General features: G+C 50.4%; 48 protein-coding genes and 1 tRNA gene (2 of these 49 running past the window's edge). 33 read left to right on the plus strand and 16 right to left on the minus strand.

All coding sequences use genetic code 11. From position 1 onward, the window contains the following. The 3 genes in view from MHH48_RS01015 to MHH48_RS01025 are tightly spaced (at most 20 nt apart) and all read right to left on the minus strand, a layout consistent with a single transcriptional unit that may run on beyond the window. A protein-coding gene (locus tag MHH48_RS01015; protein ID WP_076326174.1) for a sensor histidine kinase crosses the window boundary here: on the minus strand, nt 1–627 show its 5' portion. It extends 606 nt beyond the left edge of the window; the window shows 627 of its 1,233 coding nt (coding positions 1–627); the start codon lies at nt 625–627; its stop codon lies beyond the left edge, outside the window. A gap of 20 nt (nt 628–647) precedes the next feature. Beyond that, nucleotides 648–1,394, minus strand: a complete 747-nt coding sequence (locus MHH48_RS01020; protein ID WP_076326175.1) for an ABC transporter permease — start codon at nt 1,392–1,394, stop codon at nt 648–650. A 2-nt stretch (nt 1,395–1,396) separates the two neighbouring features. Next, nucleotides 1,397–2,320: an ABC transporter ATP-binding protein gene (locus MHH48_RS01025; RefSeq protein WP_076326176.1), complete on the minus strand. Its 924-nt coding sequence runs from the start codon at nt 2,318–2,320 to the stop codon at nt 1,397–1,399. 311 nt (nt 2,321–2,631) lie between these two features. Between MHH48_RS01025 and MHH48_RS01030 the strand changes: the two genes are divergently transcribed. The 8 genes from MHH48_RS01030 to MHH48_RS01065 all read left to right on the plus strand — a co-directional run bounded on the left by MHH48_RS01030 (nt 2,632) and on the right by MHH48_RS01065 (nt 10,772). Continuing rightward, a complete protein-coding gene (locus MHH48_RS01030; protein WP_076326177.1) occupies nt 2,632–3,582 on the plus strand; it encodes an ROK family glucokinase in 951 nt (316 codons plus the stop codon). A 52-nt stretch (nt 3,583–3,634) separates the two neighbouring features. After that, nucleotides 3,635–4,543: an RNase adapter RapZ gene (rapZ, locus tag MHH48_RS01035; protein WP_076326178.1), complete on the plus strand. Its 909-nt coding sequence runs from the start codon at nt 3,635–3,637 to the stop codon at nt 4,541–4,543. A gap of 57 nt (nt 4,544–4,600) precedes the next feature. After that, nucleotides 4,601–5,542 carry a YvcK family protein gene (locus MHH48_RS01040; protein WP_174819264.1) on the plus strand — a complete coding sequence of 314 codons (942 nt, stop codon included), beginning with the start codon at nt 4,601–4,603 and terminating at the stop codon, nt 5,540–5,542. Nucleotides 5,543–5,547: 5 nt separating this feature from the next. Next, nucleotides 5,548–6,477 (plus strand): DNA-binding protein WhiA, encoded by a 930-nt coding sequence (gene whiA, locus MHH48_RS01045; protein ID WP_076326180.1) that lies wholly within the window; start codon nt 5,548–5,550, stop codon nt 6,475–6,477. Nucleotides 6,478–6,579: 102 nt separating this feature from the next. Then, nucleotides 6,580–6,849 carry an HPr family phosphocarrier protein gene (locus MHH48_RS01050; RefSeq protein WP_006207570.1) on the plus strand — a complete coding sequence of 90 codons (270 nt, stop codon included), beginning with the start codon at nt 6,580–6,582 and terminating at the stop codon, nt 6,847–6,849. Between the two features lie 320 nt (nt 6,850–7,169). Then, nucleotides 7,170–8,969 carry an ABC transporter ATP-binding protein gene (locus MHH48_RS01055; protein WP_083659843.1) on the plus strand — a complete coding sequence of 600 codons (1,800 nt, stop codon included), beginning with the start codon at nt 7,170–7,172 and terminating at the stop codon, nt 8,967–8,969. A 46-nt stretch (nt 8,970–9,015) separates the two neighbouring features. Further along, nucleotides 9,016–9,696, plus strand: coding sequence for a response regulator transcription factor (locus tag MHH48_RS01060; protein ID WP_076326181.1), 681 nt, complete (start codon nt 9,016–9,018; stop codon nt 9,694–9,696). Then, nucleotides 9,696–10,772: a HAMP domain-containing sensor histidine kinase gene (locus MHH48_RS01065; protein ID WP_076326182.1), complete on the plus strand. Its 1,077-nt coding sequence runs from the start codon at nt 9,696–9,698 to the stop codon at nt 10,770–10,772. Before MHH48_RS01060 ends, MHH48_RS01065 begins: the two co-directional genes overlap by 1 nt. A 961-nt stretch (nt 10,773–11,733) precedes the next feature. Here the strand turns inward: MHH48_RS01065 and MHH48_RS01070 are convergent. Both MHH48_RS01070 and MHH48_RS01075 read right to left on the minus strand, forming a co-directional pair. Next, nucleotides 11,734–12,462, minus strand: a complete 729-nt coding sequence (locus MHH48_RS01070; RefSeq protein WP_076326183.1) for an amino acid ABC transporter ATP-binding protein — start codon at nt 12,460–12,462, stop codon at nt 11,734–11,736. Further along, nucleotides 12,455–13,843: an amino acid ABC transporter substrate-binding protein/permease gene (locus MHH48_RS01075; protein WP_256720848.1), complete on the minus strand. Its 1,389-nt coding sequence runs from the start codon at nt 13,841–13,843 to the stop codon at nt 12,455–12,457. Before MHH48_RS01075 ends, MHH48_RS01070 begins: the two co-directional genes overlap by 8 nt. Nucleotides 13,844–14,165: 322 nt before the next feature. Here MHH48_RS01075 and MHH48_RS01080 point away from each other — a divergent pair, with 322 nt between their 5' ends. The 7 genes from MHH48_RS01080 to MHH48_RS01110 all read left to right on the plus strand — a co-directional run bounded on the left by MHH48_RS01080 (nt 14,166) and on the right by MHH48_RS01110 (nt 20,763). Further along, nucleotides 14,166–14,927: an SIMPL domain-containing protein gene (locus tag MHH48_RS01080; protein ID WP_076326185.1), complete on the plus strand. Its 762-nt coding sequence runs from the start codon at nt 14,166–14,168 to the stop codon at nt 14,925–14,927. Between the two features lie 403 nt (nt 14,928–15,330). Further along, nucleotides 15,331–16,302: an ABC transporter ATP-binding protein gene (locus MHH48_RS01085; protein ID WP_076326186.1), complete on the plus strand. Its 972-nt coding sequence runs from the start codon at nt 15,331–15,333 to the stop codon at nt 16,300–16,302. After that, nucleotides 16,299–17,147 (plus strand): ABC transporter permease, encoded by an 849-nt coding sequence (locus MHH48_RS01090; protein WP_076326187.1) that lies wholly within the window; start codon nt 16,299–16,301, stop codon nt 17,145–17,147. Before MHH48_RS01085 ends, MHH48_RS01090 begins: the two co-directional genes overlap by 4 nt. 45 nt (nt 17,148–17,192) lie before the next feature. Then, a complete protein-coding gene (locus MHH48_RS01095; RefSeq protein WP_179090738.1) occupies nt 17,193–17,954 on the plus strand; it encodes an ABC transporter permease in 762 nt (253 codons plus the stop codon). Nucleotides 17,955–18,014: 60 nt separating this feature from the next. After that, on the plus strand, nt 18,015–19,067 hold the full coding sequence (locus MHH48_RS01100) for a spermidine/putrescine ABC transporter substrate-binding protein (RefSeq protein ID WP_076326189.1): 1,053 nt from the start codon (nt 18,015–18,017) through the stop codon (nt 19,065–19,067). 229 nt (nt 19,068–19,296) lie between these two features. Next, complete coding sequence (locus MHH48_RS01105) at nt 19,297–19,437, plus strand: hypothetical protein (RefSeq protein ID WP_256720844.1); 141 nt, start codon at nt 19,297–19,299, stop codon at nt 19,435–19,437. A 252-nt stretch (nt 19,438–19,689) separates the two neighbouring features. Further along, complete coding sequence (locus tag MHH48_RS01110) at nt 19,690–20,763, plus strand: DUF4163 domain-containing protein (RefSeq protein WP_076326190.1); 1,074 nt, start codon at nt 19,690–19,692, stop codon at nt 20,761–20,763. Nucleotides 20,764–21,244: 481 nt separating this feature from the next. Here MHH48_RS01110 and clpP read toward each other — a convergent pair whose 3' ends face one another. Then, a complete protein-coding gene (gene clpP / locus MHH48_RS01115) occupies nt 21,245–21,841 on the minus strand; it encodes an ATP-dependent Clp endopeptidase proteolytic subunit ClpP (RefSeq protein ID WP_006207581.1) in 597 nt (198 codons plus the stop codon). A gap of 161 nt (nt 21,842–22,002) precedes the next feature. Beyond that, nucleotides 22,003–22,077, minus strand: a tRNA-Arg gene (locus MHH48_RS01120). Nucleotides 22,078–22,447: 370 nt separating this feature from the next. On the opposite strand from MHH48_RS01120, the gene MHH48_RS01125 reads away from it, so the two are divergent. The 12 genes from MHH48_RS01125 to MHH48_RS01180 all read left to right on the plus strand — a co-directional run bounded on the left by MHH48_RS01125 (nt 22,448) and on the right by MHH48_RS01180 (nt 38,985). Beyond that, entirely contained in the window at nt 22,448–23,491 is a 1,044-nt protein-coding gene (locus MHH48_RS01125) for a sugar-binding domain-containing protein (RefSeq protein ID WP_076326191.1), read from the plus strand. A 99-nt stretch (nt 23,492–23,590) separates the two neighbouring features. Then, entirely contained in the window at nt 23,591–24,595 is a 1,005-nt protein-coding gene (gene gap, locus MHH48_RS01130) for a type I glyceraldehyde-3-phosphate dehydrogenase (RefSeq protein WP_076326192.1), read from the plus strand. Between the two features lie 194 nt (nt 24,596–24,789). Continuing rightward, nucleotides 24,790–25,971, plus strand: a complete 1,182-nt coding sequence (locus MHH48_RS01135) for a phosphoglycerate kinase (RefSeq protein ID WP_076326193.1) — start codon at nt 24,790–24,792, stop codon at nt 25,969–25,971. A 78-nt stretch (nt 25,972–26,049) separates the two neighbouring features. Beyond that, nucleotides 26,050–26,802 (plus strand): triose-phosphate isomerase, encoded by a 753-nt coding sequence (tpiA, locus tag MHH48_RS01140; RefSeq protein ID WP_076326194.1) that lies wholly within the window; start codon nt 26,050–26,052, stop codon nt 26,800–26,802. Continuing rightward, nucleotides 26,803–28,347 carry a 2,3-bisphosphoglycerate-independent phosphoglycerate mutase gene (gene gpmI / locus MHH48_RS01145; RefSeq protein WP_076326195.1) on the plus strand — a complete coding sequence of 515 codons (1,545 nt, stop codon included), beginning with the start codon at nt 26,803–26,805 and terminating at the stop codon, nt 28,345–28,347. Nucleotides 28,348–28,395: 48 nt separating this feature from the next. Further along, entirely contained in the window at nt 28,396–29,685 is a 1,290-nt protein-coding gene (gene eno, locus MHH48_RS01150) for a phosphopyruvate hydratase (RefSeq protein ID WP_076326196.1), read from the plus strand. A 905-nt stretch (nt 29,686–30,590) separates the two neighbouring features. Further along, complete coding sequence (locus MHH48_RS01155; RefSeq protein WP_076322667.1) at nt 30,591–32,375, plus strand: sensor histidine kinase; 1,785 nt, start codon at nt 30,591–30,593, stop codon at nt 32,373–32,375. A 73-nt stretch (nt 32,376–32,448) separates the two neighbouring features. Beyond that, a complete protein-coding gene (locus MHH48_RS01160) occupies nt 32,449–33,255 on the plus strand; it encodes a response regulator (protein WP_076322666.1) in 807 nt (268 codons plus the stop codon). Between the two features lie 156 nt (nt 33,256–33,411). Continuing rightward, complete coding sequence (locus MHH48_RS01165; RefSeq protein ID WP_076322665.1) at nt 33,412–34,743, plus strand: extracellular solute-binding protein; 1,332 nt, start codon at nt 33,412–33,414, stop codon at nt 34,741–34,743. 211 nt (nt 34,744–34,954) lie between these two features. Then, a complete protein-coding gene (locus MHH48_RS01170; protein ID WP_076322664.1) occupies nt 34,955–35,836 on the plus strand; it encodes a sugar ABC transporter permease in 882 nt (293 codons plus the stop codon). A 12-nt stretch (nt 35,837–35,848) separates the two neighbouring features. Further along, a complete protein-coding gene (locus MHH48_RS01175; RefSeq protein ID WP_076322663.1) occupies nt 35,849–36,676 on the plus strand; it encodes a carbohydrate ABC transporter permease in 828 nt (275 codons plus the stop codon). Nucleotides 36,677–36,729: 53 nt separating this feature from the next. After that, complete coding sequence (locus tag MHH48_RS01180) at nt 36,730–38,985, plus strand: FAD-dependent oxidoreductase (protein ID WP_076322662.1); 2,256 nt, start codon at nt 36,730–36,732, stop codon at nt 38,983–38,985. Between the two features lie 72 nt (nt 38,986–39,057). Here the strand turns inward: MHH48_RS01180 and MHH48_RS01185 are convergent, their stop codons facing one another. From MHH48_RS01185 to MHH48_RS01195, 3 genes are all read right to left on the minus strand, one after another. Beyond that, entirely contained in the window at nt 39,058–39,963 is a 906-nt protein-coding gene (locus MHH48_RS01185) for an IS3 family transposase (protein ID WP_076322661.1), read from the minus strand. Further along, complete coding sequence (locus MHH48_RS01190; protein ID WP_076322660.1) at nt 39,930–40,253, minus strand: helix-turn-helix domain-containing protein; 324 nt, start codon at nt 40,251–40,253, stop codon at nt 39,930–39,932. Before MHH48_RS01190 ends, MHH48_RS01185 begins: the two co-directional genes overlap by 34 nt. Before the next feature lie 270 nt (nt 40,254–40,523). Then, nucleotides 40,524–41,408, minus strand: a complete 885-nt coding sequence (locus MHH48_RS01195) for a LysR family transcriptional regulator (protein WP_083659650.1) — start codon at nt 41,406–41,408, stop codon at nt 40,524–40,526. A 109-nt stretch (nt 41,409–41,517) separates the two neighbouring features. On the opposite strand from MHH48_RS01195, the gene aroC reads away from it, so the two are divergent. Beyond that, nucleotides 41,518–42,576 carry a chorismate synthase gene (aroC, locus tag MHH48_RS01200; RefSeq protein WP_076322659.1) on the plus strand — a complete coding sequence of 353 codons (1,059 nt, stop codon included), beginning with the start codon at nt 41,518–41,520 and terminating at the stop codon, nt 42,574–42,576. 389 nt (nt 42,577–42,965) lie between these two features. On the opposite strand, the gene MHH48_RS01205 is transcribed toward aroC, so the two are convergent. The 3 genes from MHH48_RS01205 to MHH48_RS01215 form a co-directional block, all read right to left on the minus strand. Next, nucleotides 42,966–44,090 (minus strand): NADH:flavin oxidoreductase, encoded by a 1,125-nt coding sequence (locus MHH48_RS01205; RefSeq protein ID WP_076322658.1) that lies wholly within the window; start codon nt 44,088–44,090, stop codon nt 42,966–42,968. Nucleotides 44,091–44,207: 117 nt separating this feature from the next. Then, entirely contained in the window at nt 44,208–44,519 is a 312-nt protein-coding gene (locus tag MHH48_RS01210) for a helix-turn-helix transcriptional regulator (RefSeq protein ID WP_076322657.1), read from the minus strand. A 120-nt stretch (nt 44,520–44,639) separates the two neighbouring features. Further along, nucleotides 44,640–46,160, minus strand: coding sequence for a flavocytochrome c (locus MHH48_RS01215; RefSeq protein ID WP_076322656.1), 1,521 nt, complete (start codon nt 46,158–46,160; stop codon nt 44,640–44,642). Between the two features lie 403 nt (nt 46,161–46,563). Between MHH48_RS01215 and MHH48_RS01220 the strand changes: the two genes are divergently transcribed. Together MHH48_RS01220 and MHH48_RS01225 are read left to right on the plus strand one after the other, a co-directional pair. Beyond that, nucleotides 46,564–47,130 carry a TetR-like C-terminal domain-containing protein gene (locus MHH48_RS01220; protein ID WP_076322655.1) on the plus strand — a complete coding sequence of 189 codons (567 nt, stop codon included), beginning with the start codon at nt 46,564–46,566 and terminating at the stop codon, nt 47,128–47,130. Between the two features lie 112 nt (nt 47,131–47,242). Then, nucleotides 47,243–49,012, plus strand: coding sequence for an oleate hydratase (locus MHH48_RS01225; RefSeq protein ID WP_076322654.1), 1,770 nt, complete (start codon nt 47,243–47,245; stop codon nt 49,010–49,012). Nucleotides 49,013–49,145: 133 nt separating this feature from the next. On the opposite strand, the gene MHH48_RS01230 is transcribed toward MHH48_RS01225, so the two are convergent. Then, complete coding sequence (locus tag MHH48_RS01230; protein ID WP_076322653.1) at nt 49,146–49,364, minus strand: DNA-binding protein; 219 nt, start codon at nt 49,362–49,364, stop codon at nt 49,146–49,148. A gap of 314 nt (nt 49,365–49,678) precedes the next feature. On the opposite strand from MHH48_RS01230, the gene MHH48_RS01235 reads away from it, so the two are divergent. Both MHH48_RS01235 and fhuB read left to right on the plus strand, forming a co-directional pair. Next, entirely contained in the window at nt 49,679–50,713 is a 1,035-nt protein-coding gene (locus MHH48_RS01235) for an iron-siderophore ABC transporter substrate-binding protein (protein ID WP_076322652.1), read from the plus strand. Between the two features lie 110 nt (nt 50,714–50,823). Continuing rightward, a complete protein-coding gene (fhuB, locus tag MHH48_RS01240) occupies nt 50,824–52,815 on the plus strand; it encodes a Fe(3+)-hydroxamate ABC transporter permease FhuB (protein ID WP_340390000.1) in 1,992 nt (663 codons plus the stop codon). A 135-nt stretch (nt 52,816–52,950) separates the two neighbouring features. On the opposite strand, the gene MHH48_RS01245 is transcribed toward fhuB, so the two are convergent. Next, the gene (locus MHH48_RS01245) at nt 52,951–53,883 is read right to left on the minus strand and encodes a helix-turn-helix domain-containing protein (RefSeq protein ID WP_076322650.1); all 933 of its coding nucleotides are present in this window, start codon (nt 53,881–53,883) and stop codon (nt 52,951–52,953) included. 147 nt (nt 53,884–54,030) lie between these two features. Here MHH48_RS01245 and MHH48_RS01250 point away from each other — a divergent pair, with 147 nt between their 5' ends. Further along, nucleotides 54,031–56,820 carry a glycoside hydrolase family 2 gene (locus MHH48_RS01250; RefSeq protein ID WP_076322649.1) on the plus strand — a complete coding sequence of 930 codons (2,790 nt, stop codon included), beginning with the start codon at nt 54,031–54,033 and terminating at the stop codon, nt 56,818–56,820. A gap of 675 nt (nt 56,821–57,495) precedes the next feature. On the opposite strand, the gene MHH48_RS01255 is transcribed toward MHH48_RS01250, so the two are convergent. Beyond that, nucleotides 57,496–57,671: the final stretch of a class I SAM-dependent methyltransferase gene (locus MHH48_RS01255; RefSeq protein WP_076322647.1), read on the minus strand. It continues 445 nt past the right edge of the window; only the last 176 of its 621 coding nucleotides appear in the window; the start codon falls outside the window, past its right edge; it ends in the stop codon at nt 57,496–57,498.

The following is a 57,671-nucleotide window of genomic DNA, read 5'->3' on the forward strand; positions in this document are numbered from 1 at the left end:
CTGGCTCTTCAACGTGATGAGGGAGAGGGTATGGCCTAAGGTGTCATGAAGATCCCTGGCGATACGCATCCGCTCTTCGCCTTTAATCAGATTGCGAATCTGCTCGTTAGCCTGCGCGAGCTCCTTCTCCAACTCCTGCCGCCGGTTCAATGAGCGGATACCGAAGGGTGAAAATAGCATGATGAGAAAGAAAGGAATCATAAAGACCAGATCCTTCCAGCCCAGCAAGCTCGCATTTTTGATTAAAGGAACGGTCTCGATGATGCCGAACAATACGAGGGAGATCGTGAAATTACGCCGGTCGGTATACCAGCCGATGAAATTGGCCGTAAAGAAGCCCATGTACATGTAGGTTGGGTGGTACCACATGCAGAGAATGAAAATGATGGACATCTGAACGCCCAGCCACGCAAAGAAACGAGGGGTGCCCGCGGCGAAGTAGAGCTGGCGGTACGTGACGAGAAACAAGGCAATAAGCGTAAAGCCGATCCCCATCTTCCATCCTTGTTCGCTCATCATGTTGATCACGGGCAGGGATATATAAATGAGCCATAAATAGGGGAAAAACCCCAATTGCGTTGGAAACACCTCAAACCCTGCAGATTTCGCGTCTTTCAATTTTTTCATGAAGCCATCATCCTATCCCCTTAATCGGCTTGTTGTTTTTTCCGAATATAGGTGGATAGTAACATAAATACTACCAAATATCCTGCCAAAACCATGAAATTATCCAAGCCCGGCGCTTCTCCGCGCACGATCGACCAGGCACCTCCGCCGAAATGGTAGGAGGGCATCCACTTGCCGATAGCTTGCATGATAGAAGGCATCGCCTCGATTGGGAACCACATCCCGCCCGTCACGGCCAGCCCTAAGTAGATGCCGTTGCTGACACCGCTTGCCGTATCGACCCGTTTCATGGAGCCGATCAGGGTACCGATGGCAAGAAACGGGACGGATGCGATCAGAATCCACAGTCCGCTGAGCAGCCATTGTCCGAGGGTGAGGGAGACGCCGTTAATCAGGTAGCCGGCTACGAATATCACGATGATACAGAGCAGATGCATGACTGTCTGCACAAACATTTTGCCAAAGAAATACACGCTGCCGGGAAGTGGCGTTACCCGCATATATACAGCCCAGCCCTGGACTCGCTCTTGCACGAGGCGAATGCCGAGCGACATGATGGCGGTGCCCATGACACTGAAGGATGCCATCGACATCAGATAATGCGCCTGCCATTGTCCAGTATCGTCGGCCCCCGTATTCACGACCCGAGTAAAGATGAAATAGAACAGAATCGGCATAGCGAGCGACCAGAAAATATAATACGGATTGCGCACCATCCGAAGCAGCTCCATCTTGCACTGTATGGCCAGCAGTTTCCAGGTTGTCATGATTATACGGCCTCCCCTTGATTCATCGTTAATTGCTCAAATGCTTCATCCAGGCTTCCTTGATCGATGCGGATATCACGTACAGCCAGCCCGGCCCGAAACAGAGCTGCTAGTGCAGTGTCCGTATTATCCGTTACGGCGTTCAGCCGACCGTTCAGTTCATATACATCCGTTACGCCGGGGACCTCATGAAGCAGCTCCTTGACCTGCTGGCGATCCGCATCGACGATAAAGGAGAGCGACCTTCGGGTCAGCTTAGCCTTAATAGCTTCTGGCGTGCCGTCTGCAGTAACCTGACCCTGGTGGAACAGCAGAATGCGGTCAGCCATATCGTCCGCCTCTTGCAGATAGTGGGTGGTGAACAGAATCGTCTTGCCCTGATCGGCAAGCTTGCGTACCGTCTGCCAGAATAACCGGCGTGCTGATGTATCCAGGCCGACCGTTGGTTCATCGAAGAATAACAGCTCGGGGTTCCCCGCAATCGCCAGTGCAAAGCTGAGCTTGCGTTTTTGGCCTCCGGACATTTTGACAGCCCATTTGTTAAGCTCCTCTTTTGTAAGCCCGCTAAGCAGAGCGATGTCTGAAAGCGACAGCGGATTCGGATAATAGCCGCGAATGAGATTGATGATTTCACGCGTGCGGAGCCCGTCCATGACGCTCACCTCTTGAAGCATGGCGCCGATCTTCTCGCGGACCTTCAAGTCCTTCGGGCTTTGACCGAACAGGAGGACCTCGCCTTCGCTGGCGTCTTTAAGACCAAGCATCATGGAGATGGCGGTTGATTTACCCGCTCCGTTTGGCCCGAGAATGGCCGTGATAGATCCTTTTTCTATAGTAAACGACACTTGGTTGACTGCTTTTTTGCTTCCGAACATTTTGGTTACCTGCCGTAGTTCCGCAATAGGTTCATGGATTGGTTTTGACATGGTATCGCTCCTTTCGTAATCGAAATGATCTGAATTCATCATACGAAAGCGAGGGAATGCCCGTTAGTAAAGGATGTCATCACTTTGGAGTGACATTTGTCATGTGCGATCTGCTGAAGATTAGAGGAGGTCTGATTATGAACAAATAAAGGCGGTTTCGAGCTTCTTTGTATGCGCTTACACATGCGCGACTAAAGGACTGCCTACGGTTTCCTGTCACGTTGTCTTCTCTTGACCGCAGGAGTGCCTTCAATTATAGTGGGTACAGTAGGAGCAATCTATAATATAGAAGGAAAAAGGTGGCTTGAAACATGTCTGAGAACATCTACGTCGGTGTCGATCTGGGCGGAACAGCAATTAAAGTTGGAATTTGCAATGAAGAAGGGCATCTTCTGCATAAGTATGAGGGGCCGACGGAAACAGCCAAAGGCGTTGACACGGTTATTGACAACATTGAGAAATATGTGCGTCACATTGTAGAAGAATCGCCATACAGCTGGGATCAACTTGCTGGTGTGGGAGCTGGATTCGCCGGATTTACGAATATTCGTGAAGGCATCATAATTTTGGCACCGAATGTAGGATTTAAAGATGTACCGATTCGCGCACTGCTTGAAGAGCGTCTCGGCAAGCCCGTCAAAATAGACAACGACGCCAATGTAGCTGCATTGGGTGAAGCTTGGAGCGGCTCAGGCCGCGGCGTTGAGAACTGCGTATGCTATACACTGGGTACCGGTGTCGGCGGAGGCATTATTATTAACGGCAAAATTTATCAGGGGTTTGGCGGCATGGCTGGCGAGCTTGGACATATCTCGGTTGTGCCGGACTTGGAAGCGATTCAATGCGGATGCGGTGAAATGGGCTGCCTCGAGACGGTTTCGTCGGCAACCGGCATTATCCGCATGGCGAAGGATGCCGTAGAGCGTGGCGACCGTACTTCCCTTGCCCATGTAGAGAGCATTGCGGCGAAGGAAGTGTTTGACGCTGCAAAAGCCGGCGATGAAGTTGCCGTTCGGATCGTGAATCGCGCAGCTTATTACCTGGGCAAATCCATGGCTGCCGTTGCGGCCGTGTTGAATCCGGAAGCCTTTATTATCGGCGGCGGCGTATCCAAAGCCGGCGACATTCTGTTTAATGAAGTTCGTGCTGTATTTGCGAAGCTGACACCAGAGCCGCTTCAGCGAGGTGTACGCATCGTTCCGGCTGAGCTCGGCAATGATGCCGGCGTTGTAGGCGCTGCTGGTCTGCATTTGCGTTCGTAGTCATTAATCACCATACATCGTCTGATCTAAACTTATAAGGGAGGGAAAGCTGATGCTGGAAGCAGCCAACCGCGGCAGCAACACATCATCCATGGCCACCCTGATCATCATCACCGGGATGTCGGGAGCAGGTAAGACCTTGGCCGTACAAAGTCTGGAGGATCTTGGATTCTTTTGCGTCGATAACCTGCCTCCGGTGCTCATTCCCAAATTCGCGGAGCTGATCGAACAATCCAAGGGGAAGATCGGCAAGGTTGCATTGGTCATCGACCTGCGTGGCCGCGAATTTTTCACGGCTCTATCAGAGTCTCTGAGTTACATCAAGGATCACTTTACCATCCATTGCGAGATTCTGTTCCTGGATGCAACGGATTCCGTGCTTGTTCAACGCTATAAGGAAAGCCGTCGTCGCCATCCCCTCGCTCCGGAAGGCATGCCGCTTGACGGTATAAGGTTGGAGCGCAAAATGCTGGATGAGCTGAAGAATTCGGCCACTCAGGTGATCGATACCAGCAATATGAAGCCTGTGCGATTGAAGGAGAAGATTATCTCCCGCTTCACACATCTGGAGAGCAGCACGTTATCGGTAAATATTACATCCTTTGGGTTTAAATACGGTATTCCGATTGACGCTGATCTGGTGTTTGATGTGCGCTTTCTGCCCAACCCGCACTATATTGAGCAGCTGCGTCCAAATACCGGCCAGAACAGTGATGTATATGAATATGTGATGAAATGGCCGGAGACACAGGCTTTCTTAACCAAACTGCTCGATATGCTGCATTTCTTGATCCCGCAGTATCGTAAGGAAGGAAAAAGCCAGGTTATTATCGGCATTGGCTGTACCGGCGGGAAGCATCGCTCCGTTGCGATAGCGGAATACCTTGGCAAAATGCTGGGCGTTAGCGAAACGGAGACGGTATCCGTGAGTCACCGTGATTCTGATCGGGATCGGCATTAATTAAGGGAAGTGATAAATGTGGCTGTGCAAGCTAAAAAGCGTCCCCGTATCGTGGTGATGGGTGGAGGAACCGGGCTGTCAGTCATGCTGCGGGGACTCAAGGAAAAGCCGCTTGATATTACGGCCATCGTTACCGTCGCTGATGATGGGGGAAGCTCCGGCATACTGCGTAGCGAATTGCAGATGCCGCCCCCGGGAGATATTCGAAATGTACTTACAGCGCTTGCCGATGTGGAGCCGCTGTTATCCGATATATTGAAATACCGTTTTAAGAATGGCTCGGGACTGGCCGGGCACAGCCTCGGCAATTTAATCTTGGCTGCCATGACGGATTTGCACGGTGATTTTGTCACGGCAGTCAAGGAGATGAGCCGGGTTTTTGTTGTTCGTGGACAGGTGCTGCCTGCGGCGGGTGAAGCTGTTATTTTGCATGCGGAGATGGAGGACGGTTCCATTGTGACCGGTGAATCCAAAATCCCGGAGGCTGGACAGCGTATTAAGCGGATCTTCCTGGAGCCAGAGCATGTCGAGCCACTGCCGGAGGCGCTGGAGGCGATTCAGCAGGCCGATGCGATTCTGATCGGTCCGGGAAGCCTGTATACCAGTATTTTGCCCAATTTGCTTGTTCCCAAGCTTGCTGAAGCCATCGTATCCTCTGAGGCGATCAAAATGTTCGTGTGCAATGTGATGACGCAGCCTGGAGAAACCGATAATTATACAGTGAGTGATCATTTGCAGGCCGTTTACGACCATATTGGTCTTCATCTGTTCGATTATGTTATTGTAAATGATGGAGAAATCCCGCCTCAGGTTCAGGATAAGTATGCCCAGAAGGGTGCTAAGCCCGTGTTCCTGGATCGTGATGAGGTGACCAGCAGAGGGTACAAACTCATTGCAGATAAGCTTGTGCTATTTAGAACATACTTAAGGCATGACGCTGACAAGCTGAGCAACCATATTTTTCAGCTGGTACAGGATTGGATTACACGAAAGGGGTGAGTACCTTGTCCTTTGCGGCACAGACGAAGAAAGAACTGACAATGATCGAAAGCCAGAACTGCTGTGAAAAAGCCGAGCTGTCCGCGCTCATTCGGATGAACGGTTCTGTTCAACTTTCGAACAAAAAGGTAATCCTGGATATTTCAACGGAAAATGCCGCGATTGCAAGACGTATTTATTCCTTAATTAAGAGGCATTTCCAGGCGCATACTGAACTTTTGGTGCGTAAAAAAATGCGTTTGAAGAAGAATAACGTATATATCGTTCGTATTCCCGCCCAGGTTCAGGAGATACTTAAAGAACTGTGCATCGTTTCCGAAGGCTTTCTGTTCCAATCGCGGATTGATAAACAAATCGTTCGCAAAAATTGCTGTAAACGCGCCTATTTGCGCGGTGCCTTTATGGCTGGCGGATCCGTGAACAATCCGGAGGGGTCTTCGTACCATCTCGAAATTGCCTCAATGTATGAAGAGCACTGCCAGTCGCTGGTGGATCTGGCGAATGAATTTCATCTGAACGCACGTTGTATCGAGCGGAAGAAAGGATTTATCTTCTACATTAAGGAAGGCGAGAAAATTATCGAATTCCTTAATCTAATCGGTGCCCACCAGGCATTGTTCAAGTTCGAGGATGTTCGTATTATGCGGGACATGCGTAACTCGGTAAACCGGATCGTGAACTGCGAGACCGCCAACCTGAACAAAACGATCGGCGCTGCCGTCCGTCAAATTGAGAACATCAAGCTGCTTCAAAAGGAAATGGGTCTTGAGAATTTGCCTGATAAACTGCGGGAAGTGGCGGAAATTCGACTGGCTCATCCGGACATGAATCTCAAGGAAGTCGGCGAGCTTCTTAAAGGAACCGTTAGCAAATCCGGCGTCAATCACCGTCTGCGCAAAATCGACGAATTGGCCGAAAAGATTCGGAATGGGTAAGAATTTTTTCTTCTAGTGTCCTGTATGGTAAAATGGTATAATATTATAAAATGTCAATCGCGCTTTCAATGCAGCAGATTTATTAGATAGGGGGTAATTTTCATGACAAAGCACCCGGTAGTCGTTCGGTTAAAGACGGGTCTTCACGCCAGACCGGCCGCGCTGTTCGTTCAGGAAGCGAATAAATACTCATCTGAAATCTTCGTTGAAAAAGATGATAAAAAAGTAAATGCCAAAAGTATCATGGGAATTATGAGCCTTGCGATCAGCTCTGGTACGGAAGTTTACATTAGTGCTGAGGGAGCCGACGCTGAGCAAGCGGTTACTTCACTCGTGAACTTGGTGAGCAAAGAGGAACTCGAGAACCAATAAGGGCAACCGTGATTGAAGTTTAAGAAAAGTCTTGTTACTGCAAGGCTTTTTTTGCTATCAAGCTCTGGTATTGCTGGGATTCTCGCTTGATTCTACGTACATAAGAATAGGTTTTAAGAGAAGGGGCGGAGACATCCGCCCTTTTTCAATTTTGGGGCCCCCGCAAAGGATTTGGAATAAACATCGTAGCATAAGCTCCACTTTGTGGGGTTATTTTGCGTTGTTTTCATAAAATTAAGCCTTCGTTTAACTTCAGTTTAACTTGTTGATATATTCTTTCCTTACAGATGATAAATAGGGATGGAAGGGAAGAGAAACCGATGAGAGAAACGGATCATACTTCTATACAAGAAATAACGCAGGAAAAGTCGGCCGGCAGCAACAAAGCAGGTTCGCAGGCCTTCTTCCGGCTGTTGAAAGAAACGAAACCTCCGATGCTGCTGCTGATTGGAGCGATCCTGCTGAGTGTGGTATCAACCCTGATCGGACTAGTCATTCCGATGTTTACAAAGAGCCTGGTGGATGGCTTTTCCTTAACGGATATGAATCGTTCCCATATCATCGGGCTTGGCATTGCGTTTGTGTTGCAGACGATTGCCTCGGGGGTCTCGATTTTCCTGCTGAGTTATACGGGACAGAAGATGGTGGCTGCCCTTAGGGATCGGCTGTGGAAAAAGCTGCTTGTGCTGCCGATTCGCTACTTCGATCATAACCGTTCAGGGGAATCGGTTAGCCGAATGACGAATGATACAGGAGTGATCAAAAGTCTCATATCGGACCATGTGGCCGGATTCTTCAGCGGGATCATTTCTATTGTCGGTTCCATTGGGGTACTCCTCTATTTAAACTGGAAGATGACGCTGACGATGTTTATCGTCATTCCGATTGCAGCGCTGATTCTTGTGCCGCTTGGCAAGAAAATGTATAAAATATCGCTTGGCATGCAAGATGAGACAGCTACGTTTACGGCGAATATCAGTCAGGTGCTGTCGGAAATTCGCTTGGTTAAAGCTTCTAATGCTGAGGACAGAGAGTATGAGAATGGGCATAAAGGGATTACTAATCTGCTGAATTTCGGGATCAAGGAAGGTGTGGTATCCGCCTGGATCGCGCCGTTGATGTCCTTCGTGCTGATGATGCTGCTGGTGGTGGTCATCGGGTATGGCGGACTTCAGGTATCCACAGGGGCGCTGACCGCTGGGGAGCTGGTTGCGTTTATCCTGTATCTGATTCAGATCGTGATGCCGATGACGCAGTTAACGACGTTTTTTACCCAGTTTCAGAAGGCTAAAGGAGCAACGGAGCGAATATTGGAAACACTGGATGCAGAGGAAGAGTCCATTTCGGCCGGTACTGATGTGGTGAACGCGAATCAGCGGATGTCCATCGAGAATCTTTCGTTTGGTTACAAGCCGGATGAGCTGGTGCTGCATGATATCAGCTTTCAGATGGAGCCGGGCACGGTCACGGCCGTGGTTGGACCGAGTGGCGGAGGCAAAACGACGCTGTTTTCCATGCTGGAGCGTTTTTACCTTCCGCAAAAAGGGCAGATTCGATTGGGCAAGACGGCGATCGATACGTTCTCTTTACGCTCATGGCGCGGATTGATCGGCTATGTTTCACAGGATAGTCCAATGATTGCGGGAACCATTCGTGACAACTTATGTTATGGGATGGACCGGAAGGTGAGCGATGGGGAGATCCGAAGAGCGGCAGAAATGGCCTATGCGGATGGATTTATCGACGAGCTGCCTCATGGCTTTGATACGGATGTGGGCGAACGGGGCGTGAAGCTCTCGGGTGGACAGCGGCAGCGGATTGCCATCGCCAGAGCCCTGCTGCGGGATCCCAAGATTCTGATGCTGGACGAAGCCACTTCCAGTCTGGATAGTCGTTCCGAGATTGAAGTGCAGAAGGCACTCAAGAACCTCATGGCTGGACGGACGACGATTATTATTGCGCACCGGTTATCCACGGTGGTAGGAGCTGATCAGATTATTTTCCTTGAAAAAGGAACGGTAACCGGACGGGGAACGCATGATGAATTGATTGAGCAGCATGATATGTATAGGGAATTTGCCGTGCAGCAGCTGCAAATGAATGAAACGATCGAGGCCTAAGGCCTAAGGGCGCTTTGAAGATGCTGGGGAAGAAGGGAGGGCCACCATGGCAAAAATATTGGTAGTGGACGATGACCCGAACATCCGCGAACTCATAAAGGTATTCCTGGAGGAAGCGGGAATGGAAGAGGTGTTCGAAGCTTCGGATGGCGTCGAGGCCTTGTCCGTCATGGATCAGACATCCGTCGATCTGGTCGTGATGGATATCATGATGCCGAATATGGACGGATGGGAGTTATGCCGGGAGATCCGGAGGAACACCGGTATTCCGGTGCTGATGCTGACGGCCAAAGGGGAAACGAGGCAGATCGTGAAGGGCTTTGAGCTGGGCACCGACGATTATCTGGTGAAGCCCTTCGAACCCGCGGAGCTCGTTGTGCGCGTCAAAGCGCTGCTGAAGCGGTATCAGGTAGCCGCATCGCAGACGGTGACCGTCGGCAAGCTGCAGATGAACCGCAGAACCTATGAGGTCAAGGCGGGTGATGAGGTTTTTACCCTGCCGCTGAAGGAGTTTGAGCTTCTCTTCAAGCTGGCCAGCTACCCGGGGAGCACGTTGACGCGTGATCGGTTGATCGAAGAGATATGGGGCTATGACTTTGAAGGGAACGAACGGACGCTGGACGTCCACGTGAATCGGCTGCGGGAGCGGTTCCCGGAGGAGAAGTACCGGTTCAGGATTCGGACGGTGCGCGGGCTGGGATATCGCCTGGAAGCAGGTGAGGGCTGATGAAAAAAACACCCAAAATCTTGTGGAAGATCGTTCGAGAAACGCTTCAGACGATTTTGGTCTTCGCGGTCTTGGGAGCGTCATGGACGGCGGCGACTTATGTGACTCGGTTTGTTTACACCTGGACGGGAACCCCGCCGTGGGATTATGCCATCCAACTGATCGACTTGTTTGTCGGCGTGATCATTTTCTTCCTGTGCATGCTGGTCGTGGGCATGTTCTTCAAGCACCGGCAAATGGCCATGCTGAATTCCATTACGGATGCCATGCGACGGATATCGCAGGGGGACTTCAATGTAAAGATGAACGAAAATGAATGGCGCGGGGAGTTCAAGATGATCGCGAGCAGCATTAACGACATGGCCGGCGAATTGGGGCGGATGGAGACCATGCGTCAGGATTTCATCTCTAATGTGTCCCATGAAATCCAATCCCCACTTACTTCGATTCGGGGATTTGCCCGAGCGCTCCGAAGTCCCCGCCTTACGGAGGAGAAGAGAGCCCGTTATCTGGAGATCATCGAAGGAGAGAGCCGCCGCTTGTCGCAGTTGAGTGACAATCTGTTGAAGCTGTCGTCCCTGGAAGGAGAGCAGCCGGCATTCGAAAGGGCCCGCTACCGGCTCGACGGGCAGCTGCGTGCGGTCGTCTTGGCGAATGAACCGCAATGGCTGGCGAAGCGGATTCAGGTGGATCTGGACCTCGCTGAGGTAGAGATTGAGGCAACGGAGGATCTCCTGAGTCAAGTATGGAACAATTTGCTGCACAACAGCATTAAATTCACGCCCGAAGACGGCATGATCACGATCGTGCTGAAAGCAGGAGAAGACGGGGCCGAGGTTACGATGACGGATTCGGGAGTCGGGATGTCGGAGTCGGATCAGCTGCATATATTCGAACGCTTTTACAAAGCGGACAAATCGCGCAATCGCGCCGCTGGCGGCAGCGGGCTGGGATTATCCATCGTGAAGCGGATCGTCGATATTCATCAAGGGAAAATAACGGTCCAATCCGAGCTTGGACAGGGGTCGACTTTTACGGTGATGGTCCCTTATAAGCGATCTCTGGATACGAAGTAAGGATTGTGCAGTGAAGGTTTGACATTAAAATTGTACGTGAAGATGTGACATGAAGTTGGATATGAAGTTTAGATGGGCTTGGATATGAAGAATAGATGGGTTTAATGAAGTACGTGGGGAGCTGACATAAAAAGGACGCTGATCGTGTGACTCTCCTCCAGGAAGGCGGGAAGGTATAGAGGATTAGGACTGTTTCGGGGATGTTCCCAAGCAGGTGTGAGGAGATGGCTGCTTACCCGCCATATCTGGAACAACTTGAACCGGATATGTCCATAGAACAGGAGTAAGGGCTATGATCGCCCCTACTCCTGTTTGAGCTGTGCGTGATGCGATATGGACAAACTCACCGAGTCGGGTTAAAGCAGGTGAATTAGCTAAAACGGTCGCGAATTTAGCGGACCCCAAGGACCTTATTTGCCGAATTAAGCGCCGTATCCTAAAATAACGGACTCCAGATCCGTTATTTTAGGATTTGTTTAGGTAAATGCCGCCTTTTGGAAGGAATAACGGATCCTTGGTCCGGAAGTTTCCGGAAAACAGCCATTTTCCCTCAAATAAGGTACTCTCGGTCCGTTAGCTCCACTAAAGCAGCGTGCAGCCATCGCACGACCACCGCAGTCGACTCTAATTTTAATGCACATGCCATTATTAGCCGTATGATAACCGGTTAGTCTCACCCTAACGGGCTAGCCGGAAGGGTCACTGGTTACTGCATGAATCTAGTCGACAGCCCTCCAAGCCTGACCCGGAGCACACACCGTGCGCACAGAGAGCAGAACGCACAGAGAGCAGTACACACAGAGAGCAGTACACACAGGGAGCAGTATGCCAGGGAGCAGTACGCCAGGGAGCAGAACGCACAGAGAGCAGAACGCACAGAGAGCAGTACACACAGGGAGCAGCCCGCAAGGTACATGTAGCTACACGGCAGCGGTTTGTTAAAGATAGGTTAGCTGCGTGATTACAGCACCTTTTCCAAAAAGCTAATCGTCCGCTCATGCTTCGGTCTGCCGAACACTTCCTCTGGCGGGCCTTCCTCTACGATGTATCCGCCATCCATGAAGATCACCCGGTCCGCAACCTCGCGGGCAAAACCCATCTCGTGCGTGACAATCATCATCGTCATGCCTTCGCGCGCCAGATCCTTCATGACGCCGAGCACTTCGCCGACCATCTCGGGGTCCAGCGCCGATGTCGGCTCGTCAAACAGCATGATGTCCGGATTCATCGCCAGCGCCCGGGCGATCGCCACACGCTGCTTCTGACCGCCCGACAGTTGGCTCGGGAAGGCCTCCGCTTTATCGGAGAGGCCTACTTGCTCCAGAAGCTTTAGCCCCGTGGCACGAGCCTCGGATGCGTTCTGCTTGCCCAGCTCGACCGGGGCAAATGTAATGTTCTTCAGCACGTTGAAGTGGGGGAACAGATTAAAATGCTGGAACACCATGCCGATGTTCTGGCGCGCCTTGTTGATGTCTGTTTTAGGGTCATTGATATCCTTGTCATGCACGAATACCCTGCCTGCCGTAATGTCCTCCAGACGATTGATGCAGCGCAGGAAGGTGCTTTTGCCGGAGCCCGAAGGCCCGATGACACAGACAACTTCGCCTTCCTGGACCTGCATGTTAATGCCCTTCAGCACCTCATTCGTGCCAAAGTTCTTCTTCAGTCCTTCTACGCGGATTTTATCCATGACGCACCTTCCCTTCTAGACGGCCCGAAATTTTGGTCAGAATCGTGATCACGACCAGATACATGATGGCGACCACGAGCCAGATATCAAACGAAGCGAACGTTCTTGCAATGATAATTTTCCCGGATTGGGTCAATTCGACCAGACCGATTACCGATAGGATCGACGTATCCTTGAGCGTGATCACGAGCTGGTTAATAAAGGTCGGAATCATCACTTTGATCGCTTGGGGAATGATGATTTTCATCATGGCTTTGCGGTATGGCAGACCGAGCGAGCGGGCAGCCTCCAGCTGTCCAGGGTCAATGGATTGGATACCGCCCCGGATAATTTCCGTTACATAAGCACCGGCATTCAGGCTAAGTGTCAGGACCGCTGCCACGATCGGCGACATCGTGAAGCCGAGTGCCTGCGGAATACCAAAGTAGATGAAGAAGGCAAGGACTAGCAGCGGTATGCCGCGGAAAATGTCCACGAATACGGTTGCGATGCCTCGGAGCCATTTATTGCGTCCGACCTTCATAAAGCCGAATATCAACCCTAAGAAAAACGCGAAGAACAGCGATACGATGGTCAGCAGCAGTGTATTGCCAAGGCCCTTCAGCAGCGAAGGCAGCGACTCCACGATCAGCTCCCAGCGGCTTTGAGTCGCCGCGCCTACGGCATTTTCGCCAATGTATTTTGCCTTAATACGTTCATACTCTCCGCTTGCCTTCAGGTTGATCAAGCCGGCATTGAATTTCTCCAGAAGCTCCTGGTTCCTTCCCTTGCCGACGGCAAATCCGTAGGAGGCGCCGGGCTCCATTTCCGTGACGATCTTCAGTCCGTTGTTCTGTTCGACTCCATAAGCCAATACGGGGAAGTCGTCAAAACAGGCAACGGAATTGCCGGTCCTGACATCGTCATACATCTGGGCCGAATCGTCAAAAGGCACGATGGTGAATCCGTACTTGGAGGATATGGATTCAGCAAAGCTGTAGCCCTCCGTACCGGTTTTGACGGCGACTTTTTTTCCTTTTAAATCCTCATACCCTTTGATGGACTCCTGATCCTTGCGAATGGCCATGACCACACCTGAGTCAAAATAAGGATCGGAGAAGTCGAATTTCTGCTTCCGCTCATCCGTGATGCTCATGCCGGCAATGACTCCGTCCACCTGGTTGGCTTCCAGCGCCTGAACCGCCGCATTGAAACCGAGCGGCTTGACTTCATATTTGAAGTTCTGATCTTTCGCGATCGCATCCAGCAGATCCATGTCGATACCGACAAAATTGCCGCTAGCATCCTGGAATTCAAACGGGGCAAACGTAATGTCTGTTCCGATCTGATAGGTTTTACCGGAGGCTGGCTCTGCCGCGGCGCTTGCCGCAACGTATGGCATGCCCGCTGCCATGAGTATCAGCAGTGACATGAACGCGTATAACATCCGGAATGATTTCATAGTGACCTCCTCTTTTTAACACCGATGTAGTTAGTTACCCATGAAGGCTTCCTTATTAAACAGTTGCCGTCATCTTCATTGGGTATCTTATTGTGCTGATCCACCAATCATGCCTAGATATACCAATTAACAGGGGCGTATCAACAAAGTTAAAGAAAAATCTCAAAACGCTTCGTTCCGGATGCAACATTTACCAATGCCCTCACGTTAGAAGGGTAAGGCAAGCATGGCAGCGATGCCAATATAAAGGAGGCTGACAATAATGAAAAGATGGGTCAAACAAGTAGGTTCCATCATGATTGCTGGTGCACTGTTGACTGGCAGTACGGCAGTAGTAGGATTGAGCGGGGCAACCGAGGTGCATGCGGCGGAGGCAGCACAGCAAAACCTTCTTACCGTACTCGGTAAAGGCGAGATCTCGGTGAAGCCAGATATCGTATATCTTTCCATTGGGGCTGAATCGTATGCGGAAACCGCAAAATCCGCACAGAAGAGCAATGCGCAGAAAATGGATAAGATTACGAAGATGCTGAAAGAAACATGGAAGATCGATGACAAGGATATCAAAACCGAACAGTTCTATGTACAGCCTAACTATACGTACTCTGATGATAATGGACGTAAAGTGAAGAATTACAGTGCTTATCATTCTCTGGAAGTCACTCTTCGCGACTTGAGCAAAGTCGGCGATCTGCTCGATGCAGCGTCTGATGCCGGCGCCAATTCCATTGGCAACGCCCGTTTCTCGGTCGAGAACCGTGATGCTTTTGAAGCCCAAGTGATAGATAAAGCCGTGGCAAATGCGGACCTGAAAGCCCAAGCGATGGCAAAAGCCTCCAAGCGTCAGTTGGGTATCGTGCTTAACATTGTGGAAGGTTCTGTGGGTATAGATAACATCTACGGCCTCGAAAAAATGGCGATGGAAGCACAGTCCGTTGCAGCGGACGCGGGTGCCAACACATCCGTGAAGCCGGGCGAGATCAAAATCTCGACGCAGCTGTACGTGCAATATGAGCTGAAATAGTAACTGTTTTCGACTCATAATACTAAAAACCGTTCATCCGGGTCTTTATCGGTGGACGGTTTTTTGTGCATCCCTTTTCGAAAAATGAAATACCATTATCCGGTCCTGTATCCGTGCCTTCCCTAGTTGAAATACACAGAAAAGTGTTGTGTATAGGGGGAAAACGAGGTATAGTGAATATGCGAAAAACTGAACTTTATCTTAAACGTTACAGCCATACCCATGGATATGGCTTTTTTTTCTTAGTAGAGACTTCTAGACGCTCCCGCCCTTAAAGAAACGGATTCTGCCAACCTGAGCACGAAAGGCAGTATGACCGTTTCTTCTTAGTGGGGAACGTTTTTGTGCATACTGGCTAGCTGGAATGTACACATGGAATAGGTCACATCTGAAGAAGGGGTTGATGCATGTGATTGAACTTGTCCAGATCGAGAAGCATTTTCAGGGACAAGCGGTCGTGCATCCGCTGTCGCTCTCCATTAAAGAGGGGGAATTCTTGACTTTGCTGGGCCCCAGCGGCTGCGGCAAAACGACGATTCTCCGAATGATAGCAGGATTCGAACAGCCGACCGAAGGACAGGTCTGGCTGGCGGGTCAGAATGTGACGGAAATGCCTGCGAACAAGCGGGACTTGAATCTGGTATTCCAACACTATGCTCTGTTTCCGCATATGACCGTAGAAGATAATATTGCTTTTGGGTTGAAAATGAAAAAAATGCCGCGTCAGCTCATCAAAGAGCGGGTGGACGAGGCCGTTGCCATGACACAGCTGACCGCCCTGCGGGAACGCTTTCCGCACCAACTGTCCGGCGGACAGCAGCAGCGCGTGGCCATCGCCCGCGCCATCGCTAACAAGCCGAAGGTGCTGCTGCTGGATGAACCACTGGGCGCATTGGATCTGCAGCTCCGCAAAAATCTGCAGTCTGAGCTCAAGCATTTGCAGCGGACGCTCGGGATTACGTTTGTCTATGTAACGCACGACCAAGAGGAAGCCATGATGCTCTCCGACCGGATCGTTATCATGAACCACGGACGGGTAGAGCAAATCGGTACGCCGCGCGAGATCTATGCGAAACCGCAAACGCTGTTTGCCGCCACGTTTGTAGGGGAGAACAACGTCTTTTCCTCGCCCGAAGGTCTTTTTGCAGTGCGGCCGGAGAAACTCATTCCGCAGCGGGAGTCGGGTGCCAGGAAGAACGGCGTGATTGAGGATGTACAGTACCTCGGCAGTGTTCATAAGCTGCTGGTCCAATTGGATGATGAACCGATGAAGGTCACGATTGCCCTGGATATCTCGGATGATCATCCTTGGGAGGTTGGTGAACGGGTCGGGGTGAACTGGAACACCAAGGATGAGGTGATCATCGGGCCATGAGGAAATCAAGGTTCCTGTTGACTCCGGTGCTGCTGTGGTTATCCCTGTTCCTGATCGTTCCGATGCTAATTGTGGTCGGCATCTCCCTGCTCTCGCGGGATTCGCTGGGGAATATCGTTTTTTCCTTCAGTCTCGGAGGCTATAAAACCTTTTTTGATCCATTATATTTGGGAATTTACTGGGATACCCTGGTATTGTCGCTGCTGACTACGGTGATTTGCTTGTTAGTCAGCTATCCTTTGGCCTATTATATAGCCAACGCTTCCCCGCGTATCCAAACCTGGGGATTAATTCTGATCACCGTCCCGTTCTGGATTAACTTTCTGATCCGCACTTATGCCTGGGTTCTCCTGCTAAGAACGCAAGGCGTGGTGAACAGCCTGCTGCTGTGGATGGGGTGGATCGACGAGCCGATTCAGATGCTGTATACGTACGGCGCCGTACTTCTCGGCATGGTCTATAATTTCATTCCCTTCATGGTGCTGCCGATTTACGTGGCCCTGGAGCAGATGGATAAGCGTCTGATAGATGCGGCCAGCGATCTGGGCGCATCCAGATGGAAGGCATTCCGCCACATTACCTTGCCGCAGAGCAAATCCGGTATCATGACGGGAGCGGTTCTGGTCTATGTCTCGACTTCCGGGATGTTTGTAGTTACGGATATTTTGGGAGGCGCGAAGTCCTCCATGATCAGTAATATTATTCAGCAGCAGTTCCTGGGTGCGCGCAACTGGCCCTTTGGAGCGGCGTTGTCGGTGATCTTTGTGATCACGTCCCTGGTGCTGATCCTGCTCTTTAACCGGGCGATGCAAGCCCGCCATCAACGCGTAGGGGAGGGGAGATAAGTGAAGAAGAAGAATCACCCGCTGCTCGGGATTCACTCTTTCCTTATGATGGCTTTCATCTATGTACCGATCATCATGATCATCATCTATTCCTTTAATAACACGCGGCTTAGCGGCAACTGGGAAGGATTTACGTTAGATTGGTATGTGTCGCTATTCGAGAACCGGCACGTGATGGAAGCGCTGATGAACAGTTTGACGGTGGCGGTCATATCAACGATCGTTTCCACCCTACTTGGAACCGCGGCGGCGCTCTCGCTTCGGAGTATGGGGCGCAGGGGTCGCAGCGGCATGAATGGGCTGCTGTATCTGCCCGTCATTATCCCGGATATTATTATGGGGCTGTCGCTGCTGGTGCTGTTCAGTCAACTGAACATGCCGCTTGGCAAGACGACGGTGATTATCGCACATATAACGTTCAGCCTATCGTATGTGTATGTCGTGGTGACAGCCAGACTGTCGGGCATGGGCAAACAGCTGGATGAGGCGGCCCAGGATTTGGGGGCTACGCCTTGGCAGACGTTCCGGCATGTTACATTGCCGCAGATTGCTCCGGGCATTATCTCCGGCGCCTTGATTGCATTTACGCTGTCATTGGATGATTTTATGGTCAGTTTTTTTGTCGCCGGCCCAAGCTCAACGACGCTGCCGATCTATATTTACGCTCAGGTGAAGCGCGGCATCTCGCCAGAGATTAACGCGCTGTGTACGCTGCTCATTCTAGTCAGCATCACGCTGATTCTGTTAGCCCAATATATTCTTAACCGCGGCAATGGGCAAAAGAAACATAAAACATTACCGATCTAAGCTTAGATGAACGCTTTTTTCGAAATAAAACATGCAAGTGGAAAGAGAGGAGATATTGAATTGAAAAAATCAAGATGGACCCGCCTGCTGACGGCAGGCATGGTTGCGGTATTGTCTGTGGGACTCTTGGCCGGTTGCGGATCGGATAAGGAGACGCTTCACATTTACAGCTGGGCGGATAACTTTGATCCCGAGGTGCTGAAGGACTTCGAAGCGAAGTTCGACGTGAAGGTAACCTACGACAATTACGCAAACAATGAAGACCTGCTGGCTAAGATCAAGGCTGGCGGCAGTGGATATGACCTCATTCAGCCGTCCGATTATATGGTGAAAACGATGATTGAATCGGAGCTGCTTGAGGCGCTTGATATGAATAATATCCCGAACTTCATCAATCTTACGGATACTTTCAAAGACCCTTCTTATGACCCGGGCAATAAATATTCGATCGTCTACACGTCCGGTGTAACGGGAATTGCATATAACAAGAAGTATGTGAAGGACCAAATCAACAGCTGGGAAGACCTCTGGAACCCGGAATACAAGGGCAAAGTTCTGCTTCTGGATGACAACCGTGAAATGATCGGCATGGCGCTGAAGAAGCAAGGGAAATCCAACAGCAGCACGGATGAAGCGGAAATCACCGCAGCTACGGATGACCTGAAGACCCTGCTGCCGAATGTGCTTGCGTTTGATACGGATAACATCAAGCAGAAGATGATCCAAGAAGAAGGCTGGATTGCTACGGTCTGGTCCGGAGATGCGGCCTTCATTGCAGCGGAGAATCCGGATGTGGCGTATGTCGTGCCAGAAGAAGGGGCTACCATCTTCTCTGATAACTACGCGATTCCTAAGGGAGCCAAGAATAAAGAGCTGGCCGAGAAATTCATTAACTTCATGATGGAGCCTGAGGTCAGCGCCAAAAACTATGAATTCATCGGATACAGCAATCCGAACACCAAGGCGATGGAATTCCACAGCGAGGAATACCGCGCCAATACGATGATCAACCTGACAGATGAAGAGCTGGGCCGTACCGAATGGCTCGATAATGTCGGTGACTCGCTCTCGATCTATGATCGTTTATGGACCGAGCTGAAGAGCGGTCGTTAATTATAACTAGCATTTTCATATTTTTGTAATAAAAAAGTCTGTCCCATTGGGGCAGGCTCTTTTTTTGTTAGCAAAGAATAGGTCCTAAGGCCTGGAATAGGAAAAAATGTCCGATTTATGCGAATCGAACCACAACTTCGGGGCCCGTTTCGTTGTTATATATAAGGGAGGACGCAAATGATTTAAACCAGGTTTCTATGCGTTTAAATCAGGAAAAGGAGAAATCGGCTTGAGCGATGTGATGGGCTTGCTGGTTCTTGCAGGAATCGTAGCGGGCGTTGCAGCGGTGTTGTTTCTGAACTTCTTCAGGAAAAGCGCTCTGCATCTGGTGTTATTGAGTATTCACAGTGCGCTTGTCGGTATCGGATGATTTCTATTAAGTTATGCAGTCCGGTGCAGCGAAATCTTGTTGTTTATGGGTGCATGAGCTCTCTTTTTTGGTGTGTTTCTAAGCTTAAAAGCATTCATGCAGAAAGATTAAAAGAACGTGTAGGTCCTACGGCATGGAATCAAAATTGTCATTGGCTTTGTTACCAATACATTGAAAGCTTTCCTTATAATGATTAAGGGTAATAGATTAACAACTAACGGAAACTTAATTTAGCAAAGGTGGAATTCTGATATGAATCCTAAATTACGTGTATGTGCATCATTAATTGCAACTAGCGTCCTGCTTGGCGGTCTAGGTTTGAGCGGACAGGTCATCGATGCAAGCGCCGCTAAGGCACCCGTTTCCGCCAGCCAAAAATCGTCGAAGAATGAAGTCGTACTGAAATGGAATGGCAAGACCCTGTCACAGAAAGGTCTCGTGCTGCACGGGGTAACTTATGTGCCAGCGACCGCTTTGCGGGATGGTCTGGGGATGCCTCTTAAATATGATTCCAAAAACCGAACGTACACACTGGGTAACGGCTATAACCAGCTGAGCGCCGTCGTGTATAATTCCAACGAAATCGGCATTCTGGTGAACGGTTCGTATGCCGGCGAGCCTGGCGGACAGATCATCAATGGTCGTCTGTATGTGCCATTCAAAGCGATCAGCGAATACATGGGTGTTCAGGGACAATGGAATCCTTCTTTGAAAACACTCAGCATGACACCAAAGAAACAGAATGACATTACCATTAAATCGGTTGCGCTGAAGAAGAAGGTTCAGGGCATGGATGCTGTTGTGAACTATCCTGTAATCAGTGGACTCGATAATGCAGAGGTCCAAGCCGAAATCAACAAAGTGCTGAAAGAAAATGCATCCGGCGTAATCAGCGGTGCCGAAGGGAATGCTGAGGAATTCCCGCCGTCGGAATCCAGTATCCCTTACGAATTCAGCGGGGACTTCGTGGTTCATTACAACCAGAACGATATCCTGAGCATTACGGCGTACGATTATTCTTACACCGGTGGCGCCCATGGCATGACCTTCCGCAAAAGCTTCACCTTCTCCTTGAAGGATGGCAAGCAAATGAAGCTGGGCGATTTCATCAACATGCAGGGCAAGAATAAACAGAAGCTGAACAACCTTGTGCTGAACACGATGAAAAAAGAAGGGGGCTACCTCGGCGGATTTGAGGGCGTGCCTGCGGATGCTGATTTTTATGTGAAGGATAATGCTGCGGTGCTGTACTTCCAGCTTTATGAGTACACCGCGTATGCCTATGGATTCCCGGAATTTGAGCTGAACCTGAAAGAGTGGAAGTAAGAATATACGGTAAGCGGTTTGTGTAAACTGCAATCATTTATTTTCATACTATAGCTTGTCTAGAAACATGATGTTGTCCTGATGTAACGCTGTGCTGGAACGAGTTGCGAAAAATCCCCTGATCACGTGAGCGTGGAGTGTATACTCCCGCTTCCTGCGGTCAGGGGATTTATTGTTTTATCCCGAGGCTTGCCTTTTCCCCTCCCCAAAAAGTTAAGGCAGGCCTTTTAGGAGGGGTGCCTTACCGTCTTTAGGTTTTATTGAAAAAGTTGTCCCCTCCAGTGAGAGTATCCCCGGAGGAGCAACGCGTTCGCCTTTGAAATCGGGAAACAACCTATCCATTCATTCCAGTTTCCTGATTTCAACAGCGACCGAAGGGGATACTCTCACTCTCCCGAATTGATGTTTTCAATAAATCCCCTTCAGAGAATAAGAAAGGGCAGGCACCGAATAACGGCGCCCGCCCTTTACTTCATTTCTTTTATAAGCCTTGCGGCGGTGTATTCTCTAATACTTGATCGATCAGGCCATATTCTTTGGCTTCGTCGGCCGTCATGAAGTAGTCGCGATCGGTATCCTTCTCGATGCGCTCCAGCGGTTGGCCAGTGCGATCAGACAGGATGCGGTTCAGCTTGTCACGCATTTTGAGAATGCGGCGAGCACGGATTTCAATATCCGTAGCTTGACCTTGTGCGCCGCCGAGCGGCTGGTGAATCATAATCTCGCTGTTAGGCAGACCGTAACGTTTGCCTTTAGCGCCTGCGTTGAGCAGGAATGCACCCATAGAAGCAGCCATGCCGACACAGATCGTCGAAACGTCCGGCTTAATGAACTGCATCGTATCGAATATCGCCATACCTGCGGTAATGGAACCGCCAGGACTGTTGATGTAAAGATGAATATCCTTCTCAGGATCCTCAGCCGACAAGAACAGCATTTGGGCAATGATGGAATTGGCGACCACGTCATTTACGTCGGAGCCGAGGAAGATAATGCGGTCTTTCAGCAATCTGGAATAGATGTCGTACGCCCGCTCACCGCGGTTGCTTTGTTCAACGACCATAGGTATAAAACTCACGTGGAAAACCTCCTCTTAAGTACCTCATATAAATACTGTTACCGTATTACCCACATGATAAACAATTTAAATCAAAAAGTCAAAGATAGTCAAACTATTGGGTAAAAAAAAGAGCCGTCATGGGCACTTTAGGGTAATCAGTATAGAGAATAAAGATAAAATGGCGCGCCCGCGAGGAATCGAACCTCGATCTCAGGCTCCGGAGGCCTACGTCATATCCATTGGACCACGGGCGCATAAGAAAAATGTCTATCGACGTACATTCAAAGAAGACAGACCGCGTTTAGCGGTAGTTTTTCTTGCGATATCAGGAAGCTGACTCCGCGAAGCTTATACTTTCTGATATCTAAAAAATTAGCAACGAAGTTGATTATACCGCATCTATTTCAAAAATACAATAGCAGACAAAACTTTGTTCCTATTATATAGACAAGCCTGTAGTTGGTCATAATGAATAAGAATGCTTGGGGTAGAGAAATATACTTTCGGACACTTGCAACCGGCATGATTATTGGTTAGAATAAGGGTGGGACTTAAAAAGTTCGACTGGGACATTTTACGACCAGGTAGAGGAGAGCCGAGACGAAGTTTGCAGGAGTGGAATGCATGCGTAACCTATTAGAAATACAAGAGCAGCTTCTGCCGGATCTGATGGACATTCTTAAACGAAGGTATTCCATCCTTCATCAGATCAAGCTGTCCGGAATTGTTGGCCGAAGAACATTGGCTTCATCACTCTCGATGACCGAGCGTGTCCTCAGAGCAGAGACTGATCTTCTGAAAGCGCAAGGGCTAATCGAGATTGAAACGCTTGGCATGCGGATCAGCAGCTCAGGGATATGCTTGCTGGAGGAACTCGAACCGGTTATGAATGAGTTATTCGGACTGGTTGAACTGGAAGAGAAGATTCGTCAGGCTTATGGGCTTCGTAAAGTGGTCATTATTCCCGGTGACAGTGAGTTATCTCCGGAAGTCAAACGCGAGCTTGGCCGTGCCGGAGCAAGAACGCTGCTAAGCTTTGTAAAGGATGGAGATACGATCGCCGTAACAGGCGGCTCCACGCTCGCCGAAGTAGCAGAGCAGATGTCCTCTTTACCTGGTGGCGAACCGCTGACAAGCACTTGGTTTGTGCCTGCCCGGGGCGGTCTCGGGGAGAGTGTCGAGATTCAAGCGAACACCATTGCCTCCAAGATGGCAAAGCGTGTGGGGGCTGAGTACCGATTACTTCATGTACCAGATCTGCTAAGCGAAGATGCCTACCAGTCTTTGGTGCAGGATCAGCATATCCAGGAAATTGTGGATGTGATCAGGCGCTGCCGAGTCATTATTCACGGCATCGGAGATGCCATGGAAATGGCAAGAAGGCGGAAGCTGGATGAAAACTCTATTCAGAACTTGCAGGCAGATGGCGCGATTGCGGAATCCTTTGGCTACTACTTTAGTGAAGATGGCGAAGTTGTCCACAAAATGCTTACCCTTGGGCTTCGGCTTGAGGATATTATGCAGACAGAGACGATCATCGGCATTGCTGGAGGGCAAGGCAAGGGCAAGGCGATTCACGCGGTGCTAAAATTCGGACATGAGGATATTCTCGTTACCGATGAAGCAGCTGCACTGGAAGTCGAGAAGGAGATTGACGCCGGTATTTGAATCCACGGGCGTACAACTGATTTTTCATTATTGTTGTCTTGATTGGCTTAACGGCCAATCTTGAATATATAAATTTTACAAATATGGAGGGAACTACTCATGGTTAAAGTAGGTATTAACGGTTTTGGACGTATTGGACGTAACGTGTTCCGCGCTGCGCTGAACAACAGCGAAGTTGAAATCGTGGCAATCAACGATTTGACGGACGTAAAAACGCTGGCACACCTTTTGAAATATGACACAACTCACGGAAGACTTAATGCAACAGTTGAAGCCAAAGAAGGCGCACTCGTTGTAAACGGCCGTGAAGTGAAAGTATTCGCTGAGCGTAACCCAGAAGCATTGCCTTGGGCTGAGTATGGCGTTGAAATCGTTGTAGAATCCACTGGTATTTTCACAGCGAAAGACAAAGCTTCCGCTCACTTGAAAGGCGGCGCTAAGAAAGTTATCATCTCCGCTCCAGCTACTGACGAAGATATCACCATCGTTATGGGCGTTAATGAAGACAAATACGATGCTGCTAGCCACACCATCATTTCCAATGCTTCTTGCACGACGAACTGCTTGGCTCCTTTTGCAAAAGTTCTTGACGAGAACTTTGGTATCGTTAAAGGATTGATGACTACAATTCACTCCTACACGAATGACCAGCAAGTGCTTGATCTGCCGCACAAAGATCTGCGTCGTGCTCGTGCAGCTGCTGAAAACATCATTCCATCCACAACAGGTGCTGCTAAAGCGGTTAGCCTCGTTCTGCCACAATTGAAAGGCAAATTGAACGGTAACTCTATGCGTGTACCTACGAAGAACGTTTCTGTAACGGACCTCGTAGTTGAGCTGTCCAAAAACGTAACACTTGAAGATGTGAACGGAGCTCTGAAAGCAGCTGCTGAAGGCCCGCTCAAAGGCATCTTGAACTACTCCGAAGAGCCGCTTGTATCCAGCGACTACAATGGCGACCCAGCTTCTTCCACTATCGATTCGCTCTCCACTATGGTAGTTGGCGACAACATGGTGAAAGTTGTTTCTTGGTATGACAACGAGTGGGGCTACTCCAACCGTGTCGTTGACCTCGCTGCTTACATCGCAAGCAAAGGTCTGTAATTGATCTAGCCATACAATCGAAGAGGAGTTCCGTTTCACGGGTCTCCTCTTTGGTTCATGGTTTTTCCTTGTTTTCATGCCAGAGCACTGGGAAGAATAGACAAGATCCGGGCGCTGGTTAGCGATAGAGAGAGAAACGAGAGCAACTGCATGCTGTCGGTGAGGAGAATAGTTTTCTTAGGAGGAACGTGGAGATGAACAAGAAAAGTGTACGTGATGTAGAAGTAAGTGGCAAACGGGTGTTTGTCCGCGTCGATTTCAATGTACCGCTCGAAGATGGTAAAATTACAGACGACACTCGTATTCGCGAGACTTTGCCGACCATTAAATATTTGGTAGAGCAAGGAGCGAAAGTCATCCTGGCCAGCCACATGGGCCGTCCAAAAGGAGAGGTCGTTGAATCTTTGCGCCTGACTCCGGCAAGTCAGCGTCTGTCCGAGCTGCTCGGTAAACCGGTAGCCAAAGCGGATGAAGCTGTAGGAGAAGCGGTTAAAGCGCAAATCGATAAGATGCAAAACGGCGATGTGCTCGTGCTTGAAAACGTTCGTTTTTACGCTGGTGAAGAGAAGAATGATCCGGAACTTGCGAAGCAATTCGCCGAACTGGCCGATCTGTTCGTGAATGACGCGTTTGGTGCTGCTCACCGTGCGCACGCTTCGACAGAAGGTATCGCTCATCATCTTCCGGCAGTATCAGGATTGTTGATGGAGAAAGAGCTGTCCGTTCTCGGTAAAGCCCTTTCGAATCCGGACCGTCCTTTTACCGCCATCATCGGTGGATCGAAGGTTAAGGACAAAATCGACGTGATCGACAACCTGCTTACGCTTGCTGACAATGTCATCATCGGCGGTGGACTTGCTTACACGTTCTTCAAAGCTCAAGGCCATGAAATCGGTCAATCTCTGCTTGATAAAGATAAGCTTGATGTTGCACTTGGTTTCATCGAGAAAGCTAAAGAGCTGGGCAAAAACTTCTACCTGCCGGAAGATATCGTCGTTACGGACGAGTTCAGTGCAGATGCGAATACTAAGATCGTTGATATCGACGGCATTCCTGCCGATTGGGAAGGCGTTGACATCGGTCCTAAGACTCGCGCCAAGTATGCAGAAGTGATCAAGAACTCCAAACTTGTCGTGTGGAACGGTCCTATGGGCGTATTCGAAATCGCTCCGTTCAGCAACGGTACTCGTGAAGTGGCACAAGCCTGTGCGGATACGGAAGCTTACACGATTATCGGCGGCGGCGACTCGGCTGCAGCTGCGGAGAAATTCGGCCTTGCCGACAAGATGAATCACATCTCGACAGGCGGCGGTGCATCTCTTGAGTTCATGGAAGGCAAAGCACTTCCTGGTGTTGTGGCATTGAACGATAAATAGAATTAGGCACTACATTGGATAGCAAGTGGATGAAGAAGTTGGACCCCGATTCTTCGGGGGAATAAAGGAGTGAATCGTGTGAGAACACCTATCATAGCTGGTAACTGGAAAATGTTCAAAACTGTTCCGGAAGCAACTTCATTTATTGAAGATGTGAAAGGCAAAGCGGAAGTAGAAGGCGTGGAAAGCGTGATCTGCGCGCCATTTACCAATCTTCCTGCATTGGTTGAAGCAGCAAAGGGCACGAACATCAAAATTGGTGCACAAAATCTTCATTTTGAAGATAATGGCGCCTTTACTGGTGAAATCAGCGGTTTGATGCTGAAAGATCTGGGCGTGGACTATGTCATTATTGGACATTCCGAGCGCCGTCAGTATTTTGCCGAAACCGATGAGATCGTGAACAAGAAGGTACATGCGGCATTCCGTCATAGTCTTCTTCCGATCGTATGCGTTGGCGAAAAGCTGGAAGAACGCGAAGCTGGCCAAACCAAAGACGTGTGCAAGGTACAAACAGAAGCTGCGTTCGCAGGTGTTCCGGCTGATCAAGCGATTCATGTTGTTATTGCTTATGAGCCAATCTGGGCGATCGGAACGGGCAAATCCTCTACGGCAGAGGACGCGAACGAAGTTATCGCATACATCCGTGAACTCGTTAAAGGGCTGTATGGCGAAACCGTTGCAGACCAAGTTCGCATTCAATACGGCGGTAGCGTGAAGCCTGAAAATGTAGCGGAGTATATGGGACAAAGTGACATCGACGGCGCGCTCGTTGGTGGTGCAAGTCTACAACCGGCTTCCTACATCGCACTCGTTGAGGGGGCGAAGTAAATGTCTGCTCCAAAACCTGTAGCTCTGATCATCATGGACGGTTTCGGTCTTCGGAACACCGAGGTGGGCAATGCGGTCGCACAAGCGAACAAGCCTAACTACGACCGGTATTTGAAGCAGTACCCGAACACCACGTTGACCGCTTGCGGCGAAGCCGTAGGCTTGCCGGAAGGTCAAATGGGGAACTCCGAAGTGGGTCACTTGAACATCGGCGCAGGCCGGATTGTGTATCAAGATTTGACTCGTATCACGAAGTCGATTCGTGAAGGAGAATTCTTCGAGAACGAAACGTTGGTAGAAGCCGTTCGCGCTGCCAAGAACAACAACAAGAAGCTGCATCTGTACGGACTGGTATCCGACGGCGGCGTTCACAGTCATATTGAGCATATGTTCGCCATGCTGGATCTTTGCAAAAAGGAAGATTTCCATGACGTATACATCCATGGCTTCATGGATGGACGCGACGTGGCACCGGACAGCGGCAAGCAGTTCGTTAAGGATCTGATTGCGAAGATTGAAGAAGTGGGCGTTGGCCAAATCGCTACGCTTTCCGGTCGTTATTATGCGATGGACCGCGACAAGCGTTGGGATCGTGTCGAGAAGGCTTACCGTGCCATGGTGTATGGCGAAGGACCTAAATATACGGATCCGCTGAAAGCCATCAATGAATCTTACGAGAAATCGGTTTACGATGAATTCGTAGAACCGACCGTTATTGTGAATGGTGAAGGCGAGCCGGTTAGTCTGGTGGAGAGCGGAGATTCCGTCATCTTCCTGAACTACCGTCCTGACCGTGCGATTCAGCTGTCCCAGGTGTTTACGAATAATGATTTCCGTGGCTTTGAACGTGGACCGAAGTTCCCGCAAAACTTGCATTTTGTCTGCTTGACGCTGTTCAGCGAGACGGTGGAAGGCTTCGTCGCCTACAAACCGAAGAATCTGGACAACACGCTGGGCGAAGTGCTGGTTCAGCACAACAAGAAGCAGCTTCGTATTGCGGAAACCGAAAAGTATCCGCACGTCACGTTCTTCTTCAGCGGTGGACGCGATGTTGAGCTTCCAGGCGAAACACGCGTACTGATCAACTCGCCGAAAGTGGCGACGTACGATCTGAAACCGGAGATGAGCGCCTATGAAGTGGCGGATGCTTGTGTGAGAGAAATCGAAGCGGATAAGCATGACGCGATCATCTTGAATTTCGCGAACCCGGACATGGTAGGCCATTCCGGTATGCTGGAGCCGACGATTAAAGCCGTTGAGACGACGGATGAGTGTGTCGGCAAGGTTGTAGAGGCTGTTTTGGCAAAAGGCGGGGTTGTTCTGATTACCGCTGACCACGGAAATGCGGACATGGTATTTGATGAGAATGGACGTCCATTCACCGCACATACCACGAACCCGGTTCCGTTCATCGTAACGGATGAGAATGTAACGCTGCGCGAAGGCGGTATTCTCGCCGACATCGCGCCAACGATTCTCGATCTGATGGGACTGCCGAAGCCGGACGAAATGACCGGAACCTCCATGATTGCAGCACGTAAATAAGTAGTTCATAATGGAACATAAACATAACATTAAAAGGAGACTATACACATGACTATTATTTCTGATGTATATGCACGCGAAGTCCTTGACTCCCGCGGTAATCCAACCGTAGAGGTTGAAGTATACCTGGAATCCGGTGCAATCGGTCGCGCGATCGTTCCATCCGGTGCTTCCACTGGCATTCACGAAGCCGTTGAGCTTCGCGACGACGACAAATCCCGTTACCTGGGCAAAGGCGTTCTGAAAGCCGTTGAGAACGTGAACGAAATTATCGCTCCTGAAGTGATCGGCATGGACGCTCTGGACCAGCTCGGCATTGACAAGCTGATGATCGCTTTGGACGGTACGCCAAACAAAGGCAAACTGGGTGCGAACGCAATTCTGGCCGTATCCATGGCTGTAGCTCGCGCTGCTGCTGATGCATTGGATCTTCCATTGTACGTTTACCTTGGCGGATTCAACGCCAAACAACTTCCAGTACCTATGATGAACATCGTGAACGGTGGCGCTCACGCGGACAACAACGTTGACGTTCAAGAGTTCATGGTATTGCCTGTTGGCGCTCCTAGCTTCAAAGAAGCGCTTCGCATGGGCGCTGAAATCTTCCACAACCTGAAATCCGTTCTGAAGGGCAAAGGCCTGAACACGGCGGTTGGTGACGAAGGCGGCTTCGCCCCTAACTTCACATCCAACGAAGATGCACTGTCTTCCATCATCGAAGCGATCGAAAAAGCCGGCTACAAGCCAGGCGAAGATGTATTGCTGGGTATGGACGTTGCTTCCACCGAGTTCTTCAAAGATGGCAAGTATGTTCTGGAAGGCGAAGGCAAATCCTTCACACCAGCAGAATTCGTGGACTTGCTCGCTTCTTGGGTAGACAAATACCCGATCGTAACCATCGAAGACGGATGCTCCGAGGACGATTGGGAAGGTTGGAAATTGCTCACCGAGAAATTGGGTAACAAAATTCAACTCGTGGGTGACGACCTGTTCGTTACCAACACCGAGCGTCTGGAAAAAGGTATCAACGAAGGCATCGGTAACTCCATCCTGATCAAAGTAAACCAAATCGGCACATTGACAGAAACATTCGATGCGATCGAAATGGCAAAACGCGCAGGATACACGGCTGTAATCTCCCACCGTTCCGGTGAGTCCGAGGACAGCACGATCGCTGATATCGCAGTAGCTACGAACGCAGGTCAGATCAAAACGGGTGCTCCTTCCCGTACAGACCGTGTGGCAAAATACAACCAATTGCTTCGCATCGAAGATCAATTGGGTGAACTTGCTCAATACAACGGCTTGAAGTCGTTCTACAACTTGAAGCGCAAATAATTGAAATAATAGAAAGCCCAGCTCCTGCTTTTGAGGGAGCTGGGCTTTTTTGCATTAACTTGAGGGATGTCTGGGGGAGGGAGTGGCTGCACACTCTGATATGGTGCTGTGGGACGGTGCGTATATCGGCTCCGGTCGCTGTTAAAATCGGGAAGCAGGAATGAAATAGGTTTAAGGAGGCTTCCCGATTTTAAAGGCGAACGCGTTGCTCCTCCACCCGATATACGCACCTGAGCAGGGGAGAGGTGTGCAGCCTCTTGGGGGCATCTCGTAGGAGTGCAAAGAAAGCCCAGCTCATGTTAGGTCACATGAGCTGGGCTTGTGTGGGAGGGGGAGAAAGGGAAGGGCGGCGCACTCTGATATGGTGCTGTGGGACGGTGCGTATATCGGCTCCGGTCGCTGTTAAAATCGGGAAGCAGGAATGAAATAGGTTTAAGGAGGCTTCCCGATTTTAAAGGCGAACGCGTTGCTCCTCCACCCGATATACGCACCTGAGCAGGGGAGAGGTGTGCAGCCTCTTGGGGGCATCTCGTAGGAGTGCAAAGAAAGCCCAGCTCATGTTAGGTCACATGAGCTGGGCTTGTGTGGGAGGGGGAGAAAGGGAAGGGCGGCGCACTCTGATATGGTGCTGTGGGACGGTGCGTATATCGGCTCCGGTCGCTGTTAAAATCGGGAAGCAGGAATGAAATAGGTTTAAGGAGGCTTCCCGATTTTAAAGGCGAACGCGTTGCTCCTCCACCCGATATACGCACCTGAGCAACAAAATAGAACAAATCTACACATCCACTGCGCTTGCCCTTGGCATCGACCGCACATATCCATGCAATTTCAGGCATTCCCATTCTCAAGCGAACCCGTGCTGATATAATTGAAGAACAAGCGAGCGAAAAGGAGAGTGCGGGAGGGTGCTGAACCGAATACGATTCCTGTTTCCACACAAGCTGAAATACCGTCTGTTTGCCGCGTTCGTTCTGGTCATACTGCTGCCTTTCGGCATTTTGAATTTGTACAACTACCAACGGATCGAGACCTTGGTCCAGGAGAAAATCAGTCAGCAGAGCCACAGCCAGCTGGAGCAGATGTATCGAACGCTTGAGGATCAGTTGAGCGTGGCCTTTAAAACGCTGATTTTTCTGGAGCAGGATTCGACGGTGGCCTCCGTGCTGACCCATCCCGGGCAGCGGCAGGGACTCGAGAACAAGAATCTGATGGAGGAAAAGTTCAAAAATTTGAACAACAGCTTTTTCCTGTATAATCCGTCGGTTTATTTTACGATTCTCGACTTTCATGGCAACGCTTACACATCGTATTCTCCCAGGGAAGCGCTCAATTACAGGAAGCTGCGGGACAACCCTGGCTTTGATAGGGAACAGATGGAGGGCGTGTCGTATCACTGGGTTTCGAGCGATGCGAATTACGTGCTGAGGGATATCTCCACGAGCCCTTACCTGCTGTCGCTGTACGCTTACATGGAAACTCCCCGCAACAAGCCGTACGGCATGGCCCGGATCAGCATCGATTACTCCTTTTGGTTTCAATCGGTAATGAAGCAGTCGACGCTGCGACAGGAATATTTTTTGATTACGAGCGCCGGCGAGAACGTATCCCAATCGATCCTGAACAGCAGCCTGACAAGCGAGGTGAAAGCCAGGATTGCAGCCGAACCCAGGCAGAAGTATTTTATCGACAAAGCCTCCAATACCCTGGTGAATTATATTTACGTGGAGTCGCTGGACTGGTATATCGTGAACCGGATTCCGCTGACGGTGCTTTTTAACGAGATTGAGGAGCTGAAGCGCCAATATTTTATGACCTTTTTCCTGCTGACCGGCGCGTTTCTTATCATGACCTTCATCATTGCAGCCACGATTACACGGCCGTTATCTCATTTGCAGAATAAGATGAAGGCGGTTGTCCGCAAAAATCTGAAAATCCGCCTGCCGGAACGAAAGTTCAGAGGCGAGATTCTGGAATTGACGCAGACGTTCAATTCCATGCTCGACGACATGGATGTGCTGATTCAGCGATTGAAGGCTGAGGAAAGGCAGAAGGAAGCGGTGCATTTTCATATGCTGCTGGCCCAGTTGAACCCGCATTTTCTGCTCAACACGCTAAATACGGTCAAGTGGATTGCCATCCGTCATGGAAATGACGATATCACCAATATCACCCTGTCTCTCGGCAAACTGCTGGAGGCGAGTCTGAATACGGAGAAAGATCTGGTGCACCTGAAGGATGAAATCGAGCTGGTGCAGGCCTATGTGCATATTCAGCAGGTGCGTTACAATCACCGGTTTGACGTGACTTTTGCGTATGACGAGGACATTCTCTATGCGCTTGTGCCCAAGCTCAGTCTGCAGCCGCTCGTGGAGAATGCCATCATTCACGGAATCGGGCCTCTGCCGGAGCAGGAGGGTCTTATTGAAATTACGGTTACCCGGGAAGGGCCGAACCGGCTGGCGGTCGAGATCAAGGACAACGGCGTAGGCATGGAGCAGTCCCGGCAGGCGAACGGGATGCGTAAACGGCCGGGTATCGGTCTTAGCAATGTACAGGAACTGCTTCGGCTGCTGTTTAAAGAAGAGGGCAGCATGGAGATTATTTCTTCGGAGCTGGGAACGAGGATTCGGTTCTCTATCCCGTTGTTAATCTCAACACCCTATCAGAATGATCACTTGATTTCATCATAACGGGCAGATTATTCGGCGCTTCGCCCTGTGCGGGCTGGAACGGGATTTTAAAAGCTTCAAGGAGGGGAGACCTATGTGGAAGGTGCTGCTGGTGGAGGATGAGGTGTTCGTGCGAGAGTCCGTGCGGGAGATCATCGCGTGGGAGGAGCTTGGATTCAAGGTGGCGGGAGAGGCAGGCAACGGTGCCGAGGCGCTGGAGATGATCCGGAGCAACCCGCCCGATCTCGTGCTGACTGATATCGTGATGCCGGAGATGGACGGCGTGGAGCTCCTCCGCAGAACCCGGGAAGAGGGGTACGCCTCGCGGTTCGTGATGCTGACCTGCATGAGTGATTTCGAGTATGTCCGGCAGGCGATGGAATATGGTGCATCCAACTATATCTTGAAGCTGTCAATGAGCGTGAATACGCTGCGGGAAACGCTGCACAAAATGAACGCCGAGCTGACGAAGAATAACCCGAACCCGAGCCAACCTGTTCCGATTCCGGTCGCGCCCACGGAGACGATGCCGTCACAGCCGGCACATCATCCCTCCCCAAGGGAAATTACGTCGCACCCGGAAGTACAGAAGATACTGCAGTATATCCATGAGCACTACGAGCAGGACATTACGGTGAAATCGATGTCGGGCTACGTGATGATGGGCGAAAATTACGTCAGCGCGCTCTTCAAGAAAAAGACCGGACGCACCTTGATTCATTATTTGCACCAGGTCCGGGTGGATAAAGCCATCGCGTATTTGCTTCAAACCGACCTCCCTGTTCACGAGATCGGCCTTCGGGTGGGGTTCGTGAACGACAATTATTTTATTAAAATATTCAAGCGGTTGACCGGCTTCACGCCGAGTAAATACAGACAGCACGGCAAAGACCTCAAATAGAACGATTCTATGCAAGACATAGGATTCGCCGAAACAGGAATTCCATCGTTTTGTTCCATCATCTGAATGGATATGTAGCTTAAAAGCGGCTCCCGTTCCCTGCTACGATGAGAGGGCATCATCAAAACCATTATGATTTTCTGGGAGGTCTCTAATATGAAAAATAAAAAGGGATGGGCGATGCTTCTCATTGGTATCATGCTATTGGGTCTTCTCGCCGGTTGCGGTGGTAAGGAACCGTCATCCGCAAGTGAGGGACAAGGAACGGACAATTCGAAAGCGCCTTCATCGGGCGAACCGATCAAACTAACCATGTGGGGCGGCGTACCGCCGGAAGCGGGACCGCAAGAAGTCATTGACGCATGGAATGCTGAGCATCCGGATGTTCAAGTCGAATATGTGCGCTACGTCAATGACGATGACGGAAACCTGAAGCTCGATACTGCCATGATTACGGGCCAGGATGTAGACCTGTTCGTAAATTACACGCTTTCCCAAACGTCCAAACGGGTGGAGTCCAACCTAGCCTTGGATCTGAGCCAATTTGGCGATTACAATATTGACGAGAAAATGGGACCTGACGCCGAAGGCTGGAAAATCAACGGGAAGTATTATGGAATGCCGACCACGAAGAGTGCGTTCTTCGTCGCGCTGAACAAGGAAGCCCTCGATGCAGCCGGACTGCCGGTTCCGAAGGACTGGACATGGGATGAGCTGCGCGAATATGCCAAGAAACTCAAAGTCGGTAACAACTACGGGTTTATTCAAAATATGGAGCCTTTCGTCGATCCGATTGATTCGGTGTTATCGCAAGAGGGGTACACCAAGGTGGACGGAACTTCGAATCTGGACCACCCGCTGGTCAAAAAATGGCTGGAAACCCTAAAGGTCATGATGAAGGAAGACAAGACCACGCCGCCGCTCGGAGAGCAGCTGACTTCCAAAATGCCGGTGGAGCAAGTGTTCCTGAGCAGAGAAGTGCCTATGTTGAATATCGGGGCCTGGCTCCTGCGAAGCTCGAACAACTTTACCGATTTCCCGCGCGACTTCACCATCGCATTCGCACAAGTGCCGAGACTGACGGACAGTGCAGACAATTACGTGACAAGGGGCGGTCTCGGAGATTACATCTCCATTAATGCCAAATCTAAAAAGCAAGCGGAAGCTTGGGAATTCCTGAAGTGGTATGCGGACGGAGGCATGGCTCCTATGGCTGCTGGCGGAAGATTGCCTGCTTCGAAGGACGCCAATCAGGAAGAAGCGTTAAACAGCCTGCTCGGGGATAAGAAAGACACGTATGACCTGGATTCCCTGATGCATGTCATGTTCGAAGACAAAACGCCTACGTATGTAAGGAGCTTGCCGCAAGAGGTAATGGATATGCGCGCCCAGGAGTACGAGAAGTACTTCCTGGACGCACAATCGCTGGATCAAACTCTAGAAGCCATGGTAAACCGGCATAATACGTTATTAAAAGAGGGCAAATAAGGGGTTATCAGCACTAATAGAAGGGGACTATCGCTTCAGCGGTGGTCCCCTTTTTTGCTTGAGATAATAGAACAAATCTACGGAGCCGCCGAAATTCATGGCCCTGCAATTGCATACTTCTGTAGCATAAAGTCGAAGGTTTTGTTCCTTATCCCCGCTGGGTCCCGACTGCTATGCTTGAGATGAAAAAGACCAAGAGGAGTGGGGCTATGTGAAAACATCCTGGATGAAACGGCAACAGTATCTCGGCTATCTGTTTATCGGTCCGAACATGATCGGCGTGATGCTGTTTTTTATTGTGCCAGCCTTGTATTCGTTCTATCTCATGTTTACGGACTACAAATTTATGAGCTCGGACACGAAGTTCGTGGGTCTGGCCAATATTCAAAAAATGCTGGGCGACGAGGTCTTCTACATTTCGATCAAAAATACGTTGTTCTTTCTGTTATCCGTGCCCGTATCGATCGGACTGGCTTTTATCGTTGCCGTGGTTCTGAACCGCTCGGTGTATTTAAAAAAGCTGCTCCGCGCCTTATATTTCATGCCTTACATCACCAGCGGCGTCGCCGTGGCTTTCGTGTGGATGCTGCTGTTCCATCCGAATAACGGCCCGATCAACGGAATCCTCAAGTCGTTCGGCATTACCAATCCCCCGGGATGGCTGTCCACCATGGATTCCTCCATGTATGCCATCGACATCATCTGGATCTGGTTTATGCTCGGCTATAACATGATCATCTACCTAGCCGCTCTGCAAGAGGTTTCGACTGAACTGCTGGAGGCCGCCAAAATCGACGGGGCCCGCGCCTGGCAAACCGTTCGCAGCATCCTGTGGCCGCTCGTCAGCCCTACAACCTTCCTTCTGCTGATTACCGGGCTCATCATGACCATCAAGCAATTCGGGATCATTCAAGCCATTACGCAAGGGGGCCCGGGCAACAGCACCACCGTGCTGTCCCTGTTCATTTACCAAAACGCCTTCCGTTACTACGAAATGGGTTATGCATCCGCGATCTCCTGGGCGCTGTTCTTGATCATCATGATCTTCACCGTCATTCAATGGATCGGTCAGAAGCGCTGGGTTCACTATTAAGGAGGAAGGAATATGACCAAAGCTTTATATACTAAAATAATCATCACGCTCATTATGCTGTTCTTCAGCGTAATTATGATCGTTCCTTTCCTCTGGATGATCAGCACCTCGTTCAAGATGCCGGCGGAAGTGTTCCAATACCCGATTAAGTGGATTCCCGCCCAATTCATGTGGGATCATCATGTGAAAGTGTGGACCGGAGCGAACAGCTTTGGCCAATACTACCTGAACTCGCTAAAAGTCGCCTTGATCAGCACCGTCGGAGCGGTACTGCTGTCCGCTTTAGCCGCTTACGGCTTTGCCCGGATCGAGTTTAAGGGACGGAATGCTATGTTCATGATCTATCTGTCGATGATGATGGTCCCTCCCCAGGTCTTGTTTGTACCGAAGTTCATCATGTTCGACTGGGTCGGTATCTACAACACGCATTGGGCCCTTATATTGCCGGGCGTATTCACGATTTTCGGGGTGTTCATGATGCGGCAGTTCTTCCTCTCCGTACCGCATGAAATTTCGGAGGCTGCCTTTATCGACGGAGCAGGACATTTCCGCATTTTTTCCCGGATCATTCTGCCGATGGCGAAGCCTTCCCTGGCTACGCTGGCCATTATCGATTTCTCCTGGCACTGGAACGATTACGAGAACGCTTTGGTGTTTTTGATCGATCAGGATCTGTATACCGTTCCGTTGGGACTACAAAATTTCATACTGGAAAATACGGTGGATTATAACGGCATGATGGCGGCGGCGACCGCAGGCATCATTCCGATGATTCTCGTGTTCCTGATCGGTCAGAAATATATCATTCAGGGCGTGGCGAGCTCGGCTGTAAAAGGATAGCCCAGAATCCAGGTCCGTACATGAGCTGGACGAAAAATGAAAGGAGTCGTATCATGAGAAACGAAACGGCAGTAAGTGACATTACGGTGGTTGGCGGAGGTTTGGCAGGGGTATGTGCTGCGGTGGCAGCCGCTAGACTCGGACAGAAGGTAGCGCTCGTGCAGAACCGTCCCGTGCTGGGGGGCAACTCCAGCAGCGAGGTGCGGGTATGGGTTTGCGGCGCGACGGCCCACGGGATCAACCGCTATGCCCGGGAAACCGGCATTATGGGCGAGATGTTCGTGGAGAACCAGTACCGGAATCCGGACGGCAATCCGTATCTATGGGATTTGATCGTGCTGGAGACCGTACGGGCCGAGCCGAATATAACCTTGTTCTTGAATACGGACGTGCATGAGGTTGAAGCGGATGGTGATTCTGACGCGAGGCAGATCCGATCGGTTACCGGTTGGATGATGGGCTCGGAGCGGCGCATCCGGTTTGAGAGTCCCGTGTTCCTGGATTGCACGGGGGACGGGCTGGTCGGCTTTCTGGCGGGAGCGAAATACCGGATCGGGCGGGAAGCCCGCAGCGAATACGGGGAGGAATGGGCGCCGGAGACTGCGGACGATGTGACGCTCGGCAGCACGTTGCTGTTCTACACCAAGGATGCCGGACATCCGGTGAAATTCGTGCCGCCCGTTTTTGCGAAGGATATTACGCAGACGCCGATCCCGATCAAGCGGGTCATCCGCAGCGGCGACTCGGGCTGCCATTACTGGTGGATCGAATGGGGCGGGGAGCTCGATACCGTGCATGACAATGAGCGGATCCGCGATGAGCTGTGGTCGGTCATTTACGGCATATGGGACTATATCAAAAATTCCGGCAAATTCGATGCCGTCAATATGACGCTGGAGTGGGTCGGCGCCCAGCCGGGCAAGCGGGAATACCGCCGGTTTGTCGGCGACTATGTGCTCACGCAGAACGATATCATGGCCCAGGAGCCGTTCGAGGACCGGGTGGCCTTCGGCGGCTGGTCGATCGATCTGCATCCGCCGCAGGGCATGTACGCCGAAGAGAGCGGCTCGAAGCATATGCATGCGGACGGGAATTACCATATCCCGTACCGCAGCCTGTATTCGGCAAACGTGACCAACCTGCTGTTCGCCGGGCGCAACATTAGCGCCACCCATGTGGCCTTTGGCACCACGCGGGTCATGGCGACCTGCGCCGTCCTGGGCGAAGCGGCCGGCACGGCTGCGGCGCTGTGCGTCCAGCACGGCATCACGCCGCGCGAGCTGTCGCGCAGCCGGAGCGGGGAGCTTCAGCAGACGCTGCTGAAGCAGGATGCCTCCGTGCTCGGGGTGGTGAACCGCGATCCGCGGGATCTGGCCCGAAGCGCCAAGATCAGCGCATCGTCCCACCTGTCCAGGATTGCGATCGAGGAGGCGGAGGCCTCTTATGCGCTGGAACGGGACATCGCCGTGCTGATGCCGGCCGATCCGCGTCTGAGCGGAGAACTGGAATGGCTGATCGATGCGAAGCGGGATACTCAACTGACCGTAGAAATTTGGAGCACCGGGAAAAAGGAGAATTACGTGCCCGCCAAGCTGGAGAGCCGGACGGAGATCCAGGTGAAGGCAGGAACGCAGCAGTGGGCAGCCATGCCCGTTGATTGGCAGCCGGGAGAAGCGCAGAATGCGTTTGTCATCGTCCGTCGCAATCCGGATCTCTGCCTGTATCTGTCCTCCCGGACCGTCAGCGGATGTCTTGCTTTTGAACGCGGTGCTGCCTCGCAGGTGTCCAAGGAGCTCGAGGACCATGACGACAACCAGCTCGTTGTCGAGTGGAGCATGAAAAAATGGGTTCGCCGAATGTTTTGCCTGAGAATGACCGGCATCACGGATGCTTATCATCCCGAGCATGTCATTGACGGCTATAAACGTCCGTTCGGCGGTCCGCATATGTGGGTATCGGAGCGCATCGCAGACGGGGAGACGCCTTGGTTGAAGCTGGAATGGGAAGAGGCGCGGACGATTCGTGAGATTCACCTCATTTTCAACGATGACGTTAATGAAGATCTGATCAATCTGCACCATCATCGTACGCCTTTCGATATCATCCCTGAGCTGGTCTGTGCCTATAGATTAGAGGCGCTGGATTCGGAAGGGAATTGGATTACGCTTGACTTGGAGGCGCATAACCGCCGCCGGAAGAGAGTCCACCGTTTGGAGGAGCCTGTTCAGAGCACGGCGCTTCGGTTGGTGGTGGAAAGCACGAACGGCTCGGATTATGCCGAGGTTATTGAAGTGAGGGTTTACTGTTAGTTAAAAAATAAAAGCTGGCTCCTGTATTCTGATATTACCCCCGTCAAGTAGACAGTATTAAAACTGAAAACATTAAGCAGCCTTAGTTCGGTACTCTACAGGACTAAGGTTGTTTAGTTTTGCTTGGAATCTATCGTAATTGTAAAACCGTATGTATTCATGAATACCAGTAACAAGAGCCTCTTCCGACTCAAATGATTCCAGGTATAAACATTCTGTTTTGAAATGCCCAAAGAAACTCTCCATACATGCATTATCCAAACATTTACCTTTTCTAGACATACTGGCTTTCATTTTGTATTGCTTCATCAGTTTATTAAAACGTCTGGAAGTATATTGATACCCTTGATCACTATGAAGAAGAACTCCTTTTGTTTTACGGGTACTTCGAGCCTTCTCCAATGTATCAATCACAAGTTCTAGATCATTTTTGGTGCTTATGTTGTACGCGATGATTTCGTTATTATAAAGATCATATATGGTAGACAGGTAGAGGTTTTTCTTATTATACGGTATGTAAGTAATATCAGTGACCCACTTCTCATTAGGACGGTCTGCATGGAACTCTCTGTTCAACACATTGTCAGATACTACGCATACTTCCTTTTTACCATGAAATTTTTTCTTCTTTCTGATTTGTGCTTGTATGCCCATTTGCTTCATTAAGCGGTAAACCCTTTTGCGGTTAATATGTAGTCCATACGTTTTATTCAGCCATATTTGCATCCTCGGATAGCCTAATATGCCTCGCAGGCGTTGATGGGCCTCTAGTATCTTCTCCTTTAGAGCTTGATCCTCTAGTTGTTTAGGTGAGGACGTAAAACGTCTTCTTTGCCATTTGTAATAGCCACTCCTAGAAACTTGAGCTATTTCACAAAGCATTGAGATTTTATGTCCCGCAACAACTGCCAACTGCTCTATAACGACATACTGAGTAATTCTACTTATAGCTTGCTTCGCCCCCTTTGTAGCGCCCAAAGCTTTTTTAAGTATTCATTCTCTGTACGTAATCTAACTAATTCCTCTTCAGGACTTAACGGATTCTTTCTTGGTCTACCTATATTAATCCCCGTTGTTTTCCCACGTTTCTCTTCAAGCCCCGGCAATCCTTCATTCTCGTAAAATTTAACCCAGCGCCTTATAGTGGCCTCTGGAATACCCAACTTTTTAGCAACTCGCTTATACCCGAAGCCCTGTTCAAGGTACATCTGAACAGCTTTATATTTTGTTTCAGCTGAATGCGTATGTTGAATTCTAATTCTTCCCATGAAAAATCCCCTCCAAGTTAACAATAAGAGTCAGTCTCTTATCTGTCTACCTAAAGGGGATAATATCATTCATCAGGTGCCAGCTTTATTTCGCTTGTGAATTTCGACGAGCCCTCAAAAGGCTGACCGTGGCTCATTGGCATTTCGGTCCTTCTTGAAATAACCGCTTAGTAAGAGGTCACCGAACAGGATCATAAAGGTGGCTTGCTGTAGGCAAGATCATGTATTCATAAGGTTGATGATGCTAATCTTCTTTCGACGGAAAGATCGTCAATTCTGCTGCAGCATCTCCAAAATTGCCCCTGCAGCAAGCGAGGGCGACACCTGCTTCCGAACTGCGACTCCGATATATCGATCCGGTAATGGCGTTTCTGTTCGAAGCTCTAGCAAGGAACCGTCCGAGATGCGGGACGCGACGAAGGCTCGCGGCAAGAATGCTGTTCCATAACCGCGCTCGGCAAATTCCGCTAACATGTCCAGGCTGTTCAACTCGAAGTCGGCTTCCACGTCCACTCCTTGTGACCGGAACCACCCTTCGATGAAGGAGCGCGTCGAGCTGCCGGGGGATAGCATTAAGAGGGGGAGCTCCGCCAACTGTTCTGTACGAAGGGGCTCTCGCGCCCATTCTGCGAAGGCCGTTCCGATCACAGCGCAATAAGGGGAGTCATGCGAGTCGATGATCTTGATCTCTTCATCCGATACGGGCAGGTGAACAAAGCCGAGATCCAATGAGCCTTTCTTTAAGCGCTCCAAAATGCTGCTTGTCCGCTCCTGTGACAGCTGAATACGGATGTCGGGATAGCGGACATGGAATCGGTCGAGCAAGGCGAGGAGAAAGTCCTTGAGGATTGCCCCGTTCGCGCCAATCCTCAGCCTGCCTTCGCTGAACTGCTGTAGCCTTTTCAAGCGGCGCTCGGCTGAATCAAGTTCATCGAATGCTTGCCTTACATGCTGATACAAGGCCTGACCTTCTTGCGTTAAGCGGACACCCTTGGATAACCGGTCGAACAGCCCTACACCGAGTGCTTCTTCCAACTGCTTGATGGCGTAACTCACAGAAGGCTGTGTCATATGGAGGTTTTGCGCAGCTTTCGTCAGATTGGAAGTCTCTGCCGCATGCAGGAACACTCGATACCATTCCGTGTTTGCGATCATATGTCATCAATCCTCTCTATGGGAACTCTTCGATATTGCGATTTCATTTATTTCAAATATACCTCTAAACTGAAGGAGAAGGAATCGAAAGTATTCGGGAGGTATGGACATGGCAGGGAGTACGTTTGGAGAGCGGTTAAAAATGACTACGTTCGGGGAGTCACACGGAGAAGCAGTGGGCGTCATTTTGGAAGGCGTCACACCGGGCGTTGAGCTGGACGAGGCCTACATTCAGATTCAGATGGATCGAAGAAGACCCGGGCAATCCTCAGTTACAACTCCTCGCAAGGAATACGATAAGATACGAATTTTATCCGGTCTTTTCGAGGGGCGAACGACGGGAACGCCACTGTGCATCATGCTTAATAACACCGACATGCGCCCGTCGGCATACGACACAATCAAATCGGCCTACCGGCCCGGGCATGCGGATTTCACTTATGAAAAGAAATACAAGATCCGCGACTATCGCGGCAGCGGAAGAGCTTCGGGAAGGGAGACAGCTGCGCGAGTGGCTGCCGGAGCAGTGGCGCGCAAGCTTTTGGAACGTCGGGGCGTCTCCATCATGGCTTATACGACGGAGATTGGTGGCATCCGATGTGAGCAATTCGACGCCGATGCTATCGAACAAAATGCCGTTCGCGCGTGCGATCCTGAAGCAGCCGTTCGCATGATCGAGATGATCGAACGACTGGCAGAAGAAGGCGACAGCTGCGGGGGGATCGTCGAATGTCGAATTAGCGGCATTGCCGCAGGACTGGGGGAGCCCGTATTCGACAAGCTTGACGCTGAGTTAGCGAAGGCAATGTTATCTGTTGGCGCGATTAAGGGCATTGAATTCGGGACGGGCTTCCAAGCGGCCTCTATGCGGGGAAGCGAACACAACGATCAGATGGACGCAGGAGGGTTCCGGACGAACCATGCCGGCGGGATCATCGGTGGTATCAGCACCGGGGCGGACATCGTGTTTCGAGTCGTCGTAAAGCCGACTTCATCCATTTCTATCCCTCAACAGACTGTCGATGTGGACGGCAACGAACGGGAGATTGCGACGATCGGCAGGCACGATCCATGCATCTGTCCCCGCGTCGTACCCGTGATCGAAGCGATGGCTTGCATGGTAATCGAGGATCATTACAAGCGTCAAGCCGCCCTGCAAGACGAATAGCCGTCTGGATGAAGCCGACCCGAGAGTATCAGCTGTGTCTCATTTCAGCCATCGGGTATTTCTGGCTGTATGTTTCGCCACGTCAATTCTTCGGAAAACGGTCCGTTGAATGGAGCTAGAAGTGGCGGTCCCATGAGCGGCAGGCTGTCCAGGTCAGCGGTAAGAGCAAATTATTATACAGCAAAAAACCGGAAGAGACTGAAGTCTTCTTCCGGTTTTTGATTTAAGAGATAAGAAAGTATAAACAACCGAGGCTTAGCATCCTTATCTCGCAAGAAAACTTCCGCTACATGCGGTCTGTCTACTGTGAAAGTACGTCGATAGACGTTTTTCTTATATTTAAAGATCCAATGCGGCTATAAGTCCCGGGGGGTGGGACTGAAATCGCATTAAACCAGGGTTTTCAAGGAATCCGGCGTGAATGGTGCCAACTCGTCAAAACGTCCGTCTCGAACCTTAGCAGCCCACTCTGGATCAGCCAGCAGGGCACGGCCTACGGCAACCAGGTCAAATTCATGCTCCTCAAGGCGGTTCAGCAGCTCTTCAAGGTCCTTCTGGCCGGCACCCTTGCCTTGGGTGAAGAGGCTGGTAAACACTTCATCCAAGCCAACAGAACCAACGGTGATGACCGTTTTCCCTGTCAGTTTCTTGGCCCATCCAGCAAAGTTCAGGTCAGAACCTTCGAATTCAGGCTCCCAGAAGCGGCGGGTCGAGCAGTGGAATATATCGACTCCAGCGTCAGACAGCGCGGTTAACAGCTGATCCAGCTTTTCAGGCGTATCCGCCAGCTTTGCTTCATATTGGGTCGTCTTCCATTGGGATAAGCGGATAGCAACCGGGAAGTCCGGACCCACCGCCTCACGTACGGCTTTCACCACTTCGACCGCAAAGCGGGCGCGCTTCAGCATGTCACCTCCGTATTCATCGGTACGCTGGTTCGTTCTCTCCCAGAGGAATTGGTCGATCAGGTATCCGTGGGCACCATGGATTTCTACTCCGTCAAAGCCAATGCGCTTGGCATTCGCGGCCGCATCGGCATAAGCTTGAATGACCTGCTCGATCTCATCCTTGGTCATCGGCTTCGTGACGATGTTGCCGTCCAGGTCAAGTCCGGATGGTCCGATGGGAAGTGCCTCCGGATTTGGCTCGGCGCCTATTGGTCTAGTCATGCCGATATGCCAAATTTGCGGCATGATCTTACCGCCGACTTCATGGACCTGACGGACCACCTCGGCCCAGCCGTTCAATGCGGCTTCACCATGAAAGTTAGGCACATTGGGGCTATCGGTAGCCGCTGGATGGTTAATCAGTGTTCCTTCGGTAATGATCAATCCGACGCCATTCTCCGCACGCCGGCGGTAGTAAGCGGCCACATCCGGGCCTGGAACGCCGTTAGGGGAGAACCCGCGCGTCATAGGGGCCATCACCACGCGGGACGAAAGAGTAAGGTTACCGATGGTAAATGGCTCGAATAGGGATGCTGTAGAACGGACATTTTGATTTTGGTTGGTCATGTATGGAATCCTCCAATATGTTTAATATGCTTTTCTGTATTTTCATAAAAATAGATATATATGATAAAAAGAAAGAGCTTTTAAGCTTAATCTTCAATTTCACTTTGCTTTTTAAGCCTAAAGCTCTTTCTTGAGTTGTTCGATAAAACGCTGAATGCCTTCCTCATTCCGTCTGTAATATGTCCACTGGCCCGCTCGATGGGATTCTAGTAGACCGGCCTTTTGCAATTTTACCAGGTAGCCAGAAACGACCGACTGAGCGAGTCCTGTTTTATCCGAAATGGAGCCCACGCAGATACCGCCCTGAAAATCACATTTCGAAGGCATGTGATCCTGCGGAGCAAAATGTTCCTCCGGATGCTTCAGCCACTCCAGGATTTTAAACCGGGACTCGTTTGATAGTGCTTTGATGGTTTGTAAGGTATCCATATGCTTATTATATCTATTTTTATAGAAATGTAAATATGGTTTTTAAAAAGATGGCTATCGGAAGATCAAAACAAGACCAAGCGTTTGTTGTTTTGCCGTATGAAGGATGCAGACTACAGCTTACCGTGCTCCCACAAATTCAGCTGATTTGATGCCGGCTTGGCGGCCGAAAATAATGATCTCGGCAACAGAGTTGCCACCGATCCGGTTTTGACCGTGCAATCCGCCTGTTAGTTCACCGGCTGCAAACAATCCTGGAATAGGCTTGCCGTCTTTATCCAAAACTTCCGTGTTCGTGTTGATTTTTACGCCGCCCATGGTGTAGTGAATACCGGGGGCGATTTGGATGGCATGGTATGGCGCCCCGGACAAGTCGTTGTCCATGCCTGTCGTTCTGTTGAATTCGGTATCTTTATTGTTCTTCACCGCGTTGTTCCATGTATCCAGTGTGGCTTTAAGCTGTTCGGCTGGAACACCCATTTCTTTGGCCAAAGCCTCGATCGAATCACCGTGAATGACAAAGCCCATTTTCTCATATTGCTGAATCGCTTTGACGCGGGATTTTACCCCGGAATCGAACACAAGATAAGCCGATTTGTCAGGAAGCTTATTGATGGCGGCGGTGACGTTGTCCCGAGTATCCAGCTCGTTTGTGAAACGTTTGCCTTGGTTGGTCACGAGGATGGCTCCTTCTCCCCGAACGGCTTCCCCGATGAGATAAGATTTCTCCTGCTGCACCGTAGGGTGAACCTGGATTTGATCCATATCGACCGTTGTACCGCCGAGCTTTTCAATCATGGTGATGCCGTCACCGGTGCTGCCTTCCTGGTTGGTGGTCACGTACCCTTTCAGATCGGACCGAACTTCGGAAATCATGTCCATATTGGCTCCGAAACCGCCGGTTGTCACAACGACGGCATCTGCTGCAATGTTTTTCTCATCATTCTCGTTGAAGATGACTTTGACGCCGTTTACCTTGCCGTCTTTTTCCGTAATATCCGTTACCTTGGCATTGACGAATAGCGGAATTTCTTGTTCTTGTACATTTTTTACCAGTCCGTTGACAAGGTATTGTCCTACTGCTGAGCCGTCCTCAGGACGGTGCGTGCGTTTTTCGTTCATGCCGCCCGTAATGGTGATATTGTTCAACCGAATCCCAATGGAATCCAGCCAATCGATCGCGCTTGCCGAGTTGTCAACGAAGAAACGAAGCATGTCTTTGTCGTTGGTTCCATGACCGCCCTTTAAAGTCTCTTCATAAAATAAATCGTTGTTGTCCTTAATGCCCTGTTCTTGTTGGAACTTGGTTTCGGAAGCATTCATGCCCGAAGATGATTTTATGGTATTCCCGCCGGCAATCGGCATTTTTTCAAAAATGACCGGATTCATGCCTTTTTCTTTTGCCTCAAGGGCAGCAGACATACCGGCTCCGCCTGCACCGACGATGATGATATCATACTTTTCTTTGAGCTGATCGATCGGCGTATAACCGGTTTGGGACGCACCCGAAACGGCCGTTTCTTGGTCTTCTTCTTTTTTCGCGTTGTCCTGACTCTGATCCTGGTTCCCGCTGCCGCATCCCGCGATAGCAAGCATGAAAGAGAGAATGAGTATAAGCGTTGCTGCAAACTTCCTTTTCACTGTGTAACCCTCCATTTTCTCTATATCTATTTAGTTGACCATAAAGAGCCAATCGAAAAAGGAGGTCGTAACGTAGGAAAGCGAGAAGCGAAAGGGAACGTGAGCGTGACCTTTACTCTTCGAATCTCAGATCTTCCCCGGTTGCCTCCCTCCGGTCAGCCTCGTCAGATCCACTTCATTGTAATATAGAGCAATCAATTATGTGGTGAATTATTTCACAATGTGTATTGGGTTTTATTTATTACGATGCCACCCGGGCTACGATCTCTTGACTTCCTGCGTGTTTCCAATTTATTTTGCCTCATAAGGATACCGCTTTTTCGCGTTGAGTTCCTTTATAATGAAGATATATAATCTGATAATTGCCTCTGTGGATGATTACGCTCTTAATTGGAGGGGTTTTATGGCACAAACAACAAAAAAGGCGCTTGCCCTATCGCTAAAAAGAATGCTTGAGAAAAAAACGCTTGATAAGATAACCGTTATTGATATTGTTGAGGACTGCGAAGTAAATCGCCAAACGTTTTATTATCATTTCAAGGATATTTATGATCTTGTGGAGTGGATTTGCACAAGCGAGGCTACCATAGCGTTGGATGGCAAGAAAACATATGACACGTGGCAGCAGGGCCTATTGCAAATATTTGAGTATGTGCTGAAAAACAAGGCGTTTGTGACGAGTGTCTATCATTCGATTAAACGAGAGCAGCTGGAAAGGTACCTATTTAACGTAACCTATAATCTTTTGATAGGAGTTATCGAGGAAAAGGCCGTTACGATGTCGATCAGGGATGATGATAAGTCGTTTATCGCTGACTTTTATAAATATGCGTTTGTAGGATTGATGCTGGATTGGATTGCTAAAGGGATGAAGGAAGAGCCCGCTGCGATTGTGGACCGGCTAAGCATTTTGATTCAAGGGGATATTTTTTTCGCGCTTGAAAAGTTTAAATCGCACCACGATCATTAGACAATATTAGGCTTTTGTCGAAAGTTTCGACATTAGGCGGACATTGTCTATAGGAGACCTCCGAATATTTTCTTATGATGAAGTTGCTAGAATCAATTCGGAGGTGACTGGAATGTATTATAGCAATGGAAATTATGAAGCGTTTGCCCGTCCGGAAAAACCGGTCGATGTCGACAAAAAATCAGCATATCTGGTTGGAGCCGGTTTAGGCTCTCTGGCAGCTGCGTGCTTCCTTGTGCGCGACGGCCAAATGAAGGGAGAACGGGTTCACATTCTGGAGGAGCTTAGTCTTCCCGGAGGTGCCTGCGACGGAATTCATGACAGCGATAAAGGTTTTATTATTCGCGGTGGACGGGAAATGGAAGATCATTTTGAATGCTTGTGGGATTTGTTCCGTACTATTCCGTCTCTTGAAATTGAAGGCGCATCGGTTTTGGATGAGTTTTACTGGCTGAACAAGAAAGATCCAAACTATTCTCTAATGAGAGCCACGGTTAACCGAGGCGAGGATGCCCATACGGATGGAAAATTTGCTCTGAGTGAAAAAGCTTCGCTGGAAATCGTGAAGTTATTCTTTACTCGAAACGAAGATTTGTATGATAAGCAAATTACCGATGTATTCACGGAGGATTTCTTTGCCTCGAATTTCTGGCTTTACTGGAGAACGATGTTTGCCTTTGAAGATTGGCACAGCGCTTTGGAGATGAAGCTTTACATTCAAAGATTCATTCACCATATTGGCGGACTGCCTGATTTTTCGGCGTTAAAATTTACGAAATATAATCAATATGAGTCATTGATTCTGCCAATGATGAAATATTTGCAGTCGCATGGCGTTCATTTCCAATATGATACAACGGTCACGAATGTAGTATTTGATATTCAAGGTAATAAGAAGGTTGCCAAGCAAATTGTATGTCGCCGTGCTGGCAATGAGGAATATATCGATTTAACGGAAGATGATTTGGTGTTTGTGACAAATGGCAGCTGCACGGAAAATTCTTCTTCGGGCGACCATCATCGTGCGGCTGAATTCAATCGTTCCGCAGGCGGCTGCTGGGAGCTCTGGAGAAATATCGCCAAGCAGGATCCATCCTTTGGGCGCCCCGATAAATTCTGCACGAATACGGAAGCGACGAACTGGGAATCGGCAACCGTTACGACCCTTGATGACAGAATCCCGCCTTATATCGAAAAAATCTGTAAACGCGACCCGTTCAGCGGAAAGGTCGTTACCGGTGGCATCGTGTCCGTAAAGGATTCCAAGTGGCTCATGAGTTACACTCTAAATCGTCAACCGCATTTCAAAGAGCAGCCGAAAGATCAGCTTGTGGTATGGGTATATGGATTATTCACCGATGTTCCGGGCGATTACGTCAAGAAGCCGATGAGAGAATGTACAGGCGAGGAAATTACGATGGAGTGGCTGTACCACCTGGGTGTGCCAGAGCATGAAATTGCTGACATGGCTGCCAACTCTGCCCGCTGCATCCCGACCATGATGCCTTACATTACGGCATTCTTCATGCCGAGAACAGAAGGAGACCGGCCGAAAGTAGTTCCGGATGGTTGCGTCAACTTCGCGTTTATCGGACAGTTTGCCGACACGGTTCGCGACACCGTATTTACAACCGAATATTCGGTTCGAACAGCAATGGAGGCCGTGTATATCTTATTAAACGTAGACCGCGGCGTACCTGAAGTATTCGGCTCCTGCTACGATGTCCGTGTACTGCTGGACTCCACTTCCAAAATGATGGACGGTAAAAAACTAACCGATTTGAAGCTTCCGTTGATCATGAACTTATTGGAAAAGCAGGCTTTGAAAAAAGTTTCCGGAACCGTCATCGAAGATATATTGAAACGCTATAACATCATATAGTCGAAGTCCCATTGTCAAAGATGATATGGAACATCAATGAGCGCACCAATCCAAGATTGGTGTGCTGTATGGGAAAAAAACAAACACGATAGATCCCTGGCCTTTATGGCCTTTGGAGACCTATCGTGTTTATTTATTCTTTGAAGGAAAGGCCCTTCTCGGCAAGAGCTTCGCGCAGTATTCTGATCGCTTTGGGCCCTACCCCGTGAAGCGCCAGCAGTTCTTTCTCGGATGCTTGGGTGAGGTCGGCAAGCTGATGATAGCCTGCAACGATAAGGGCTTGCCGTGCAGGTTTGCCGGCTTTAACGGGAAAGTCGCTCTCTGCAGCCGGAGTGGGGGTTTTGTCACGCATGCAGATCCCTCTCTTTTCGGTTGTTTTGTTAAAGCGGATATAAGGCACCAGACTGAATGGTAGACGCTAAGTTTTGTAGGAATAATTTAGTAAGATTATGTTATACATCTCATGTTCTGTAAAGAACGAATTCCATATTCATGGCAGAAAAGGCAGATTCATGGAGGGTTCAGGCAATCTTCATAAATTCTATTGACAATCTTAATGAGAATAATTATCATTGTGCTGAGTGTTGATAATGATAATTGTTCTCAATAATTATTATTAGTAAACAATATCTACAATACATAGAGGGTATGAGGGGGAGAAATTCAATGCGCAGTATGAAGGGTCTCGTGTTTATCGTATTGATATTTGCATTGGTTTTAGCCGGTTGTGGCGGAGGCGCGGCATCCAATGATGGAGGCGGCTCTACCGCAGCGCAGAATTCGGATCAAGGGGCCGCACAAGGTGGGGATAACACCGAGGCCACGCCGGAGACCCGAACCATTAAGCACGCCCTGGGCGAAACGGAAATCACTGGCGTTCCTAAGCGTATTGTCGCACTGGAATGGCTTTACGCGGAGGATGTCCTTGCGCTCGGCGTTCAGCCCGTCGGCATTGCAGATATTGAGGGGATGAACCAATGGGTAAGCATTCCGGTGGAGATCGGTTCGGACGTGACCGATGTCGGCACTCGTCAAGAGCCGAATCTCGAGCTTATCGCTTCCTTGAAGCCGGACCTGATCATCGGTTTGAAATCGAATCTTGAAGCTGGCTATGATACTTACAACAGCATCGCGCCAACATTGGTATTCGATCCTTATCCGGTTGAGGGACAAGGGGACCAGTATGAAGAGATGGTTAATACCTTCAATACGATTGCTGACGTGCTTGGCAAAAAAGACGAAGCTGCAAAAGTGCTTAGCGACCTGGATCAAACCTATGCCGACGCCAAAGCCAAGCTTGAAGCTGCCGGTATGACGGAAAAACCATTTGCGCTGGCGATGGGGTACAGTAACCAGAATGCGGTGACGTTCCGGATTTCGACGGACAATTCCCTGGCCGTCAAAATTTTGGAGCACATCGGGTTAACCAATGCCCATAAGCCTAATCAATTTGAGGTTTATGGATTTACCACTGGGGACGTAGAGGCATTGCCTGCCCTTCAGGATGCGAATTTCCTGCATATGATTCAGGATAGCGATAACGTCATCGAGAACCAATTGAAGGACAATCCGGTATGGAAAGGTCTGAACTTTGTTAAAGAAGACCGCGTGTATGCACTTGGCGGTGACATGTGGCCATACGGCGGCCCATTGTCTGCCCAAACCATGGCCCAGAAGACAGCTGATCTGCTCACAAAATGAGTCTCGGCAAGAAACTGGCACAAGGCTCCGCGCCGGTGAGCATCCATCCAGCCCCACCCGTTTCCTCAGGTAGGGGCTGGAAGCCGTTATGGATGCTGGTTGGAGGCCTTGTGGCTCTGTTATTTCTCACGTTTATCAGCTTGACGCAAGGGCTAGCGGATATATCCGTCAAAACGGTGGTCCAGGCCTTGGTGTCTCCTCAGGATATTGCGGATCATCATCTCATCCGCAGCGTGCGCCTTCCTCGAACAGTGATGGGCCTATTATCAGGCGCGGCCTTGGCGGTGTCGGGTGTGCTCATGCAGACCGTCACGCGCAACCCGCTGGCATCGGAGACAACGCTTGGCGTGAATGCCGGCGCTTATTTGGCCGTCGTGGCGGGGATGATCTTCTGGCCGGGACTGCTGCATCAGTATGCCCTTCCTTTGGCTGTGGCAGGGGGAACACTGGCGGCTGTAGCGGTCTATGCGCTGGCGGGAAAAACGCAGGGCTCCCCCTTGCGGATTGCATTGTCCGGGATGATCGTCACTCTGGTTTTATCCTCCGTTACGAGTGCGCTTGTGCTGCTGAACCAGCAAACGACGCAGGGGATTTTTCTGTGGGGCTCCGGCTCGCTAATTCAGAATGACTGGGATGGCGTAGCTTTTTCATGGCCGTGGATCATTGGCGGGCTGATCGTGCTGTGTTTGGCGGTACGCCAGTGGGACATTCTGACCCTCAATGAAGAGTCGGCACGTTCCCTTGGCCAAAAAGTCGGCACCACCCGCTTGCTTGCGATGGGGGCAGCCATTGTGCTGGCCTGCGTGACCGTGAGCGTGGTCGGTCCGATCGGCTTTATCGGGTTGGTCGCTCCTCATCTGGTTCGCCTGTCCGGCGTGATCCGGCATGCGGGGTTAATTCCGCTGGCTGCCTTATGGGGCTCTGCTCTGCTTGTCGGGGCCGACACGGTGGCCAGGATGTTCATAAACGCCTACGGTGAGCTTCCGGTCGGGGCCATTACGGCCATGATCGGAGCCCCGTGCCTCATCTGGCTTGCCATGCGGGTATCCCGCTCGTTGATCGGAGGGCGCGGGGCTTCTGGCGGATCAGCCATGGCGGGCACGAGCCTGCGCCGGATACCATATCCGGCCTTGGTAACACTGTTCAGCGTGCTGCTGGCGCTGGTATGGATATTCAGCCTGATGAGCGGCAGTCTGCGCATTCCCTTCACGGAAGTGCTGGCCGTGCTTACGGGAGGCGGCGAGTCGATGTATCGCCAGATTCTGCTGGAATTCCGCTTGCCGAGGCTGCTCACAGCCGGCTTGTCCGGCATGGCGCTGGCCGTCAGCGGCAGTCTTCTGCAGAATGCGGTCCGGAATCCGCTGGGGGATCCCCAGGTGATCGGAGTGACCAGCGGAGCCGGTGCGGGCGCACTGCTTCTGATGGTAGGCTTTCCGCAATTGTCGGCTGGCTGGGTACCGGTCGGAGCGGTTCTCGGAGGGTTGGCTGCAGCCGCTTTGGTATACGCGGTGTCCTGGAAAAGAGGACTTCATCCGACGATTCTTACGCTGGTTGGAATTGCAGTTGCCGCGCTTGGTTCTGCCATCATCAATCTGATGATCATTCATGCGAAGGTCGACGTAGCGCCGGCATTATCCTGGATGGCGGGGAGCACGTATAACCGGGGCTGGACGGAGGTCCAGCGGATTGTTCCCGCCATTCTGATCCTGCTGCCTCTGGCTGCGTGGCTCGGGCGGAAGGTGGATCTGCTGACGTTCAGCGAAGAAAGCTCCACCGGTCTCGGCCTTCATGTACGGAATACCCGGATGTATGTCGCCATCATTGCGGTGCTGTTGGCTTCGATTGCCGCAGCCAATGTCGGCTCGGTCGGCTTTATCGGACTGCTTGCGCCGCATGCCGCCAGGATGCTGGTCGGCGCCCGCCATCGGCAATCGATGGTCATCGCGGCGCTGCTCGGCGGAATTTTGCTGGCTGGAGCAGACTGGATCGGGAGGGTGGTCATGATTCCGAAGGAATTGCCTTCGGGTATCGTTACCGCGCTCCTGGGAGCGCCGTATCTGTTATATTTGATGGGGAAAACCAATAAGCTGAAGAAGAAATAACCGTCATGATGATTAAATATCCAAAAAGGCTATTCCATAGTCGCCAAGAGAGGTGACAGGGGATAGCCTTTTTTGTCTTCATTCGGTTGATTATATTATTAGATTTGCCTTGCTTCTTCTGGCTGTGGTCGGCTGTTAGGCTTCCGTGTACCGCACAAACGACAGGATGATATCCTGCGGATGATCTCCGAAACCCGAACCATATAGATTCAGGCCGTTCGGGTGCTCGGCGTCTTTCTTCACCTCAAAGCGGATGCGGATTGGCCGGTTAAAGGCAAGCTCCAGCGAATCGATGGTCGTAGCACTGGATTCGTGGCCATTGACCTGGCTGCCTTGCTTGGTTACGCGCCATTCCGTCAGCATGCCGTACTCACTGCCGCTCCTCCATTTATCCGGGGTGAGTTTCCCCTTGCGATCACCAAAATCACCGGGACTTGTCCAAGTACCTACAGGGAGGTCGTTGATGCTAACGGTGATGTCGGATGGCCAATCCTGCTGGAAGGAAGGCGCCTCGGAGCTAAGCTCCGCGCGGATGCGGAGCTCATCAAGAGCCGCTCCGGGCGGCATAGGGTTCGCAAAATAATATTCGATATATCCTGATCCCGAGAACCAGAGCAGCGCAGCCTCCGTTCGTTCCGGCATGTAAAAGGCGCGCGGATCGTCCGGCGATCCGATCAGAGATCCGTCCCGAGCTGCCATGCCGCAGGTTGGCTCGATATAGCAGTGGGAGAACATGCCGATCGGCATGTGGATTTCTTCCGTGCGCTGCAGCCCCTCGCCGGGCTTCGAGGGGAGTTCGAGAAAAATGGAGCGGCAGGTGACGGCGCAGATTTTTTCCCGATTCGCTCCTTGCGAAGAGACGATCAGATCCGCTTGCTCCAGCATCTGGACATTAATGGACACCGTAGGCTGGGCAATCCCAAGCGCCTCCGCCAACTGACCGACACTCATCGGTCTATCGCCGAGCGCTTCAAGGATGCGAACACGGACATCACTGGATAGGGCCTTGGCTACTTCCACGATCCGGGATGCCGGATAACGGTTGGTTTCCAGCTTCGATTCGTTCATAATCCCCTTCCTTTACTGAAGAGTTGTGGTGACTCCAAGTGTACAATAAATTCGATATATTGTAAAAGTATAATGTACATTGCATTTATTATATACAGGTGCTAGAATAGGGGCAAATTCAGAAAAAGGAAAGGTTGTGTTTGCTTCATGAATACTTCTGTAGCACCCTCCATTCACACGGAAATTCCGCGCGCGGAGTACCCCAGACCGGATTTTGAACGAAAAGACTGGTTGAATTTGAACGGCCAGTGGTCGTTCCGGCTCGATACGGAAGGATCAGGTAATGTACGACAGCAAGCGGGTACGAGCGCCGGTGATGACGCTACTGGCTTGCAGGGCGGAGATGCCAGCCTTTTTACCTCAGAGATTACGGTGCCGTTCTCTTGGGTCAGTCCCTTGTCCGGTATTGAGCGTAACGAGAAGGGGGTAGGCTGGTATCGTCGGTCCGTGAAGTGGGAGCCGGCGAAGAAGCAGTCCCGAATCTTTCTGCGGTTTGGCGCCGTCGATTATCTGTGTGATGTATGGGTCAATGGCAAGCATGTCGGCTCGCATCAAGGCGGATACGGAACTTTCGAGTTTGACGTGACAACGGTGTGGGATTCGGCAAAGGACAATACGATCGTTGTCCGTGCAGAGGACTTCGACCATAATTACCAAGCCCGCGGGAAGCAGGGGTATGGCGAGATCCGGGGCATTTGGCAGCCAGTTTGGCTGGAGGCCCGGCCGCAAACCTACATGGAGCAAGCCATCTTTACGACTTCCATTGACGGTCAGATCGAGTTGAAATCCAAGATCCAGGCTCAAGAAGCAGGCGTAGCGACACTCCAACTCTCGTTTGCGGAGGGCTCGGTTACGCATCAGGTGGAGTGGGAGCTGCAAGAAGGCGCGAATGAACGGACAACGGTGTTCCAAGTCCACGACCCGCGGCTGTGGAGCCCCGAAACCCCTCATTTATACGAAGGGGAGCTGCGCCTGGCGGGTTCCTCGGGCGAAGATGTAGTCCATACTTATTTTGGCATACGGGAGATCGGAACGGCGAAGTTCGACGGACGGGATTATCGCTGGATTACGCTCAACGGAAAGCCGGTCTATTTAAACGGAACGCTGGACCAATCCTACCACCAGACGGGATTCTTCACCTACCCGACGGACACGGAGATGCGGGACGAGATCTATCTGATGAAACGGCTTGGTCTGAACTTCGTGCGGATTCATATTAAACCGGAGGAGCCCCGCAAGCTGTATTGGGCGGATAAACTCGGGATTCTGGTGATGGAGGATATGCCATGCTTCTGGGGTAATCCGGATGAAACGGCACGTTCTGCCTATGAGCGCGAAGCGCAGGAAGTGATTGAGCGGGACCGGAATCATCCGTCGATTTTTTCATGGGTCATGTTTAACGAAACTTGGGGACTCCGTACCGACAGTAAAACGACGGGTTTAACGGGCGGAGAGGAGCAGCACAGCTACTATCTTCCGGAGACGCAGGAATGGGTAAGGGAGAAATACAGATGGGCCAAGGAGGTGGACCCGACTCGGATTGTGGAGGACAATTCTCCATGCGCTTACGATCATGTGGAGACGGATATCAACACGTGGCATTTTTACATCAATGGGTATGAACCGCTGCGCAATCATATCGAGGAGATTGTCCAGAAGACTCATCCGGGATCCGAACATAACTATATCGGCGGCAATCAGCAAGGTGACGCTCCGCTCATGAACAGCGAATGCGGAAACGTGTGGGGAGTTGACGGGGGAGCCGGGGACAGCGATCTCGCGTGGCATTACCGTTACATGCTGAACGAATTCCGGCGCCATGATAAGCTGTGCGGTTTCGTATTTACGGAATTCCGTGACGTGACAAACGAATTCAATGGCTACTACCGTCTGGATGGGACGGACAAAAAATTCGGGTATGAGGATTTTGTGCCGGGCATGACGATCGCCGACCTGCACACGCCGGACTTCATCGTGATTGTCGCACCGCCCTGCCAGACGCTGGAGCAAGGGGCTGAGGCCGTCATACCGCTGCTGCGCTCCAGTTATTCGGATCAATACCATGGACAGAAGCTTACCCTGGCTTGGGAATTATCCTATGATCAGCTCGGAACGAAGGTTGTCGCTGATCAAGGGACCTTGGAAGTGGCCTGGGACGGCTACGGTGTTACGCCACTAACGGAATTGAAGCTTCGCATGCCGAAGACAGATGCGGTTGCGATCCTCGGAGTTCGTCTTCTGAATGCAGCGAACGGTGTGGTAACACGCAACTTTACGACGTTTGACGTGCGTGGCGGAAAGGGACAGGGGAACGATGGAGTGGAAGGCAGAACCGTAAGCATCCCGGTTAACACATTCCGTAAGCAAAGCTTCGCCTATATGTGGGAGGCCCTTCAAGGCTCCAAAGTGAATGGCGGCGGAGAAGGCCGATTCGTCTATGAGGTGCAGCTGCCAGATCATGACGAACAGCCGCTAATCCGCGATATCGAGATTTTCTTCGAAGCTGGCGCGAAACGCTTATTAGCCAGAAATATCGAGGGTGCGCGGCATCGCACGCACGGAATCGACTTTATGCACGGGGCGTCGGCGGACGTGGAGTATAACCCAAGCACTTACTATATGACGGATGAAGAGCTGCATGAATCCCGTATATCCGTATGGGTGGACGATGTCCAAATCGGCGAGGCTGTGCTCACAGATGATCCTGCCGATAGCCGAGGCGTTCTCTCGTGGCACTATCAGCCGGTCAACAACCTTCTGGAAGACGCCGGTTCATACGGATACCTGTGCCAGGCGCAGGTACCGGGGAGACTCGCGGCAGAGCTTGACCGCAAGCGCAGCTTCCAACTGAAGCTGCGGGCCGAGGAAGGCGGCATCAGTCTGTATGGTCGGAATGCGGGCCGCTATCCGATCGATTTGCTGGTGCGGTGCCGGTGATCATGAAATAAACCATTAATGTAAAGTATAATAGTAAGTGGGCTGTCCATTTGTAGTGAATAACTACGTGCCGGGCAGCCCATTTTTTTATGGGGATTTTTCGTCTTGACAGCCTTGAGGTGGGAATATGGTGTTATCGGATATTCTCGTCTTCTTTGAAAATAAAGCCGCTCTCTTTCCTTACTTAGTTTGTGCGTGCAATTATTTCAGTAAAAAAACTCGCTTGGCCTAGATGTACGCCCTAATCCCAATCCATATAAAAATTCACCACGAGCTTTTCTTGCCCACAATCAGGACAATCTAGTGCTGTGTTTTGGAGATACTCTAAAGGCTTTGATGGCATTGGAGCTGTACAGCGCGGACATACGTAACGGTTCGTATACGTTTGAGAATCTGATCTCATATGTAAATATGGTTCATTTAGTAGATAGCGGCACTTCTGACATACATACAGACCATCAAAGCAGTCAAAAGTTGAATCCTTCTCATGCATAAACTCTCTGATTCGTTGTCGACCGACATCCTCCTTATACCATTCTAAAATAGAAATCAAATTAATATATTGAAATCCAATACCTAAAAACACCTCTTGATTATATGAGCAGTGACCACAGCTCAATTTACACGCCTCTCCCATAAACTCAACCACCAATCAAGAATAATCTTGTATAGATGTCAACTGATTTTTCTAACGACTATTTTTCTATACATCCCATTCAGCATGACGGGTTTATCTTCTTCTATACTTAAATTTTTATTATTTCTTAGGTACAACTCTTCAAAATTCAATCCAATATCTGTTCCTAAGACTTTAATTAGTGGTCTAAACAACTTTTTTGATAACGAGAGTT

Origin of the sequence: Paenibacillus sp. FSL F4-0100 (assembly GCF_037993005.1) — a bacterium.
In the GTDB taxonomy this organism is placed as follows: Bacteria; Bacillota; Bacilli; order Paenibacillales; family Paenibacillaceae; genus Paenibacillus_AQ.

Bases quoted from the DNA above. Each gene is read 5' to 3' on its own strand.
- MHH48_RS01135 (WP_076326193.1), top strand. From the start codon at position 24,790: ATGAACAAGAAAAGTGTACGTGATGTAGAAGTAAGTGGCAAACGGGTG.
- MHH48_RS01250 (WP_076322649.1), top strand. From the start codon at position 54,031: ATGAATACTTCTGTAGCACCCTCCATTCACACGGAAATTCCGCGCGCG.
- MHH48_RS01230 (WP_076322653.1), bottom strand. From the start codon at position 49,364: ATGCGTGACAAAACCCCCACTCCGGCTGCAGAGAGCGACTTTCCCGTT.
- MHH48_RS01180 (WP_076322662.1), top strand. From the start codon at position 36,730: ATGAGAAACGAAACGGCAGTAAGTGACATTACGGTGGTTGGCGGAGGT.
- MHH48_RS01075 (WP_256720848.1), bottom strand. From the start codon at position 13,843: ATGCCATACGTTGCGGCAAGCGCCGCGGCAGAGCCAGCCTCCGGTAAA.
- MHH48_RS01190 (WP_076322660.1), bottom strand. From the start codon at position 40,253: ATGGGAAGAATTAGAATTCAACATACGCATTCAGCTGAAACAAAATAT.
- gap (WP_076326192.1), top strand. From the start codon at position 23,591: ATGGTTAAAGTAGGTATTAACGGTTTTGGACGTATTGGACGTAACGTG.
- MHH48_RS01070 (WP_076326183.1), bottom strand. From the start codon at position 12,462: ATGGATAAAATCCGCGTAGAAGGACTGAAGAAGAACTTTGGCACGAAT.
- aroC (WP_076322659.1), top strand. From the start codon at position 41,518: ATGGCAGGGAGTACGTTTGGAGAGCGGTTAAAAATGACTACGTTCGGG.
- MHH48_RS01165 (WP_076322665.1), top strand. From the start codon at position 33,412: ATGAAAAATAAAAAGGGATGGGCGATGCTTCTCATTGGTATCATGCTA.
- MHH48_RS01090 (WP_076326187.1), top strand. From the start codon at position 16,299: ATGAGGAAATCAAGGTTCCTGTTGACTCCGGTGCTGCTGTGGTTATCC.
- MHH48_RS01225 (WP_076322654.1), top strand. From the start codon at position 47,243: ATGTATTATAGCAATGGAAATTATGAAGCGTTTGCCCGTCCGGAAAAA.
- MHH48_RS01235 (WP_076322652.1), top strand. From the start codon at position 49,679: ATGCGCAGTATGAAGGGTCTCGTGTTTATCGTATTGATATTTGCATTG.
- MHH48_RS01095 (WP_179090738.1), top strand. From the start codon at position 17,193: ATGATGGCTTTCATCTATGTACCGATCATCATGATCATCATCTATTCC.
- MHH48_RS01025 (WP_076326176.1), bottom strand. From the start codon at position 2,320: ATGTCAAAACCAATCCATGAACCTATTGCGGAACTACGGCAGGTAACC.
- gpmI (WP_076326195.1), top strand. From the start codon at position 26,803: ATGTCTGCTCCAAAACCTGTAGCTCTGATCATCATGGACGGTTTCGGT.
- MHH48_RS01110 (WP_076326190.1), top strand. From the start codon at position 19,690: ATGAATCCTAAATTACGTGTATGTGCATCATTAATTGCAACTAGCGTC.
- MHH48_RS01050 (WP_006207570.1), top strand. From the start codon at position 6,580: ATGACAAAGCACCCGGTAGTCGTTCGGTTAAAGACGGGTCTTCACGCC.
- MHH48_RS01040 (WP_174819264.1), top strand. From the start codon at position 4,601: ATGGGTGGAGGAACCGGGCTGTCAGTCATGCTGCGGGGACTCAAGGAA.
- MHH48_RS01205 (WP_076322658.1), bottom strand. From the start codon at position 44,090: ATGACCAACCAAAATCAAAATGTCCGTTCTACAGCATCCCTATTCGAG.
- MHH48_RS01125 (WP_076326191.1), top strand. From the start codon at position 22,448: ATGCGTAACCTATTAGAAATACAAGAGCAGCTTCTGCCGGATCTGATG.
- eno (WP_076326196.1), top strand. From the start codon at position 28,396: ATGACTATTATTTCTGATGTATATGCACGCGAAGTCCTTGACTCCCGC.
- MHH48_RS01065 (WP_076326182.1), top strand. From the start codon at position 9,696: ATGAAAAAAACACCCAAAATCTTGTGGAAGATCGTTCGAGAAACGCTT.
- MHH48_RS01245 (WP_076322650.1), bottom strand. From the start codon at position 53,883: ATGAACGAATCGAAGCTGGAAACCAACCGTTATCCGGCATCCCGGATC.
- MHH48_RS01020 (WP_076326175.1), bottom strand. From the start codon at position 1,394: ATGACAACCTGGAAACTGCTGGCCATACAGTGCAAGATGGAGCTGCTT.
- MHH48_RS01160 (WP_076322666.1), top strand. From the start codon at position 32,449: ATGTGGAAGGTGCTGCTGGTGGAGGATGAGGTGTTCGTGCGAGAGTCC.
- MHH48_RS01175 (WP_076322663.1), top strand. From the start codon at position 35,849: ATGACCAAAGCTTTATATACTAAAATAATCATCACGCTCATTATGCTG.
- MHH48_RS01195 (WP_083659650.1), bottom strand. From the start codon at position 41,408: ATGATCGCAAACACGGAATGGTATCGAGTGTTCCTGCATGCGGCAGAG.
- MHH48_RS01210 (WP_076322657.1), bottom strand. From the start codon at position 44,519: ATGGATACCTTACAAACCATCAAAGCACTATCAAACGAGTCCCGGTTT.
- MHH48_RS01080 (WP_076326185.1), top strand. From the start codon at position 14,166: ATGAAAAGATGGGTCAAACAAGTAGGTTCCATCATGATTGCTGGTGCA.
- MHH48_RS01055 (WP_083659843.1), top strand. From the start codon at position 7,170: ATGAGAGAAACGGATCATACTTCTATACAAGAAATAACGCAGGAAAAG.
- rapZ (WP_076326178.1), top strand. From the start codon at position 3,635: ATGCTGGAAGCAGCCAACCGCGGCAGCAACACATCATCCATGGCCACC.
- MHH48_RS01085 (WP_076326186.1), top strand. From the start codon at position 15,331: ATGCATGTGATTGAACTTGTCCAGATCGAGAAGCATTTTCAGGGACAA.
- MHH48_RS01220 (WP_076322655.1), top strand. From the start codon at position 46,564: ATGGCACAAACAACAAAAAAGGCGCTTGCCCTATCGCTAAAAAGAATG.
- MHH48_RS01060 (WP_076326181.1), top strand. From the start codon at position 9,016: ATGGCAAAAATATTGGTAGTGGACGATGACCCGAACATCCGCGAACTC.
- MHH48_RS01030 (WP_076326177.1), top strand. From the start codon at position 2,632: ATGTCTGAGAACATCTACGTCGGTGTCGATCTGGGCGGAACAGCAATT.